This window comes from Paraburkholderia sp. NMBU_R16 (genome assembly GCF_013282575.1).
In the GTDB taxonomy this organism is placed as follows: Bacteria; Pseudomonadota; Gammaproteobacteria; order Burkholderiales; family Burkholderiaceae; genus Trinickia.
In genome coordinates this window covers 1-56868 of the sequence record NZ_JAAAYE010000026.1, presented here as the reverse complement: position 1 = coordinate 56868, position 56868 = coordinate 1, and the positions used below count along the sequence as shown (strand labels likewise).

Sequence of the window (56868 nt, the reverse complement as noted above, 5' to 3'; positions counted from 1 at the left end):
CTTTTTCCTCCGTCGCCTTGGAACGAACCCTGCGCCTTCGGCCACGGTGGCCGCGTCTCGTCTCGCGCTTTCGCGTGGTGCCTGCACCATGTGTTCGCTTGCGCGCTGCCGCCGGATTCAGTCGCATGGCGCGCTTAAGCGCTGCCTATACTTTCTTTTCCCGCCAAGAACGGAGTCTCTCATGAACGACCACGTCTACAAGCAGATCGAGCTCACGGGCTCGTCGACGAAATCGAGCGACGATGCGATCCGTTGCGCCCTCGAACGCGCCACGAAGACCCTGCGTAACCTCGACTGGTTTCAGGTAACCGAGATCCGTGGGCACCTGTCGAATGGCGCCATTGCGCACTGGCAAGTCTCGCTCAAGGTCGGCATGCGTCTGGACGATTGACGCACGGTTTCTGCGCCGACTACCGGCGGGTCGCCGCGGGGCCGCGCCGCAACGGCACGGCCCTCGGTGAGCCGTCTTATTTCGGCAGCGCACCCTCGACGCCTTCGACGTACCAATTGAGCCGCTGCAGTTCGGTATCGGCAAGCGCCTTGCCCGCCGGGACTTTCACCGCCCCGGACTGATCCTTGATCGGCCCGGTGAAGACGTCCCATTTGCCGCCGGCAATTTCGCCGCGCTTGGCCTCGACTTTCTTTTGCGCCTCGGCCGGAATCGCCGCCGTGTTGAGGTCTTCGAGATTGACGGCCTTTTGCGGAATGCCCCACCACACAGGATCGTTCTTCCACTTGCCGTCGAGAACCTGCGCAATCGCGGCCGAGTAATAGACACCCCAGTGCCCCACCACGGAACCCAGATGCGCATCGGGTCCGAACTTCTTCATGTCGGAGTCCCAACCGAATGCATGAACTTTCCGAGCCTCCGCCGTTGCAAGCGTCGCGCTCGAATCCGTGTTTTGCAGCAGCACATCGGCCCCTTGACCGATCAGCGTTTCGGCCGCCTGCTTTTCCTTGCCCGGATCGAACCAGCTGTTGATCCAGATGACTTTCGTATGGATCTTCGGATTCACCGAGCGGGCACCGAGCGTGTAAGCATTGATGTTGCGGACCACTTCTGGAATCGGCACGGAGGCGACGAAGCCGAGCGTATTCGTTTTGGTCACATAGCCGGCAACCACGCCGGCCAGGTAGGCCCCCTGATACATCCGCACGTCATAGGTGCCGAAATTAGGCGCCTTTTTGTAACCGGTGGCGTGGAGAAAGACAGTATCGGGGAAATCTTTCGCGACTTTCAGCTCGAAGTCCTGATAGCCGAAGCTCGTGCCGATGATGATCTTGTTGCCTTTGTTCGCCAGGTCGCGAAAGACGCGTTCGGAATCGGCCGATTCAGGCACGTTCTCGACACGCGTCACTTTGATCTTGCTTCCGAACTTGGCTTCGGCTTCCTTCGAACCTTGATCGTGCGCATAGGTCCAGCCCGCGTCGCCCGGATTGCCGAGGTAGACGAACGCCACGCCGGGCGCATCCGCGGCCTGGGCAGTTGCACCGAATGCACAGACCAGCGCGAGCGCGAATGCACCGGCGAGCGTGGTCGATATTTTTCTTCTCATCGTCTTTCTCCGTTTGTATGGATTGAAGCGGTTTTCATGCGATCGGTTCGTGTGCCGGCGAAACGCGCGGCCTTCAGCCCGCGGCGAAGAACGGCTTGCCGAGCGACGCTGGCGCATTGAGCCTGATCGTGTTCGGATTGCGCGAGATCACGGCGAGCACGACGATCGTCGCCAGGTAGGGCAACATCGCGAGAAACTGTGTGGGCACCGGTACGCCCGCGCCTTGCGCGTAAAACTGAAGACCGGTCACGGCGCCGAAGAGCAGCGCGCCGACCAGTAGCCGCCAAGGCCGCCAGGTGGCGAACACCACGAGTGCAAGCGCGATCCAGCCGCGCCCCGATGTCAATTGCTCCTGCCAGAGCTGCAGATAGACGATCGAGTAATAGCCGCCCGCGAGTCCGGCCATGCCGCCGCCGAAAACCGTCGCGCCGTAGCGCACGCCAACGACCGAAAAGCCGACCGAATGGGCCACTTGCGGCGACTCCCCGACCGAGCGCAATACGAGCCCCGCACGCGTGCGGTAAAGGAACCACGCAATGACGCCGAACAGGGCGAATGCAAGGTAGCCGAGGGGCGTCAGTGAAAAGACCGCGGGCCCCAGCACCGGCACATGCGCGAGGCCGGGAATCGGCCACGCCGCGATCGTCGAGTGCGCCGCCGCCGAAGTGTAGGGTTTGCCGACGTAGGCCGACAGCCCGATACCGAAGATCGTCAGCGAGAGTCCCGTCGCCACTTGATTGGCGAGCATCGTCAGCGTGAGAAAGGCGAACAGCAGTGCCATGGCGGCGCCGGCACCGATCGCCGCGGCCACCCCGAGCCACGCGTTGCCCGTCGTCGTCGCCACGGCATAACCGCTCACCGCGCCCATCAGCATCATGCCTTCCACGCCGAGGTTGAGGACCCCCGACTTCTCGGTCACGAGCTCGCCGAGCCCCGCATACATCAACGGAATTGCGGCCACGACCGCGCTCGCGGCGAGATTACTGATTTGATCGATGTTCATCGTTGAATGGTTGATCGGTTGATGGGCTGACGGGTTGGCGCGGGGCTCAGGCTTGCCCGGCAAACGCGACGCGCCGCACGCGGTAGTTCACGAACAAATCGGCCCCGAGCAGACAAAAGAGCAACAGCCCCTGAAACACGCCGCTGAGCGCCTGCGGCAGTTGAAGTGAGGTCTGGACTGCCTCGCCGCCGAGATAAAGCAGCGCCATCAAGAGGCTTGCGAAAACGATGCCGACCGGATGAAGCCGCCCGACGAAGACGACGATGATGGCCGTGAACCCGTAGCCCGGCGACCAGCTCGCCTGCAATTGACCGATCGGTCCGGCGATTTCACCCATACCGGCCAGGCCGGCAAGCGCGCCGCTCACGAGCAGCGAGGTCCAGATCGTGCGACCCTCCGAAAACCCGGCATAGCGCGCCGCCAGCGGCGCAAGCCCGCCCACGTTCATGCGGAACCCCGCAAAGCTCTTGCGCATGAACAACCAGACGAGCGGCACCGCCGCGGCCGTAATGAAGATCGACGCATTCAGGCGCGTGCCGCGCATGAACTTCCAATGCCAATCCCCGCCGAAGGTCGGATAGAGCGCATCGCCCGAGAACATCTCCGAGATCGGAAAGTTCATGCCTTGCGGGTCGCGCCAGGGACCGCTGACCAGGAAGATCAGCAACTGGGTGGCGACGTAAGTCAGCATGAGGCTCGTGAGGATTTCGCTCGTGTTGAACCGGCTTTTGAGGAACGCCGGTATCGCCGCCCACGCCATGCCGCCCAGCACGCCTGCCGCCATCATGAGAGGCAGGATCCATGCGCCGCTCGCCTGATCGAAATGGATCGCCACGCCGCTTGCGGCGATGCCGCCCGCCAGCATTTGCCCTTCCGCGCCGATGTTCCAGACGTTGGCTCGGTAGCCGAGCGCGAGTCCCAGGCCGATCAGACAAAGCGGCGACGCTTTGAGCAAGAGTTCGGACCAGCCGTTGACGCTCGAGAGCGGATCGATGAAAAAGGCGCGCATGGCGACGGCCGGATCGCGGCCGACGAGTCCAAAGATGGCGAATCCGATAACGAGCGTCAGTGCCGCCGCGATGAGCGGCACCGCAAGCCGCATCGTATGGGAAGGCGCTGTGCGGGCTTCGAGTCGGTAAGGAAATGGCATGGTGGAACGGTCGTGGTCGGTATCGTTTGTCGTATCGGTTGCGAGCGCGATGCGCCGGCAACGGCTATTGGACTCAGCCATGCGCCGGTTGCGGCTCCGACGGCGTTGCGCCCCGATCGCCGAACAGGCCCGCCATCCAGCGGCCGATCTCTTCGGGATGCGTCTCGTCGGATTTGCGCGCGGGCGACAGCCGCCCGCCCGCCAACACGGCGATGCGATCGCAGATATCGAAGAGCTCGTCGAGTTCCTCCGATACGACGAGCACGGCGACGCCTCTCGCCGACAGATCGAGCAACTGTTGACGGATGAACGCCGACGCGCCGACGTCGACGCCCCAGGTCGGCTGCGCCACGACGAGCACCTTCGGCGCAAGCAGAATCTCGCGTCCGACGATGAACTTTTGCAGGTTGCCGCCCGAGAGCGATTGGGCGAGCGCATCGGGCCCGCCGCATCGGACGTCGAACATCTCGATGCACCGCTTGGCGAAGGCGCGCATCGTCCGGGCGCGAATCCAGCCTTGCCGCACCATGCGCGCTTCGCGATGGGCCGTCAGCAACGCGTTTTCCGCCAACGACATGGCGGGGACCGCGCCGCGCCCGAGCCGCTCTTCCGGGACGAACGCGAAACCGAGCCGCCGGCGCGCCGCCGGCGAAAGCCGCCCCGCGGGCTTGCCGCACAGCATCACAGCATCGGCAGCGACTTCGCCATCGCCCTCGCCGGACAGCGCCGCGAGCAGCTCGGCCTGCCCGTTGCCCGACACGCCCGCGATGCCGAAAATCTCGCCCTCGTGCACGTCGAGCGAGACGCCGGCGAGCGACGTGCCGAACGGATCGTTGCTCGCGACCGACAGGTTTCTGACCGAGAGCAGCACTGCTCCCGGCGTATGGGGCCGGCGCGTGTAGTCGGGCAGCGAGTGGCCGACCATCAACTGCGCGAGCGACGCATGTGTTTCGTCGCGCGGCCTGACGCGGCCGGTCACGCGGCCGCCGCGCATCACGGTCGCGGTATCGCACAGTGCCTGGATTTCGTCGAGTTTGTGGCTGATATAGAGAATGCTGCAGCCCTGAGCGGCAAGACGCCGCAGCGTTTCAAACAGCCTCTGGACGGCCTGCGGAGTCAGCACCGAGGTCGGCTCGTCCATGATCAGCAGGCGCGGATGCTGCAGCAGACAGCGGACGATTTCGACGCGTTGCCGCTCGCCGACTGCCAGGCTCGCCACATGCCGTGCGGGATCGATGTCGAGCCCGTACTCGCGCGATACGTCGCGAATCCGTTTCGCGAGCGCGGCGAGGTCGAACGGCTCGTCGAGCGCGAGCGCGATGTTTTCGGCCACGGTCAGCGTTTCGAACAGCGAGAAGTGCTGGAACACCATCCCGATGCCAAGTTTGCGCGCCGCCGCAGGGCTCGCGATCTCGACCGCCGCACCCTCCCAGCGGATTTCCCCGGCGTCGGGCCGCACCGCTCCGTAGATGATTTTCATCAGCGTGCTCTTGCCCGCGCCGTTTTCGCCGAGCACCGCATGGATCTCGCCCGGCGCGACGACGAGATCGACGCCGTCGTTGGCACGCACGCCCGGATACTGCTTGCTGATACCGTGAAGTGCGAGGCGCGGTGTGCGCGGCGCCGCGGCATCGTCGAATCCGTTCTCTGAAAAGGAAAGATCGTTCATAAGTTAATCGCCTGGCCGCCGCGGCCCGCGCGCATCGCCGTGGTCCGACGATACCCAAATCCCGGCGTACCGTCGAGCCGACAAAATCGAAGGCGGACCCGACGCATTCCTCGCTTGACGCGAATTTATGCACATATTAAAAGCCTGATATCCCCGCCCCCGATCGATCAGCCGCTCAATATACGGAAAACGGAGAGAACATGAGTCAGCAACGCGAGGCGATCGACACTTACCTGCTGCGCGTCCTGCATACCCTCTTGATGGAGCGCAGCGTGACGCGCGCCGCCGTCAAGCTCAATCAGTCCCAGCCCGCGATCAGCGCCGCGCTGCGCCGCTTGCGCGACATCACCGGCGATCCGCTGCTCGTGCGCGGCAAATCCGGTATGGTGCCCACCGAATACGGTCTGAAGCTGCTCGAGCCCGTGCAGAACGCGCTGCGCGAAATCGAGCGGATCCGCTTTCAGCAACATAATTTCGACCCGGCCACCTCCATTCGCTGCTACCGCATCGGCTGTCCCGACTACCTGAACGTGCTGTTCGTCCCGACCGTCGTCGAGCGCTTCCGGCAAGCCGCGCCGAACGCGCAACTCGAGTTCCATTCGCTCGGCCCCGCTTTCGATTACGAACTCGCGCTCGAGGAAGGCAAACTCGACGTCGTGGTCGGCAACTGGCCCGAGCCGCCCGAGCAATTGCATCTCTCGAATCTGTTCATCGACGAGATCGTCTGCGTCATGAGCAAGACCCATCCGTTTGCCAAGCGCGGCGCGCTGACACTCGATCAATACCTGAACGCCCCGCACCTCGCACCCTCGCCCTACTCGGTCGGACAGCGCGGCGCCATCGACGTGCATCTAGCGCGCGAACGGCTCAAACGCCACGTCGTCGTCACGCTGCCTTACTTCAATCTCGCGCCTTACGTGCTCGTGAAGTCCGATCTGATCTTCACGACCACGCGGCTCTTCGCCGATCACTACGCGAAGTTTCTGCCGCTCACCGTGCTGCCGGCGCCGCTCGACTTTCCGCCGATGCAGTACTACCAGCTCTGGCACGAACGCTCGCACTACTCCGACGAAGTGCGCTGGTTGCGCAGCGTAGTCGCCGATGCCACCCGCGCGCTCGTGGGCGAGGCGGCGTAGGCCTGGCGCCGCTTCGCACCGCGCACCGTGCGGTTCAACGCGCCGCTTGCGCAAGCTGGCGCGCGAGCGCGTTATGCCGCTCGATAAGCGGCGCCAGTTCGAGCGTTCCGAGCCGGCCTTCGCGCACGACCACCTTCCCGTCGATCACGCTCCAGGCAGCCTGAGACGGAGCGCAAAAAACCAGCGCGGCCACGGGGTCGTGCAGTCCGCCCGCGAAGCTCGGTTGGCGCAGATCGAACGCCACGAAATCCGCCGCCATGCCGGGGGCGAGTGCGCCAATATCGTCTCGCCCGAGCACCGCGGCCCCACCGAGCGTGGCGAGTTCCAGCGCCTCGCGTGCGCTCATCGCATCGGGGCCGAAGCCCACGCGCTGTAGCAGCATGGCCTGCCGGGCCTCGGCCACCATCTGTGCGCCGTCGTTCGAGGCCGAGCCATCGACGCCCAGTCCCACCGGCACGCCAGCGTCACGCATGGCCCGGATCGGGGCGATACCCGATGCAAGCCGCATGTTCGAGCACGGGCAATGGGCAACCCCCGTGCGTGTGTGCGCGAAGCGCCCGATACCTGCCTCGTCGAGTTGCACGCAGTGCGCATGCCAGACGTCCGGGCCAACCCAGCCGAGGTCCTCGGCATACTCTGCGGGCGTCATGCCGAAGCGTTCGCGTGTAAAAGCCACGTCGTCGACGTTTTCGGCCAGATGCGTATGCAGCGAAACGCCGTATGCCCGCGCAAGCGCCGCCGATTCGCGCATCAGATCGCGGCTCACCGAAAACGGCGAGCACGGGGCGACCGCGACGCGCAGCATCGCGTAACGGCGGGCGTCGTGATAGGTCTCGATGAGGCGCTGCGTGTCCGTCAGAATTGCGCGCTCGTCCTCGACGAGCGCATCGGGTGGCAAGCCCCCGTCCTTCTCGCCCACGCTCATGCTGCCCCGGCTCGCGTGAAATCGCATGCCGATGCGTGTGGCCGCCGCAATGCTGTCGTCGAGCCGGCTGCCGTTCGGGTACAAATAAAGATGATCGCTCGATGTCGTGCAGCCCGAGAGCACGAGCTCCGCCATTGCCGTCAGCGCCGAGACTTCGATCATCTCCGGTGTCAGATGCGCCCAGATGCGATAAAGGCTCCTGAGCCAACCGAACAGATCCGCGTTTTGCGCCGCGGGGACTGCTCGGGTCAAGCTCTGATACATGTGGTGGTGAGTGTTGACGAGACCGGGCATCACGAGGTGGCCGGCCAAATCGAGCACTTCGTCCGCGCCACCCGGCAATTCGCTCATCGGCCCGACGGCGGCGATCCGGTTGCCTTCGACGAAAAGCCCCGCATCGCGCAGCTCGCGGCGCGCCCCGTCCATCGTCACGAGCACGTCGGCATGCTTGACGAGCAGCGTTCGGGGCCGCGGCACAGGTACTCCCGCGCCTGACTGATCGGGCATGTACGCTCCCTGTGTAGACAGGCCCTAACGATCGAGGGCCAAAATAGCGGTGGCAATAGGTCCGCCTGCGATACCCACCTTCACGGCTACGATATAGTCCTCCTCGCCGGCGCGAGTCGGCTCCGCCCCCCCCCCGCGCGTCATGCGAGCGCCATTATCTTTCCTATCGGTCGCGCACGCAGCGTTTCGACTTTCTAGAATGCCGACATACGAACCCAGGACCGCATGCGATGGGAAAACTCACCACCCACGTGCTCGACACCGCGCACGGCCGGCCCGGCGCGGGCATCAGGATCGAACTGTTCGCGCTCGGCCGCGACGATAGCCGTGCGCTCGTCGCCACCGCTGTCACCAATGCGGATGGCCGCTGCGATGCGCCGCTCGTCGAGGGCAGCGCGTTCGCGCAAGGCGAGTACGAACTCGTCTTTCATGCGGGCGATTACTTCGCCGCGGCCGGCGTTGCCCTACCGCAACCACGCTTCGTCGATCGCGTCGTGCTGCGCTTCGGCGTGGCGGACGCGGCGGCCCATTATCACGTGCCGCTCCTCGTTTCGCCGTGGGCGTACAGCACCTATCGCGGCAGTTGACGCGCCGCGAAGATCGCAATCGAACGCTGGAGACACTTCATGGCAGGTTTCGTAACCGACTGGCTCAACCTCGCGATCCGCTGGTTTCATGTCGTTGCCGCGATCGCATGGATCGGCGAGTCGTTTTACTTCGTGGCACTCGACAACAGCCTTAAAAAACCGAAAGACGCACCCCTCGCCGCACGCGGCGTATCGGGCGAGCTCTGGCACGTGCATGGCGGCGGTTTCTACAACATGCAGAAATACATGGTCGCCCCCCCGGCGTTGCCCGACCATCTGCATTGGTCGAAGTGGCCGTCCTACACCACGTGGATGTCAGGCTTCGCGCTTTTTACCGTGCTCTATCTGTTTGCACCGGACACCTATCTGATCGATCGCAATGTGCTCGACATGGGGCCTGTCGTAGCGATCGCGTCGGCGCTCGGTTTTCTCGCCGCCGGCTGGATCGTCTACGATGCGCTCTGCCGTGTATTCGGCTCCAACGATCGGCTGCTCGGCCTATGCGTAGGCGCATATGTGCTCGCGGCGATCTGGCTCGCTTGCCACGTCTTCGCCGGCCGCGCCGCCTATCTCATCGTCGGCGCGATGCTGGCGACGATCATGTCGGCCAACGTCTTCTTCGTGATCATTCCAGGGCAACGCAAAATGGTCGACGCCATGCTGAAGCGGCAGACCCCCGACCCGATCTACGGCAAGCGCGGCAAACAGCGCTCGGTGCACAACACCTATTTCACGCTGCCCGTCGTTTTCGCGATGCTGTCGAACCACTACGCGATGACCTACGCCCATCCTTACAACTGGGCCGTGCTCGCACTGATCATGCTCGCGGGTGCATTGATCCGGCAGTTCTTCGTGATGCGTCATCGCGGCGAGGCACGCTGGTATCTGCCGGCCTCCGGCATCGCGCTCGTACTGGTCGCGCTCGTATGGACGATGCCACGATCGGTCGCGCCGCAAGCTCAGGCTGCTCAGGCGAGCGCGCTGCACGTCGCCGATATCGCCCCCATCTTGCAGGGCCGGTGCGTGGCCTGCCACTCGGCGCATCCGAGTCTGATGGGCAGCGCCCCAGCGGGCGTCGTGTTCGATACCCACGAGCAGATCGAGCAAAACGCGCAGCGTATCTACCAACAGGCAGTGCAGTTGAAGTCGATGCCGCTCGGCAATGTCACCCATATGACCGACGACGAGCGAGCGAAGCTCGCGGCGTGGTTCGAGGCCGGCGCGCAACAGTGAGCGTCCGAAAAAAAACCCGCCGGGAAGGGCGGGCAGGTAGAGTCCGTCGCGCGGTACCGCGGTTTCCGAGCGAGCGCTGAAGTGCTCGGCTCCCAGCCTCGACGACGGACCAGAGGATTTACACCGGCTCGTCAGGCAGCGAGCGCTTGCGCTGGCTCCTGAGCGACGGGCTGTGCCGCCGCGGGCGTACCGAGGGCGCCCAGCATGGCATCTCCGTTCAGGCGGAAGAAGCACACGAGTTGATCGCGCGACGCAAGCTTCAAGGTTTGCTCCGGCGAAAGACCCGACAGCACTTCCGCCAATGAAGCCGTCAAGCCCAGCTTCGCCATTCCTTCGTTACGGTCTTCGCGCAGCAACCGCTGCACGAGTGTCAGATACGACAAGTTGATTTCGCGGATCGATTCGTGGTTATTAAAGGCGTTCATAGCTTTCCTCTGCTTCTATCCGAGTTTGCTGCTCTATTGTTAGATCCCTGATTGCCTGGGTCTTCTCCGCCTTACGCGGGATGTTTTCAATCTCCTTCGCACGCCACGCAAACGTTTGCGTCATCGACCTGCGCGTGTCAGCCACCGCTGCGTTGGTCAGCTACCCCAAATGCGATCAGATTCGCAGCCACTTCGCGCAGCAGATGCTGCGTCAGTGCACCGGCGCCATCCTGCGTAAGGCGCTTGAGTTCGAGCAGGTCTTGCGCTATGCGGCTCATTTCAATCTCCTGCGGTGGAGCCTTCAAATCGGATCGGCTGCAAATAAAACCGGATTCCTGTGACCAAAGTATCGGCCAGACGAACGCCGAAGCAAATCAGCCGACGCTGAACCGCACGTAATACGTGGAGGTAGGCTTGTCAGCGCTTTCCTACGCGCGCGGGCCGCCAGAACTACGGCGCCTGACCAAAAGCGCGGGCACCGAATGGGGCCGGATCGACGGAAGCGGCAAAAACTACCGTGCGTGCCCGCCTCAGTATTGAACGAGAATCGTCACGCGCCGATTCGCCGCGCGGGCCGCCTCGTCGCCGCCGAGCACGAGGGGATCGTTGTCGGCCCGGCCGACGGCGGACAATCGATGCGGGGCGACGCCCTTGTCGACGAGAAAACGCACGACGGCCCCCGCGCGAGCCGATGACAGCTCCCAATTCGACGCGTACTTCGCGTTCGAAATCGGAATGCTGTCGCTGTGCCCCTCGACGAGCACGTTGCGGGTGGAATGATCGGCCAGCACCTGGGCAACCTCGGTCAGCACCGCGAAAGAATCGGGCAACAACCGCGCATCGCCCGAATTGAACAGAACCCGGGCGTTGATTGCGATTTCGAGCCCTTGCGGTGTATCGACCATGGCGATCTGACCGCTATCGCGGAAAGGCTCGAGCAATGCCATCAACGTCTTTTTTGCGCCCTCGCGCACGCCGTCGCGGGCATTCGCCGCACTGGCCGCAGCCGCCTGCTCGTGTTGTTTCACGATGCGCTGTTCGAACGCCTTGCTCTCGAGCTCACGGTACCGGGCAAGCTGCAGCACGTACAGCGCCAGGAAAAAAACCATCAACGTGGTGATGAGATCGGCATAGGAAATGAGCCAGCGCTCCGAGTGCTCGTCGCTATCCTCCTCGCGCTCGCGTCCGCCGATGTCGGACGCCAGGCGCTTGCCCCCCGCGAAAATATTCATGGCACGAAAACCTCGTCAAAGCGGTCCGGCTGCCCGACAACCGGGAAAAGCCGGCGCGGACGGCCGATCAGGCCAAAAGCTCGGCGGAGCGCTCGCGGACTTCGCCGGCAAGACGCGTTTCGATCGTCTGAGGCGACTCCTTGCGCGAGATCGCTAGCAAACCATCGAGGTAGAGCCGCCTGAAGCGCAGCTCGCTTTCGACTTGCGCCTTGATCTTGCCGTAAAGCGGCAGGAACACGATATTGGCGATCGCCAGTCCGTAAAGCGTCGCGGTAAAGGCCGCGGCAATGCCGGCCCCGAGCTGAGCGGGTTCGAGGATATGGCCGGTGACATGCACCAGCCCGAGCACGGCACCCAGAATGCCGAACGTCGGCGCATAACCGCCGGCCTGCTGCCAGATGCGTGCGGCGGCCATCCGATTACGCTCGTAGGCCGCGAGTTCGCGTTGCAACGCGTCTTCGAGCACCGCGGTCGAGACACCGTTCGCCAACAGCTCGAGGCCGCGCCGCGCGAACGGATTGATGCCGCTCGTATCGAGCGACTCGAAAGCCAGCATGCCGTTGAGCTTGGCCCGATCCCCCCATTCGAGCAGGACCGACAGGCTCTCGCGATCGACAGTCCGCGGTTTCATGAACGCGAGATGCAGTTGCTTGATGCCGTCGAAAAAGCGGGCCCAGGTATTCTGGATCATCACTGCGCTCAGCGTACCGCCGAGCACGATGACAAAGGCCTCGAGTTGAAAGAGCGTCGAAAAATGCCCGCCTTCCAGCCAAAAACCCGTCGCAATTGCGGCTGTGCCCAGCAGCGCGCCGAATATCGTCAGCAAGTCCATAGTGTGTTCCTTTGCGCGCCGCGCGGCTCGCTTCGCCGCTTCATGCGCGGCATGACCGTCGCGGCCGACTCGTCATGCCGGGGGGGGGCATTCAGGCTTCGCGTCTGACCGGCTCGGCCGGCGCACCCGCCGCCGCCATCCTGATCGCTCTGACGGATTCGATGAACCGCTGCTCGATATCGCTCACTTCGAGCGGATCAAGTTTGATCTCGCGGCGCATCACCCAGGAGACCTCTTTCTTGCGCGCTTCGGTCATGACCGATTGGAGCCGCTCGGCGACAGCCTCGTCCGTCATCGCGGCAAGCATCTTGGCCAGATCGTATGTGTCGGTCGCGCTGACCGCTTCGAACAGCGTGCGTTGATCGACATACTCGAGATCCTCGAGCGAGGCCACCTCGCCGCCCGGCCGAGCGTTGCGCTTCGTGAAATAGCTGATGCCCTTTTGCTCGACGTAGCTGAGCACGTTCGTCTTGCGAAACGCGAACAGGTCCTCCGCAATCTCCGAATGCGACAGCTTGTTCATGAGTACCTTGCGCTCGACGCCGATCAACGCTTCGAGATCCGAGAGCTCGATCAGTTCAAGCTCGCTGTTGATCGCGACATCGAGATCGTGGTCGGCAACCTGTTGTGCACGCTCGATAATCCGAGCCGGATCGAACCGCACGACCTGGCGAGCCGTCGCGCCATCGTTCGTCGAGTGGCGGCCGCTGTTGCTCAGATGCTCCGTCCGCCCCAACTCCATGGCAACGAGATTGAGCTTTTCCATGCGCCGGAGCATCGTCATCACGTGCGGGCGAGAATGCCCGGCGATCGCGCGGCATTTCGCGATGACGCTGGGCAAGGTCACCGCGACCTCGTCCGGCTGTGAACGTCGTCCCCAGCCATCCGAGGCTTCCATGCCTTCGCCACTCGCCATCAGGGCCAGTACATGGGCGTACGAGACCACGCCCGGCAGGAAATCGGCATGGGTGTAGGTAGCGAGCAGATCGTCTTTCTTTTTCCCGCGGCGAATGGTCGTTCTGAGCAAATGCTTCAGAAGCGGCGAAGCACGCTCGAGCTCGTCATCCACCATGCTCGCCGGCACGACGGTCAATTGGCAAAAACTCAACGCCTTGGCTGTCTGCGCGCGGGGCTCGCTCGGCAACAGCGCCGCTTCGCCGAAGAATTCGCCTTTGCCGACCGTCGCAAGAACGACCTTCTTTTCGTCGCAGTGTGTGGAAATCTCGACTCGGCCTTCCGTAATCACATAGATGACGGGCTCGCCCGCGAAACCTTCCGAATAGATGACTTCTCCCGGCGCGGCCGTGCGCGTCCAGGTCGATCGTTTTTGATTCACGACACACCCCGTTTGTATTCGCTCTTCGACGGTTGCGCTGCTTCTCGTCGGCAGCGCTTCGAGCTTCTAATCCGTTAGCTCTGATAACGACACGAATTTCGTCGCCTTTAGCGAGGAAAAGCCGAAACTTGGGCAGGGTATTCGATGATTGCGGCGGTGCAATACTGTGCTTGCCCGGCTCGCCATTTAGGGCAAGACCGGGCTCGAACGCTCATGACAGCGCCCGCCGCATGCCGTCCTGGGTGAGCCATACGGGTTCGGGCAGCATCTGTTCGTCGCAGTTGTGGCCTTCGCCGCCGCGGTCGATGACGATGAAATCGCTGAATCGATCGAGCGCAATCAGCGGATGGTGCCAGACGCCCTTGGCGTAGTTGATGCCCTGCCAGCCGCGCGACACGAAAGCGCGCATCGAGGCCGGCACGAGTTCGCCTTTCGGGGCCACAACGATCAGATAGGGTGCGTCCGTCAGCGGAACGAACGCCTGGCTGCCGAGCGGATGCCGCTCGAGCATCCGCACTTCGAACGGCAACGCACGCGGTTCGCCGCGAAACACATTGAGGAGCGGCCGCCCTCCACCTTCGGTGACATCGATATGGGCGAGATCGTGGTAGCGCATCGTCGTGCCGAGGTTGATCGGGATTTGGCGCGCACCTTCGAGCTCGATGACATCGCCGAACGGCGCGAACGCGGCGCGCGTGAGCGGTTCGATAAGAAGCTCTCTCATGCCGCGCTCACTCGATGCGGCCCCAGACGCGCAAGCGCGATACGCCGCCATCCGGGAAGATGTTGAAGCGCACGTGGGTCACGGGTCCGAGCGCGGCGAGACCGTTGTCGAAGACATGCTGGGCATCCATGCGCAGCTTTTGCTCGTCGAGCAGCACCGGCCAGAACATCGATTGCGTGACGATCGAGCGATCGGTCCCCCCGGAGACGCAAGCCGCTTGCAGCGAGCAGCGATCGGGGAAGTTGCCCTTGAAGTGCGCGGTGTCGACTTCGATTCGCTCGATAGTGCCCGCATGCGCAAGCGCGACGATGGCCCAATCGTTGCCCGGTTCGCGGCGCCGCCGCGTCTCCCAGCCATCGCCCATATCGATACCGCGGCCCGGCATCAATAGAGTCGAGGCCGCGCCGAAATGTTCGTTGTTCGCCGCGACGATATATGCGCCGTTTTCCATCGCGGCCAGATCGAGCGCCGCGCCTCGGCTCACATTGGCCCAATCGACCTGCGGCTGCCCGTACACGCGAAGGCGCGCGACGCCGCCGTCGGGATACAGATTCAGGCGCACGTGCGTGTATGGCTGCGTGTCGTTCGTCTCCAGGTAGTGATGGCTATTGCCCTGCAACGTCGTGGAAGGCACGATCTGCGCCCATTGCGTTGCATCGTCGGGCTGACCGCCGCCGGGCACGTACGCGGCCTCGATCGAGGCCGCCGGAGGAAAGTTGCCGGTGAAATGGCTCGTGTCGATGTCGACGCCCTTGACGATACCGGCCCGCGCCAGTTTCACGATGCACCAGTCGTACCCCGTCGTGCGCTTACGGCGCGTTTCCCACCCGTCCATCCATTTGCCGTGGTCGTCGTACTTTCCGGGAATGAATACGGCAGGCTCCGGGCTCAGCATGCGATCCTTGGGCGCGAAAAATTCGTCGCTTGCTACCAGTGCCTGCGCGCCCAGCCGTGGATCGGCCAGATTGACGTAGCGTCGCGTGAACTCGGGCGCGTTCGGGTCGAGAATCGGGTGGGCCATCGTCGTCGTCCTTTGTATCTTTCGAAATGTCGATCTATCAATGCATCAATGCGCTCATGCCTTCACGAGATCGTCGATCCGAAACCGCGCGATGCGATAGATCTGCTCCAGGCTCGTGCGCAGCTCCTCGTCGCGCGCGTTGTTCAAACGCGCTTCGAAATTCGCGATGATGCCCGCCCGGTCGTAGCCGCGCACGGCGAGAATGAACGGAAAACCGAACTTCTCGCGATAGGCTCGATTCAGGCGCTGCAGTTTATCGAACTCTTCCTGCGTGCATTGTGCAAGACCCGCACCGCTTTGCTCGCGTGTCGATTCCTCCGTCAGCTCGCCGCGCACCGCAGCTTTGCCGGCGAGTTCCGGGTGGGCATCGATGAGCGCGAGCTGCCGCGCCGGGGCCGCCTTCGCCACGATGCCGCACATCGCCGCATGAAGCGCATCGACGCTCGAAAACGGTCTTGCATCGGCCGCCTGCCGCGCCACCCAGGGAGAATGCTCGAAGATGCCCGATAGCGCCGCCTCGAATGCGTCGCGCGGCATCGTGTTCAGTTGTTCCAGCGTGTATCGGTAGTGCATGGGCTTCACGCGCGCGCGCCATTCTCGTTTTGCCGATAGGGATGACGCGTATGCCAATGGCGCGCAATGTCGACGCGGCGCGCCACCCACACGCGATCCCTGCCTTCGATATGGTCGAGAAACCGCTGCAACGCGCGAAAGCGGCCGGGCCGACCGAGCAGACGGCAATGCATGCCGATCGACAGCATTTTCGGTACTTCGCCGCCTTCCTCGTAAAGCACGTCGAAGGCATCGCGCAGGTAGGTGAAGAAATGATCGGCCGTATTGAAGCCTTGCGGCGTCGCAAACCGCATGTCGTTCGTATCGAGCGTATACGGAACGATCAGTTGCGGCCGCTTTTCGCCGCCTGTCACCTCGACTTCGGTCCAAAACGGCAAATCGTCGCCGTAGTAGTCGGAGTCGTAAAGGAAGCCGCCGTACTCCGCCACGAGCCGCCGCGTGTTCGGGCTGTCGCGCCCGGTATACCAGCCGAGCGGCCGCACGCCCGTGACACGCTCGATCGCCTCCATGCCGAGCCGCATATGCTCGGCTTCACGCTCGGGCGGCATGTCCTGATAGTGGATCCAGCGCCATCCGTGACAGGCAATCTCGTGCCCCGCTTCGACGAACGCGCGCGCCACTTCGGGGTTGCGCTCGATCGCCATGCCGACGCCGAAGACCGTGAGCGGCAGGCCGCGTTTGTCGAACTCGCGCAAGATGCGCCAGACGCCGGCACGGGAGCCGTACTCGTAGATCGACTCCATGCTCATGTGTCGCGCCGGATAAGCGGCCGCGCCGACTATTTCGGACAGAAACTGCTCGGAAGCGGGATCGCCGTGCAGTACGCAGTTCTCGCCGCCCTCCTCGTAATTGAGAACGAACTGCACGGCGATACGCGCCCCGTCGGGCCAATCGGCCTGAACGGGTTGCCGGCCATAGCCGATCAGGTCGCGCGGATAGCGGGGCTCGGATGTCATGGCAAAGTCCCTGCCAAAAAGAAGTTGACCGTCCGTGCGGCGCAGCGGCATGCGTGCGAGGCACGGCAACGGTTCGAATCGGTCGGATCAGTGTATAGAAAACGCCCTCGGGCGCCCATACGGGCGCGCCGATAGCGAAGCTCACCGCGCGCATATGTCCCGCGCGGGCAGCGCGGCTGCCGCGAACCGGCTTTGCGCTGCGCTACGGCGTCTCGCGCGGGCTGAACTCGGCCAATGGACCGTCATAGCGCTTCGCGAGCGGACGCGCATACTCGCCACGTTTGGCCGTGGCGAGCCCGAGCGAAACGAGCGCCTCGGCCCATTTGAGCGCCGCGGTGACACCTTCGACGACGGGTGCGCCGATCGCGTCCTCGATCGCGCGACAAAGGTCGACCATGCCGGCGCAGCCGAGCACGATGGCGTCGGCGCCATCGTCCGCGAGCGCACGGCGGCACTCATCGACGATGAGTCGACGCGCCCCGCTGCCCGGGCGGTCCAGATCGAGCACGGCAACCTCGGTCGCGCGCACGTTGCGGCAAAACCGCTTCATCCCGTAGCGCTCGGCCAGATGCCACGCCATGCCCGTCGTACGGGCGAGCGTCGTGACGACCGTAAATCCCGGCGCGATGACGCTCGCCGCATGCATCGCGGCCTCGGCAATGCCAATGACGGGTCCGCGTGCAAGCTCGCGCGCCGCGAACAAGCCCGGATCGCCGAAACAGCCGATGACGTAAGCATCGATTCCCTCGCGCTCGCCGGCCGCCACTTCGGCCAGCAATCCCGGCAGCGCGAGCGACTCGTCGTACCAGCTCTCGATCGATGGCGGCCCCATGCTCGACGTGGCGGAAATGATCTCGGTGCCCGGCGCCGCGATGCTTCGTGCGCATGCCGCCATCGTATCGGTCATGCGCGCAGTCGTATTCGGATTGATGAGTTTGATCTTCATCGCCTGGTGGTTCCCGCGAGCGTTGAGCATGTCGTCGGACGATCAGCCGCGCAGCCCGCGTGTGGCGAGCCAATAGAACAAGGCGGCAAGCCCAACGCCGATGAACCACGAAAAGTTCGCAAGCGTTGCGAGTGCGGGCGTCATGACGCAGGCCACGGCAAGCGCCGCAGCCGGCAACACGGCCGCGACGGCGCGCCAGTTCACACCGCCTCGGTACCAGTAGGTTCCGTGCTCGGACATCGAATAGAGATCGTCGAGCACGACATGCTGCCGCTTCACGATGAAGTAATCGACGATCAAGACGCCATACAACGGGCCGATGAACGAGCCGAGCACATCGAGCGTGTAGTGGATCACGGCCGGGTTGTTGAACAGGTTCCACGGCGTGATGAACACCGACGCCGTCGCGGCCAGCATGCCGCCCGCGCGCCAGCTGATATGTTTCGGCGCCACGTTCGAGAAGTCGAATGCCGGCGAGACGAAATTCGCGACGATATTGATGCCGATCGTCGCGATCATGAACGTCAGCGCGCCAAGCACGACGGCGAACGGCTGATCGATGCGCCCGACCGTGGAGACCGGGTCCGTGATGAGCTCGCCGAATACGGGCAGCGTCGCCGAGGTCGTCACGACCGTGACCAGCGAGAACGCCAGGAAGTTGACCGGGAGCCCCCAGAAATTGCCGCGTTTGACGCTCGCGTAGCTCTTGCAGTAGCGCGAAAAGTCGCCGAAGTTCAGCATCGGCCCGGAGAAGTACGAGACGACGAGCGAAATCGCCGTGATCGTGACAGGTAATGCCTCCCAGCCGTGGTACTTCACGGTTCCAAGATTCAGATGGATGTTCGATATGCCTGCGCGCGCAACCATGTACCCGGCCAGGATGAACATGACCACGTACACCGCGGGGCCCGCGAAATCGATGAACTTCTTGATCGTCTCCATCCCGTTCCAGAACACGAGTGCCTGCAATACCCAGAGCACCATGAAGCCGGCCCAGCCCAGCGTCGACAATCCGAGCCAGCCATGATGATGAACGTCGGCATAGGGCATCAGCTGCGGGGCGAACTTCAGCAGAACGATGACGAACGCGCTCGATGCGAGATAGGTCTGAATCCCGTACCAGGCAACGGCGATGAGCCCGCGAATCACGGCCGGGATGTTGGCGCCGAGCACGCCGAACGTGGCGCGGCAAATGACCGGGTAAGGCACGCCGTTTTGCTGGCTCGACTTCGCGATCAGATTCGCGAAGACATTGACGATTCCGATGCCGACCAAAAGTGCAACCAGCACTTGCCAACTCGTCAAGCCGAGCGCGAACAAGCTTCCCGCGAACACATAGCCCCCCACGCTATGCACGTCCGACATCCAGAACGCGAAAATGTTATAGGCGCCCCAGTGTTGATCGCGCAGCGGCGCGAGATCCGCGTTGCACAGACGTTCGCTATAGCCTGCGGGCACACCCGTATCGGCATGGGCGGACGATGGGCCGACAGCGCCGGCATCGGTGGGTACGGTCAGGTCAGGCATAAGCGTCTCCGGTAAAGGAACAACGTTGCTGCGCGGCGTGTCGGATACCCGCGCAAGACCGAGCGCCTGTCGAACGGCAGCCGCGGTCGGCGCGATTCGCGGCTGAAAGTTATTTAGTTGTACTAAACAGTTGAAGAGGACCCGCCTTTCGGGGACCCTCGGCGCATGCGCGTGTTAGCCGAATACCTCGCGCAAATCGGCCGCCCCGCGCGCGGGCCGATCGAGCATCTTCAGTTCGACCGTCTGCAAATGACGCACCATCAACTCCGAGGCGCGCGCGGTGTCGCCGGCGCCGATTGCATCGACGATTTGTGCGTGTTCGTCGAACGAGCACGGACTACGCCCCAGCGATTCATAGAGCGCCGAGATCAACGTCGAGCGCGCAACGAGCCCGGCGAGACAATTGCAGAGCACGCGATTACCGGTGAGCTCCGCGAGCGCCGTGTGAAACTCGCCCGATAGACGGATCCACGAACGGAAATCGCGATGCTCGAACGCAGCGCGTTCGCGCTCGATCATCTTGGCGATCACCTTCAAATGCGCCGCCCCCTTCCCGTCTTGATTGCCGCAAACGCGCTCGATCACCGCTGCCTCGATGATGCGGCGCATCTCGAACACCTCATGCACCTCGCGTAGCGATGGGCTGGCCACGAAGGCGCCGCGATTCGGCTCGAGATCGACGAGATGCTCGCCGGCGAGCTGCGAGAGCGCTTGCCGCACCGTTCCGCGCTTGACATCGAACACCTCGCACAGCTGAGCCTCGGTGAGCTTCGCGCCGGGCTTCAACCGGTGTTCGAGGATCGCGTCGCGAATGCGCTCGGCAATCGCCGAGGGTATTGCAGCGTCGGATGATTTCGGCGTCGGCATGATGGGTATAGTAGGTTGGACATAAAGATTGTCAACAATTTTATCGACCACGAACGGCGCCCATCATTGCGGGTTTCTACTGAAAAATCCGCTATTTGGTGCATAAACGCGCCAGCCACGTGCATGCCCGGGAAAGGTGCGCACCGCATCCGGGCGAGAAATCGAGCATCAGATTGTCAACAATTTAGCGCGCGCCGTGCGCTACGAGAAGTGCGGTTCAGGCGAGCGTGGGATGCCCGCTGACGGTCAGCGAGAACCCCTCGCCGTCGGCTTGGAGCCGCGCCCGAGCGCCGAACGGGAGCGTAACGAGGTCGCTGCCATGGCCGAAGCGCAGGCCGGTTACGATCGGTATGCCCGTGACGGTGCGGATGTGCTCGACCATGGCGGAAAAGTCGTAACCGTTGTCGAGGGGCGCCAGCTTGCCGCCGATGAAATCGCCGAGTATCAGCGCCCGCTGGCGCGCGAGAACGCCGGCGTGATGAAGCTGATAGAGCATTCGCTCGACGCGGTACGGATGCTCGTTCACGTCTTCGACGAACAAAATCCCGCCGTCGATGTGCGGCATATAGGGCGTGCCGACGAGCGCGGCGATCATCGCGAGATTGCCGCCCCAGAGCGTGCCGCCCACGTCGATTTCGACACATTGCGCGACGGGTTCGCGCACGGTGAATTCGCTCGATTCGAGCGCCGTCCAGAAACACGCGTCGGTGAAGGCGCTGACGGTCTCGGCGCCGAAATTGGCCGTAAGCATTGGCGCGCCGAACGTCACGAGACCTGCGCGAGCAAAGAGCGCCAATTGGATCGCGGTGAAATCGCTGTGCCCGCAGATCGCGATCGGGGCCCCTGCAAGACGCCCCGCGAGCCCCGCGTAATCGAGCAGGTCGAGAATGCGCACCGCCCCGTAGCTGCCGCGCAAGGCCAGCACGATGTCGGGCAGCGGATGGGCCGGATCGGCAAGCCGATTGAGATCGCCCGCGCGTTGCGCGTCCGTGCCGCCAAAGCGCAGGTAGCGGCGCTGCGCCACGTCCTCGCCGCTCACGCGGTGACCTTGCGCGCGCAGTCGCGCAACGCCGCGCTCGACGGCGGCCATATCGGGCGGGTAGCCGGAGGGAGCGACGATCTCGATGGTGTGCGTACGGGTCATGGTCGATTTCGAAACGGGGTGAACGTTGCCGGCTCGTCAATGTCACTCAGCACGGGCTGACGGGGCGTGCAGGCTGCTCATCGACGGCATCGGTAGCACCAGCCGCACCAGCCGCACCAGCCGCACCGGCCGCACCGGCCGCACCGGCCGCACCGGCGACATGCGCGCTTGCCGCGGCACGCGCGGCGCGAATCGCCCTGCGCCGATGCGCAAAAAATGACTTCAGCGCGTCGCTGCACTCGGTTTCGAGCACGCCGCCAATAACGTGGGTATGGTGGTTGAGCTGGGAATTGGCGAACGCATCGACGACACTGCCGCACGCCCCCGTCTTAGGGTCGTGCGCGCCGAACACGACGCGAGCAATCCGCGCATGCATGATGGCGCCCGCGCACATCAGACAAGGCTCGAGCGTCACATAAAGCTCGCAGCCCGGTAGCCGATAGTTTTGCAACGTTTGGGCGGCCGCGCGCAACGCAACCATTTCGGCATGAGCCGACGGGTCGTGACCGCCGATGGGATGGTTGAAGCCGGTTGCCAGCACGCGTTCGCCTTGCACCAGCACTGCGCCGACCGGCACCTCGCCCGCTGCGCGCGCGGATTCGGCGGCTTGCAGCGCTTGTTCCATGTAACGGCGATCGCGCTCCGCCGCGGTCTGTGCATTGGCGCGCGCACCGTTCTGTTCGGAATCGGGCGCAACGGGGCGCGCACCGGGTTCGTTCACGAAAGTCCAGCCCGCTGCGGCTCGGCCGCATCTTGCGCGTCGCTCTGGACGCGCTCGGAGAGCCGCTCGGCAATGCGCCGGCAGTATTCGCGCGGCACGACCGTTGGCTCGCCGCGCAACGATTCCAGCGCCATATCGAGGGCGAGCAGCTTGGCTTGCAGGCGGCAACGCGCTGCCTGGTCGCCCGCGGCGTTCAGTTCGTCTTGCAAATGACGCAGGGAGCGCAGTTGCTCCACGGCCGGCGGCACGAAACCTGCGTTCTTCAGTATCCGATGGGCGACGCGAACTTCCTCGGGCACGAGCAAGTCGTCGTCGAGTTCCTGCGGCGCCCCGGCGCCGGGCAAATCGTCGAACTCCCCACGCGCTGCTGCGGCGGCGATGCGCTGTTCGACCAAAGCATCAAGCAATTTCATCTGCGATCCACTACATGGCGGCGCGGGCATTTTAGCAGGCCGCAGCCGGGCCTCGCCGATTCGGCGTTAGACGCCATCCTCGGTGGGTCAGGCCGACGGCTGATGCTGGCCACTCGGCGCCGCGCTACATGCCGATCTTCGCTCGCAGTTCACGGGCCGTCTCGAGCAATCCTTCATAGCCTGCCCGGCTGTGCTCGGGGAGGTCGGGATCGCCCACGAGCGCGCCAAGCGTCTCGATCAAGCTGTATACGATGCCTTTTGCGGCGCTGACGGCGATGTTGCCGGTACTGAGCTGCTTGTCGACGTGACTGAGCGCCGATTCGAACTCGCCGAGTTCGAGCGGTTTGGAGGGTCGGTCTTCGCTGGGTTTGTTCGACGGATCGGACATCATGGCGGTCATTTCCTCACATTCGGCGGGTCCTGCGCCGGTCGCCGCGCTGCGCAAACGCGCCGCCGATCGAGACCCCGTGGGTTCTTATATACCCGCTGCGCGCTCACGTCCACCCGGTGTGCTTGCGCCGCCGCACGCAACGTCCGCGAAAGGTCGTGTAATTAGGTAGCAGGCACTGGGCAAACCACCCGCCAAGAGTTTCGCTTCGATCAACGTTTCGAACCCTTCGCCGTCGCAAGATGCGCATTGACGCGGATCGGCGGGCCATCGTCGCGATACGGCGGCTGCGGCACGAACGTATCGATGACGCCCGGCCGGAATACCGCGCACCACGTGCTGCCGCCGTACTGGAAGTAACCGAGCTCGTCACCTTTGTCGACGTGCTGTCCGGGCAGCGCCACGATCCGGCACGAGGACACCTCCGCCATACCCACGAAGACGCAGGCCACCTCCCCGATCGCCGGATCGTCGCAATCGATGACGATGACTGCGCGCGCCGCCACCGCTGTCGTGTAGCCCTGGGAATGATTGAGCCCGCCAGGGTCGGCACCCTGTGCCTCGGTATTCGAGTAATACGTTCCGTCGACGTTGTACGCTTCGCAGATCCGTCCCGCGACGGGCGCATGCCAGCGGTGGTAATTGAACGCGCTCAAATAGCCCTGATAGACGGACCCACCGACGAAGCGCTGCACACGTTCGTCCGGTGTGCAAACCAGCATTTCACGCAGTGAATACGGCTGTGCCTTGAGCCAAAAATGGTCGTAGAGCTGCGCGTCCTCTCGCACGTTGTATGGAGACGCTTCGCAAGCACTGACGATGATGCGGTGATCGTCGGGATGCGCCACGGGTCTCGCGCCGGGGCGGAGTTCGCGCGTGAAGAATGCGTTCCATGAAGCGAAGCCCCAATACGGCTTGGCGGGATCGCAAAGGAATGCATCCATATCGATCTTGCGGCGAGCCTCTTCGCAGAACCATCCATCCGGCGAATCGGCGTTCAGGTGCGTACGCGAATGCGGACCGCTCAGGAACCCGCACCAGTAATCGAGTACGCGCCTCATCTGCGCATTGAAGGCCGGATCGCGAAACGCGGCATACCCCGACGGCATGCACATCGGCCAATCGAGGACCGCATTCAGCGGCGTCGCCACCGGTGCGGACGCGTCGAACGGCGGCGCGAAAGTCATCAGATAGTCGACGATGCGAATCAACTCATCGATCGATCCGTAGCCCAGCTCATAGCCGGCGTCGCGCGCATCGTCGATTGCGCGGGTCAGATTCATCCGAAGCACGGGATCGCCGTGCACGAGATTCGACAGGTCGCGAACCACACTTGCGGGTGACCATGCTTGCCCCGCGCGTTCGGCCCTTGCGCGCGAGCGCGCGGCGATCTCGCAACGAAACGCCGCCATGCGTTCTTCCTGCGCCGGCATCCAGCTGCCGAGACGGCGCCGTTCCTTCAACGGTCCTTGCTGATCGTCGCTCATGGCGCCCTCCCTCCTGTGCGCCTGCACGCGAGCAATTTACCTGCCACACCGGCCATGGCCCGACGAGGCCGCGCGGGAATAGCCGTTGCGTATCCGGACAGGCCGAGCGGGCATCGATACCTGGCCGGAGGCATCCATTCTCGTCTTCTCGAAGGAGATCCCACCCATGTTCATCCACAACAAGCGTCTGCAATACACCGTGCGCGTCGGCGCGACCGACCCCGGTCTCGCCAATCTGCTGCTTGAACAATTCGGCGGGCCGCAAGGCGAGCTCGCTGCCGCCATGCGCTATTTCACGCAAGCCGTTGGCGAAGAGGATTCGGGGCGAAAGGATATGCTTTACGACATCGCGACCGAAGAGCTGAGCCACCTCGAAATCATCGGTTCGATCGTCGCGATGCTGAACCGCGGCGCGAAAGGCGAGCTCGCCGAGAACATCGATGCGCAGGCCGAGACTTATCGCAAGCTCCACGGCGCCGGCAATGACAGCCACGTGACGCAACTGCTTTACGGCGGTGGTCCGGCGCTCACGAACTCGGGCGGCGTGCCCTGGAGTGCAGCCTACATCGACACGATCGGAGAACCGACCGCCGATCTTCGCTCGAACATCGCCGCCGAGGCGCGCGCAAAAATTATCTACGAACGCCTCATGAACGTGACCGACGACCCGGGCGTGCGCGATGCTCTGGGCTTTCTCATGACGCGCGAAGTGTCGCATCAGAAGTCGTTCGAGAAAGCACTGTATTCGATTACAGGCAATTTCCCGCCGGGAAAACGGCCGCCCGCCAGCGAGTTCGCGCAGGTCTACTACAAGATGTCGCAAGGCGATGCGCCTATCGAAGGCCCATGGAATCGGGGCGACGGCCTGCGGCTCGTCGCCAATCCGCCCGCGGCCGCGGACGGGGGCGATGGCACGGCATCGGTCGTCCTGTCCCATGCGGAGCGCACCGCGCTCGAGGCCATGGCGCAGCGCCAGCAGTCGGACCGCGCCGTGGATCCCACCACGGGTGCGGAACTCGGTAGCCAGAAAAAATAACCGGAGGTCCGCCTACCCGGCGGGCACTCGTCTCGCTCGCTCAGGCGTAGTCGGGGCTCGCCGGAGCGTAAGGCTGCGGGGCGAGCAGGCTGTCATAGACGCTCAGATAATCGTCGGTCATCCGCTGCGCCGTAAAACGCTCGTCGAATAGGCGACGGCACGTGCGGCGATTGATGTCGCCTATCGCGTGAACCGCGGCGACGGCGCTTTCGACGTCGTCGACCACGCGGCCGTTCAGGCCATCTTCGATAATCTCCGGGATGGCCCCACGACGAAACGCGATCGTCGGTGTGCCGCAGGCCATCGCCTCCACGATCACGAGACCGAACGGCTCCTCCCAATCGATCGGCATCAGTAGCGCGCGGGCTTCGGAAAGCAGACGGGCGCGCGCTTCGCCACCGACTTCGCCAAGGAATTCGACATGGCGGCGATATCGTGAGATGAGCGGTTCGATCGTTTCGCGAAAATAGTGTCGTTCGCCTTCATGGACGACCGCGGCGATTTTGAGCGGGACATTCGCCCGACGGGCGATCTCGATCGCGAGGTCGGGACGTTTGCCGGGCGTGATGCGGCCCATGAACAGCAGATATTCGCCGGCACGCTCCGCGTACGGCAGTTCGTCCGGCGGTATGCCATGGTGGACCGTGCGCTGCCAACGAGCCCAGGGCAACGGAGTGCGCTGCGAACGCGAAATGGAGACCAGCGGAACGTCGGCGAACGTACGCAGCAGCGGGCCGTGGTCGTCGGGCAACAGTAAGCCGTGCAGCGTCGTGATATGGCGGCAAGGCAGATAATGCGCGAGCGGAAAGTGTAGCGGCTCGCCATGAAAATGCACGATATCGAACTCATGCGCGCGTCGGGCCAATTGCCCGAGTTGATGAAGATGGTGAGCCTGCGTATCCCAGACATTGCGATCGCGCCATAACGCGCGCTCGCAGCTCGGCACGAGGCGGCCAGACGTGCGCGAGTCGCCGCTCGCGAAAAGGGTCACATCGTGGCCGCGCGCGACGAGCGATTCGGTCAGGTAATGGACGATGCGCTCGGTCGCGCCATACGCGTAAGGCGGAACGCTTTCGTACAAAGGCGCGATCTGGGCGATACGCATGGTAGGGACTCCGGCGGCGGCATGCTGGCGGCTGAGCATCGCGCATGCCTGCGCCCGCGGTTTTGCATCCTTCGCTTGGAGGGCGCCCCGCCGCGCACCGGTCGACGGCTGCGTCCCATCCGTGATAGCGTCCCATTCCTTTTGGCTTTCGAGCAGGTCCTCGTTATGGCATCTCGCAGTGCGCACCATCTGACCGGTTGGGCAGCTGGTGTGATCGCAGCGGTGCTCGTCGCGCAAGCGAGCGCGGCGGGCCACTGGTATATCGGCAGCTTAGGCGCGTGCCTGGCGGGCGTCGTGGGCGGCACAGCGCCCGATTGGCTCGAGATCGCGTGGTGGAGTCGCAGCCGGCGGCTTTGGATCGCGCATCGCAGCGCCACACATTGGGGCGTCGGATGGATCGCTGCCCTCGTTCTCGCCTATCGCTCGCTGGGCCATGCGCATCCCTTCGCCGCGCCGCTGTTCGGGTTCGCCTGCGGCGGCATCATGCATCTCGTTGCCGACTGGCCCAACCCGCTCGGCGTGCCGTGGATATTCAGGCGTCATTCGCTGAACTGGTGGAAAAGCGGGCGCTGCGATCTGCTCGTGGTCGCACTGGCGTGGGGAGCGGCCTGTTGGGTCGCCCGGCCGCTCCTGGCCGCGCCCATTGGACAGCTGGCGCATGGGCTGCGCGTGCTCACGCACTGAGCAGCGGCCCTCGTAGGAAAACGCCGACAGCGTGTGTAGTCCGGACGACAGAATCTTCCGCCGCCGCTGATTGGTAGCGCCAACGATCTGAACAATACTTCCGTTCACCGCACGCCCGTCCCGAAGTTCTAGCCAAGCAGTGCAACGCAAACGTCGTGCGACCCGACTCCCGCTGAAGAGGCAAACAGTGAACGATCGCGAAACGCTCGAATCGATGCGCGAATTCAACATCTCGTATCTGATGCTCGCGCAGCACATGCTCAACGACGATTTTGCCGAGGGCATGTTCCGGCTGGGCTTGTCGGCGCAGATGGCCAACCTGATCCAGATGCTGTCGCCTTCTCAAACGGTCAGGCTTGCCCAGAGCGAAGACCTGGTCTGCGACATCCGGTTCGATGACGCCGCGATGCTGTCGGCCCTGGCAACGACCGATACGGGCCGCGATCTGAGCGCGATGCACGCAGCCATTTTGCTGGCCGCACAACCTGCCAGGCAGTTCAGCTGACCGACCAACGGAGCACGCCATGCCGAAGATGAGCCTGATCGAAGAAGCGCGGGAAGTGTCGCGCGCCGTCGCGTTGATTGAGCTGGGCGCCCGCATGCAGGTGCTCGAATCGGAACTGACGCTCTCGCGCGACAGGCTGATTCGCATTTATCGCGAGGTCAAAGACGAGTCGCCGCCGAAGGGCATGCTGCCCTCCTCTGCGGATTGGTACATGACCTGGCAGGCCAATATTCACTCGTCGCTCTTCTATCACACGTACACGTTTCTGAGAAACGAAGCGAGCTGTTCGCACGTCGACGCGCTCACCAAGGGCTACCGCCTCTATCGCGAGCATTGCACGCGCGGCGGACTCGATGTGCATCTCGACTTGACGCGCGCCTGGACGCTCGTACGCTTTTTCAAGGGCGGCATCCTCGACATGCATCCATGCTGCCGGTGCAAAGGCAAGTTCGTCTCTTATAAGCACGATCTGCCCCGCGCCCGCGCGTGCGTCATGTGTCAGCCGCCGTCGCGCGCAGGCAAGAAATCGAAGACGTTGAACTGACAGGGCTCGATTTTCTGTCGAGCAAGCTGAGCAATACTTGCAGCGGGTGCGGTAAATCCGCTGCATCGATCGCCCTGACCTGGCAGCGGCAGGAGTAGCCGCTCGCCATCAACCTGCCCCGGTCGCGATGTCGCGCCACAGCCGGCGCCCAGCTCATGCCGTAAATCGTCTCCGACGTCGCGCGGTTTCGTGCCTCGTGCCCGTAGGTGCCCGACATGCCGCAGCAGGCCGCGCGCGGAACGTTCAATCGTGCGCCGAAAGCCGTGAAAACGCGTTTCCAGTCATCGATTGCGCTCGCCGCGTTCGTCCGCTCGGTGCAATGCGCGAGCAGGACATAGGTTTCGGCATCGTCGGCAACACGCTGAGTCGCGGACCCGAGCGCCTCGGCCAGCCATTCCTGCAGCAGATGGACGCGGGGCGCGCCGGCTTCGCCCAGCGCTTCTCTGTACTCCGAGCGATAGACCAATGTCATCGCCGGATCGATACCGACCAGGGGCACGCCGGCCGCTGCCAGGCGCCCGAGCATCCGGGCGTTTCGCTGCGCGGTGCGACGAAACCGATCGAGGAACCCATGCACATGCAACGGTTTCCCACTGGGCAGAAGCGGCGCAAGCAACGGGTGAAAGCCGAGCTTGTCCAGCAGGCGCAGCGCGTCGAGCACCAGGCCGGCTTCGAAATGGCTCGTGAACGCATCCTGTACGACGACGACAACCTGCCGTCCCTCGGCTTGCGCGGCGGCGATGGTCTCGGGCGTCGCCATCGCAACGCCGCCACGGCGCGCCTCGAGGACCGCATCCATGCCGCTCAGCATCGGGATGCCGACCAGGCCGATGCGTCGCAGCCCCCACTGTCCCATATGGCTAGCCAGTACCGCGTTGACCCAGCGAGGAGCCTTGGCCATCCATGGCAACGCCGGCTCCAGACAAGCCAACACCCAATCTCTGGCGGGACGTAGATAGCGGGTGTGGTAAACGGCCAGGAACCGGGCACGAAACGCAGGCACGTCGACTTTGACCGGGCACTGCCCCGCGCAGGACTTGCACGCGAGACACGTGTCCATCGCCTCTTTGACTTCGTGCGAAAAGTCGTACTCGCCTTTTCGCTTCGCAAGCGTGTTACGGATTCTTCGCGGGAGCGAAGCGATGCGCTGCACGAAGCCTTGCTCCCGACCGTCGAGATGTCGGGCGTACCCAGCCTCGCTGATCAGATACAACCATTCGCGCAGCAGCGATGCGCGGCCCTTCGGCGAAAAGCGGCGCTCGCGCAGCGCTTTCCAGGACGGACACATGGCATCGTCGGGCGCGAAATTGAAACAGGCACCGTTGCCGTTGCAATGCAGCGAATCCGCGAACGTTCGGCGCAACGCGACCGGAATGATGCGATCGCGCTGTCCCCGCGTCGGGACTTCGTCGACACGCGTGAGCGCCTGTCCCGGCGGCGTGGCGATTTTGCCGGGGTTGAGCTGATTGTTCGGATCGAACGCGGCCTTGATCTGCTGCAGACGTCCATATAAAGGCCCGAAAAACGCCGGGGCGTACTCCGAGCGCAAACCCTTGCCATGCTCGCCCCATAGCACGCCGCCATATTGGCGGGTCAATGCCGCCACCTCGTCGGTGATCGAACGCACGAGGCCCTCCTGCTCGGGGTCCTTCATGTCGAGAACCGGGCGAACGTGCAGTACGCCGGCGTCGGCATGACCGAACATGCCGTACGTCAAGCCCCGGCGGTCCAGCAGCGCGCGGAACTCGGCGATGTAGTCGGCGAGGTGCTCGGCGGGCACCGCCGTGTCTTCCACGAACGGAATCGGGCGCGCCTCCCCTCGAAGGCGTCCAAGCAGGCCGACCGCACGCTTGCGCATCTCCCAGACCTTTCCGACTTCCACGTGGCCGCGGGCCACCGAATGCCCCAGCATGCCGCGTGCGTCATTTGCTGTGGCAAGCAAAGCGAAGGCCGCGCTCAGCGACGTTTCCAGTGTTTCCGGTTCGTCAGCTGCAAACTCGATGAGATTGACGCCTTCCAGTGGGGACGTGGTATCGGGAAAGAATCGACGGATGGCAGGCCAAGTATTGTCCTCACGTGCAAGACCGAGAACGACTGAATCGATCGTCTCGATCGACGCCGCATCGACCTTCAAAAGCCGCGGCGCATCGCGCAACGCGGCGTCGAAACTGGCGTAGCCCACCACGATGAGCGCCGTGAACTTCGGAATGGGCAACAAGCCGACCTTCGCTTCAGAGATGAAGCCTAGCGTGCCCTCCGAGCCGCAGAGAATACTGTTCAAATCGAATCGGCCTCGGCTGTCGCGAATGTGAGCGAGGTCGTATCCGGTCAAGCTGCGGTTCAGCTTCGGAAAGTGCCGTTGAATCAGCTCGGCGTCGCACTGCTGGATGTCGTCGACCGTGCGATGCACACATCCGATCAAGTCCTCGCGCGACCGGATGCCGGCGAGGGTCTCGTCGTCGATCGGCGCGGAGGTCCAGACGGTTCCGCCGGTGAGCACCGTGACCAGCTCGAGCACATGATCGCGCGTCTTGCCGTACCGGCACGAGCCCTGCCCGCTCGCATCGGTGTTGATCATGCCGCCGATCGTGGCGCGGTTGGACGTCGAGAGCTCGGGCGCGAAAAAAAGGCCGTGCGGCTCCAGCGCGGCTTCCAACTGGTCCTTCACGACACCCGCCTGAACACGCGCCCAGCGCTCCTCGACGTTGATCTCGAGAATGCGATTCATGTGGCGCGAGAGATCGACTGCGACACCCTCTCCGAGCGATTGACCGTTCGTGCCGGTGCCTCCGCCACGCGGAAAAAGACGAACCCCATGGAAACGCGGATTCGATGCGAGACGCGCAATTCTCACCAAGTCCTGCTGTGTTCGTGGGAACACCGCAAGTCGGGGCACCACCTGATAGATGGAGTTGTCCGTAGCGAGCGCGGTGCGATCGGCATAGCCATCGCGGATGTCGCCTTCGAAGCCATGCATCCGCAGTTCGGTAGCGAACGCCAGATAAAGGTTGCCGACTTCCGGCAATCGATCGAGACGCGGAATCATGAGGGCTCCCTTGCGGCGTATAACTCATGGATAGCGAGTCTAGGTTGCTTCCCGTCAGGCAAAAAGTGTATTGTTTTGCGCTCTTACATGAGTTTTATGAATGAATCCGAGAACCCTGACTCCGTCTATGTCGCTGCTCCTCGCGTTTGAGGCCTCGGCCAGGCACCAAAGCTATACGCGGGCTGCGGAAGAGCTTTCGTTGACGCAGAGCGCGGTCAGCCGCCAAGTGCAGGCGCTCGAGGAGCTACTCGACGTGCGGCTTTTTCTGCGTAAGGGGCGGCGAATCGAATTGACCGATGCGGGGCGCCTGTACATGCGCGAGGTGGGCGCGGCGATTGCATCCATACGCAATGCAACGCTGCAGGCCATTGCCTATCGCTCCGGAGGCGGCAACCTGAATCTCGCGGTATTGCCGACTTTCGGCGCGCGTTGGTTGATGCCGCGCCTGCATTCGTTTTACGCCGCGAACCCGAGCGTCGTCGTCAATATGCATTCGCGAATCGGCCACCTCGATCTCGAAGCGGCGGGCATGGATGCGGTCATCGGCGTCGGCAACGCCGAGTTGCCCGGTCTCATCTGCCACCGTCTGCTCGAAGAGGTGCTCGTGCTGATCGCGAGTCCCGATTTGTTGCGTCGGCATCCGGTCGAATCGCCGCGGGATCTCGGTTCGTTGTTGCTGCTGCGCGTCGCGACACGGCCCAATGTTTGGCGCGAATGGTCCGATGCCTACGAAGTCCCGCTGCGCGGGGTCTATCCGGGACCCATTTTCGAATTGACGTCGCACCTGATCCAGGCCGTGGCGACCGGCATCGGGGTCGGCCTCGTTCCTCGATGCCTGATCGAGGAAGAGCTGGCCTCGGGCAAACTCGTCATGCCCTTCGATTTGCCCTATGCCAGCGGGATGAGCTATTACTTTGGCTACCCCGCTCAGAAAGCGGAGCTGCCATCGGTCGCCACGTTTCGAGATTGGCTGTTGGCACGGCCGTAAGCTTGCGCGATGAGTGGTTAGAAACGATACAGGTACGCAACGTTGACAGTGCTGTCATCGTTGATGCAAAACCGAGGCGGATCGACAGCCGGCAACCCGTGCCCGGGGCGCGACGGCCGCTAGCGGGCGTGTCCTGGCGCCGCATGCCGGGGCAGGCTGATCGTGAACACGCAGCCTGTGCCAGGCACGTCGCGCACGCTCAGAGTCCCGTTGTTCGCCTCTACGCTGCGCCGCGCAATGGATAGACCCAGCCCAAGGCCAGTTCGGTCCTTCCCGCTTTGTGTAAACGGCAGAAACATCCGTTCCGCGTCGCCAGGCGGAAGACCGCCGCACTCGTCCCTCACGTCGATCAGGATGCGATCCGACACGGCATACGTGTCGAGCGTCACCTCGCCGTGGAGATGCGTAAACTTGAAGGCGTTCTGCAGCAGGTTGGCCAATGCCGAGTAAAGTTGGTCGCGATCTCCACAGATAGCCAGCCGCGGGTCCACTGCGGACACCGTCAATACGCATCCACGAACCTGAGCCGCGAGATCGGCAGCCTGTTTGACTTCCGCAATGAGGTCGGCAACCGGAATCATTCTGGATTGCGCGGAAAGGCCCGTTGCTTCCCGGACATCTTCCAGCGATTGCGCGATCAGATCGCGCAGCCCGCCAAGGCTTCGCTCGAGCACGGCCCCTGTTGCCCCCGACAGACTCAAGCTTCCGGTTTTGGCGGCGGTAAACGCGAGCGTGGCAGTGTGCAGCAGGTTGCGGAGTTCATGGGCGAAAAATCCGAGGCGCTCATGCAGCTCGACGGCCTGTCGGTCTGCCATGACAAAATCCCGCTGGTAGCTGAATTCGGTTACCGCATCGGCAATCGCGTTGTCCAGACAGCGATTGAGGGTACGAAATTCGTCGATCTGAAACGGCGCATCGCGCTCATACGCGAGGTCCGTGATGGCCTGACACAGATCGCCATAGACATGGACGACCTGATCGACCGAAAACCCGAGCGCCAATAGGGCCCGTCCGTGTTGGGCAGCAGTTGCGCCAATCTCGGATAACGACGGCCCGCCGCCCGAAGGCCCCGAAATCCGGCGGCTACCCATCGGCTTCGACGTTTGTTCCATTCGCAGCGTTCTGATGAGCTGATCCAGGAACATCGGCACTCCGTTCTGGAGCTGCTGGGCGGTTGCTGCCCGAGCGGGCCGCTGCGCGACCTTGGCCTGGCATCGCTCGATGAGTTCGTCGCGATTGTTGGCCAGGAAAACATGCATCATGATGGATCCCTTGACGTCGGTCTGCTGCACTTCGCTGGCGGCGAGCTATCGGGGACAGACGCTGCCGGCTGCCATGCGGTCTCTTTCGTCTCGGAATCTCGGGGCGAAATCTTTCTTCGCCGAAGTCGGCGCGATGGTCCGTTTTTCGGCAATGGTTACCGTCCGCACTTTCGCGTAGATACATCTTACTCGCTTCATGTACTCCTGCGGGGCGCCATTACCGAGCGGCTTTCAGCGGAGCAGCCATCGGTTGCCACGTTTCGCGATTGGCTGTTGGCACGACCGTATGCTTGCGCGATCAGTGGTCAGAGACGGTATACGCGTGCAGCGTTGTCATGGAACAGCGCTGCACGCTCGGCCGCAGAGAAGTCACGCGTAATCGCCTTGAAGGCATTGAACAGCTCGTCATAACTGCTGAACAGCTTGTCCACTGGGAAGTTAGACGCAAACATGCAGCGCTCCACGCCGAATGCCTCGATTGCATCGAGCACGAACGGGCGAATGGAATCCACGGTCCACCTCCAGTCGCCCATGCCCAGCCCCGAGATCTTACAAGAGACGTTCGGCGCCGACGCCAGCATCTTCATCGCCTTCTTCCACGCTTCGATTTCCTCTCGCTCGCGGTCTACCGGCATGCCGGTGTGATTCAGCACGATGGGTGTATCGGGAAAATCGCGTGCGAGCGCCGTCGCTTCCTCCATCTGCGTGTAATACAACTGCAGATCGAAAGAGAGCCCGTACTGCCTGAGCAAGCCGTATCCGCGGCGCCATTGACTGTCGCTCATCAAATGCGGGCTATCGATGAAGGTTTTGACCGGGTCGCGATGAAAATTCAAGCATTGGCGAATACCTCGGATGTTCTCGAACGCGCAGTGCGCCGCGATGACCGACTCGACGTCCGGCGAAGAGAGATCGGCGAAGCCGACGATCCCGTGCGGGTATCCGTATCGGTCGGCGACGCTCTGCAACCAGCGCGTTTCGGCGACGGGGTCGTTATGGTCGTACTCCACCTGGAGATGTACGCTCTTCACGACATTCTGATTCCGGATATCGGCGAGAAAATCTTCGATCAGGTAGTCCCGCCGGATTGCCGAGTAGTCGCCGAAAACACGTTTGAGCATCGGGCCCTGCAACCAGGGATAGTTGCCGGTTTTGAGATCGTAGAGATGATGATGCGGATCGATGATGGGCAGATCGTCCATGGCGCATTCCGATGTAAAGAATCGTTGAAAGCATTTCGCCCGCCCACCCTGCATCGGCCGGCAGGCGATCGAGCTTCGGAGCCTAATAGTTTCCCGCGGACGGTGGGTACACGCGTTTCACCGTCGCTCGAACATCGGGATCGTCGATCGTCTCGCGCGTCACGAGCGGCTCCTTCAGCGCGAGGTCCTGCGTCGTCGGTTTGTGGTTGAGCGCATTGAATACCTGAGAGGTTGCGTCGATGCCCTGGCCCACCGCCTCCTGCAGGAAGATTCCCTGGATGGCGCCGTCGCGCAGCAGGCGGATCGTGGTCGGACTGCCGTCCGCGGTCACCACGGCGACCTTGCCCGTCAAACCTCGGGTTTGCAAGGCCTTTGCCGCACCGGTCGCCGCTTCGTCGTACATCCCGTAGATCGCTTTGACGTCAGGATGCGCGGTCAGAATATCGTTGGCCTGGGCCACCGCCTCGTTGACCGTGAGGCCGTGCGTTTCGAGCACCTGCACGAGTTCGCATCCGTCGGCCTTGAACGAGAGCTGCGCACCTTTCATGTATTTCTGCGCGTTTTCGCGGTCCTGCGGCAACGAGAGCATGGCGATTTTGTTGCCGCCGCGCTCCTTTGCGAGCTTGCATACATAAGCCCCCTGCGCCTTGCCAGTCTCGAAGTTGTTCGCGGTGACGGCCGACGTATAGTCGGTCTGTCCAGACTGCGGTCCGATACCTGCAAACGCCACCGGCACCGATCGAGACTTGAGCAGGCGCAGCACGGGCGGCGTACTGGTGGAGCTGACCGGGCCCATCACGATTGCACTGACGCCGCGCGTCAATGCAGTGCGAACATTGTCCATCTGTTTCGCGGGCGAGTTTTCCGACGTGAACTCGACGTAGTTCATGCCGAGCTCCTGCGCGCGCTGCTTCACGCCATATGCGACCCATTGCCAATACGAAATATCGAGCGACGGTGCGATATAGGCAACTGTCGGCTTGCTCTGAGCAATGGCCGAGTACGACCAGGCGGATGCCAAGGCGATCGATGCAGCCAGCATCAGGTGCTTGACGAACCGAGGGGCGCGGTCCGCCATCTTCGAATTGCGGTCAGGTGTATACATCATGTCTCCTTCGATTAATGCTGTTGGGCTTAGCGCCGGGCTTTGGTCACCCGGTCGACGAGGACTGCAACGAGAATCACGATTCCAGTGACGGTGCCCTGCCAAAAGCTATTGACGCCGATCAGATTGGCGCCGTTCTGGATGATCGTGATCATCAACGAGCCCAGCAACGCGCCGATCGCCGAGCCCGTTCCGCCGAAAAGGCTCGCTCCGCCGATCACCACCGCGGCGATCGCTTGCAGCATGAGGCTCGATCCGGCCGTCGCCTCGGCGTTGCTGATGTATGAAATGCTGACGATGCCGGCGCACGACGCAAGCACGCCGGAGAGCAAATAGGCACAAAGACGCACGCGTTTGACGGGAATGCCGATCGCGCGCGCGGACGAGCTGCTTCTGCCGATTGCGTAGAGCCAGCGGCCAGCAACGAGCTTGTTCAGTCCCAGTTCGATGAGTGCCAGTAGCAACACGCACCACAGCGCGTAGTTCGGGATGCCTGGAATCAACGTTCCCGAATTCAGGAGCCAGTAGTTGGGATCGGTAATTGGCAACGAATGGCCGTCAGTGACGATGAACGACAAGCTGCCCGCGATCGCATAGGTGCTCAGCGTCACGACGAATGGAGCAAGGCCGACGAATGTCACCAGCGCACCATTGACGAGCCCCACGCTCGCGCCAACGCCAAGACCGGCGAGACTGCTGAGGACCGCGCCGTACCCGTGCGCCATGGCTAGCCCCGTGACCATCCCGGTCAACGAGAAGACTGAGCCCACGGAAAGGTCGATGCCGCCCGTGATGATCACGAGCAGCACGCCGAACGACATGATCGCGAGCGGCGCAGCGGCCTGCGTGACGTTCGCGAGGTTGCCGACGGACAGCGCGGCGGGGACGACCATGCCGACCGCCAGTTCGATGATCACGATCGCAATCGCAATCGCGATTTCCGTCCGGTAGCTGGAAAGCATCCATCGCTTGGCTTTGGAAGGCGATTCGCGTTCGCTCGCGATCGCTTGTGGCAGGGTCTTCATCAATGTCTCCGGATTGGAAATGCGGTGCTTGCGGTTCGATCTCAGGCGGCCATGCCGGTGGCGTCGGCGAGCGTCGATTCGTCGATCTCGGCGCGTTGAAGTACCCTCGTCGGCTCTCCGCCGAGATCGAATGCAAGTACTGCGTCGCACAGCTCGACGAGCTCCCAATACTCGGTCGACCACCATACGATGGCGCAGCCGCGTTCGGCCAATTGACGGACCAGCCCGTAGATCTCCCGCTTGGTGCGGATGTCCACGCCACGGGTCGGCTCTTCGAGAACCAGGAGTTGCGGATCGAGCGCGAGCCAGCGGGCGACGAGCAGCTTTTGCTGCGTGCCGCCGCTCAGGGTGGCGGGAAGGTCCGAAAGGGAGCCGACGCGGATATCCAACGCTTTGAGAAGGTGGGCAGCGTGAGCGGCTTCCGCTTGCCGCGCTACATATCGGCGGCGCACCACGCGCTCCGCTGCGCTCAGATTGTCGAGGATGGACAGGCTATGCAAAATCCCCTTCTCGGCGCGGTCGCCCGAAATGAAGCCGACCCCATCGCGCGCGGCCGCAGCGGTAGTTGCATATCGCAGCGGCTTTCCACCGCGCGACAATTCCCATTCGCCTCGAGCGGCAAGGCCTGTCAATGTTTCGATCAATGCTGACGGGCCGGTCGGCGCACCGGCCAGACCGAGGATCATGCCGGGCTCCACGTCGATATGGATACCCGCCCTTCTCACGCTGAGCTTCGGTAGATCGGCGCGCTCACTTGCCGGCGTCCGGCGTGCACCTGAACGGGTATGTGACCCCAGTGCGCCGGCGGTGTGCGCTGGGTCGTCCATTGCGGCGCTCTGGCCCATGTGCTCGACGATTTCACGATCGCTGATCGACTCGATCCGGGCACGGTCGACGGCCGTCTTGCCATCGCGGATGATGGTGCAAACATCGGCGACTTGCCGGATCTCGCGCATGCGGTGCGACACGAACAACACAGCGAGTCCGGAATCGGCAACGAGGCGACGCACGACCGCGAAGAGCCGAGCGGTCTCCGCAGCCGTCAAGTTCGCCGTGGGTTCGTCGAGCAGCAGCAGCTTGGCACCCGAGCCCAGCGCGCGCGCTATCTCCACGAGTTGGCGCTCGTGCAGCGTCAGATCGCCCACGAGACGGCCGACGGATCGATCGGCGAATTGCGGATCGATGAGCGATAACGCATCCACCGCCATCGCCCTCGCCAAGCGGCTGTTATACGTTTGCATGCCGTGTCGCAGGCGCGGCATCGCAATGTTTTCCGCGACGGAAAGGTGCGGCAACAAGGCCAGTTCCTGATTGACGACCGCAATCGCGCCCAGATCGACATCCGAGGCGATCGATGTCCCGATGGCTTTGCCTTCGAACTCGATTGCGCCGTCATCGCGTTCATGTTGGCCCGAGACGATCTTGATGAAGGTCGACTTGCCGGCGCCGTTACCACCGAGGAATGCATGGACCTCGCCACGCGCTATCGACAAATCGAACCCGCGCAGGACGTTCGTCGGTCCGAAGCGCTTCGCGATCGAACGTGCGGACAGCAGGTATTCCGGCATGCGTGTCTCCGTAACTTCTTTTGTTTTCGCAGTCATGCATCCGGCCGTCCCTCGAGCGCGCTATATTCGTCGTAACTGCCGATTCGGTGCGGCCGACATCCGGGGATCGCGAGGCTGCGTTAATCGATGCGATTCGTCGGCAGCATGGCAGTGCCAATGCGGCCCGGACAAGGCGGTTTCGTTCAACTGCGACTGAAAAAAATTTGACTATGCGTATCCCACCTCTGAAGGCCATCCTTGCCTTCGAAAGCGTCGCGCGCACGGGCAGCGTCAATCGCGCCGCCGAAGAGCTCGGACTGACCGCGTCGGCCGTCAGCCATCAGATCGGCAATCTCGAATCGATCATCGGCCGCGACCTTTTCGTCAGGTCGGGGCGAGGCTTGGTATTGACCCCTACGGGCAAACGCTATCTGTCCGACGTCACTGGCTCGCTCGCCGATCTCAGCCGAGCGACGGAACGAGCATCGAACGTCAAGGGGGTCGAGATCTTACGCGTTCATTCGAGCCCGAGCTTCGGGCTGATGTGGCTGCTGCCCCGGCTTGCATCGTTCCAGGAAGCCAACGGCGATATCCAGCTGAATCTCGCATGCTCGTATGAGAACGTCTCGTTCTCGAACGGTTACTACGATGTCGACATCCGGCATGGATACGGCAATTGGACCAACCTCGAGATCAAGACATTGCGCGGGGAATTCATCGCGCCGCTGGCGTCGCCCCGATATCTCGAACAACACGCCGTATCCACGCCGGACGATCTTTTGAAGTGCAGACTGATCTTTTCCGAAACGCCGCTCGTGCAATGGAACCAATGGTTCGGGAGAACCGGCGTCTCCGCTGCGCACAAGACTTTCGACTTTTCGTATGACCGTTCGTACATGTCGCTCGAGACCGCCGCTATGGGTCTCGGCATCGCGCTCGAATCGCTGATGCTTGCATCGGCGCGAATCAGGGAAGGCGCACTCGTGCCGGTATTCGACGATAGCTTCGCCGTCGAAGTCGGCGCGCATCATCTCGTCTATCCCGCGCAGAATGCGGATCTGCCGCGCGTCGAACGGTTTCTGACGTGGATGGAAGCCGAGCGTGCCGTCGATCGCGGCACGCGCCATACGTCCCCGTAACCGCGCGTACTGTCCCCTCGTGATGCTGCGCACGCCTGACGCGGCGCACCATCGCCCCGCCTGAATTTTTCTCAATCGATGTTGAGCGATACCGCGTTGATGCGAGCGGCGCCAACCCCGACACTCGAGCCACTAATCAATCGGAGACAAACGATGTTGCTCGAGAACAAGATCGTCATGGTGACCGGTGCGGCCTCTCCGCGCGGCATCGGCAAAGCCACTGCGCGCGCGCTCGCGGCGCAAGGGGCACACATCGTCATACTGGATCTGCGCGAGGAAGATGCGAAATCCGCGGCGCGCGAACTCGGTGACGGACATCTCGGCCTGGCATGCGATGTGACGGACAAGGCGGCGTGTGTATCGGCCGCGCGTGCGACGCTCGAACATTACGGCCGGATCGACGGGCTCGTGAACAACGCGGGCATCACGCAGCCGGTACGCACGCTCGATATCTCATCCGAGAACTTCGACACAATCGTGGACGTCAATCTGCGCGGCACGCTCTTCATGTCGCAGGCCGTTATTCCCGCAATGAAGGAACAAGGCGGCGGCAGCATCGTCTGCATGTCGTCCGTGTCCGCGCAACGCGGCGGCGGCATCTTCGGCGGCCCTCACTACAGCGCGGCCAAAGCGGGCGTGCTCGGTCTCGCCAAAGCGATGGCCCGCGAATTTGGTGGGGACCGCATTCGCGTCAATTCGATCACGCCTGGCCTGATCCAGACCGACATCACGGGCGACAAGCTCACGGCCGATATGCGCACGGAGATCATCAAGGGCATTCCGTTGGGCCGGCTCGGCGACGCAGCGGACGTCGCCAATGCGTGCCTTTTTCTGATCAGCGACCTGTCGAGCTACTTGACGGGCATCACCCTCGACGTGAACGGCGGCATGCTGATTCACTGAGCCAAGCCTATATCGAACCGCGGACATCCGGATGAACCGGAGCCATGGCAGGAGACAGAACATGAGAATGAAGTACACCGACGCGTCCGTCACGGACGGCGTAGCGCCGCGTTATGACGCGCGAAATTTCGAAGCGAAGACCTACGCGAAAGTGGGTCGTCGCCTGATACCGTTCCTGATGCTGTGCTATCTCGGTGCGTACCTGGATCGCGTCAATGTAGGATTCGCCAAACTGCAGATGCTCAACGAGCTGCGCTTCAGCGAAACGATCTACGGCATGGGTGCGGGAATCTTCTTCCTCGGATACTTTCTGTTCGAAGTGCCGAGCAATCTGATCCTTCACCGCGTCGGGGCCCGCAAATGGCTCGCACGCATCATGCTGACCTGGGCGGTCATTTCCGCGAGTTTCGTCTTCGTGAAGTCGCCCGCGGCGTTCTACGGGCTCCGTTTCCTGCTCGGCGTTGCAGAGGCGGGGTTCGCACCCGGCGTCATTCTCTATATGACGTACTGGTTCCCGTCCGAGCGGCGTGCGAAGGCACTGTCGTTGTTCTTCATGGCGATCCCGCTGGCCGGTATTCTCGGCGGCCCGCTTTCGGGCTGGATCATGCATTCGTTGCAGGGCTCGCTCGCGATGTCCGGCTGGAAATGGCTGTTCCTGCTCGAGGCACTGCCGTCGCTCGTGCTGGGGATCGCGATCCTCTTCTATCTCGACGATGGTATCCAGCAAGCGAAGTGGCTGACCGACACGGAAAAGGCCTTGCTCGCCCGCAATGTGTCGAGCGATAACGCCCAAAAGATCGCCCACCTCTCGATCCACGCATTCATTCGCGATCGCCGCTTGTGGCTGATGGCTGCGATTTACTTCTGCGTCGTGCTCGGCCAGTACGGGCTCACGTTCTGGCTGCCGACCATCATTCGCAAAGCCGGCGTGGCCGATCCGCTGTGGGTGGGTCTGTTCACCGCGGTGCCCTACCTCTGCGCGATCGTCGCGTTGCCGTTGATCGGCGCCAGCGCGGATCGTTTCAAAGAACGCCGCTTTCATCTCGCGGTCCCGATGCTGATCGCGGCGGCCGGCTTCGCATCGCTGCCGCTGCTCGGCAGTGTGGGCGCGTCGATCGTCTGCCTGTGCGTTGCATCCGCCGGCATTCTCGCGTCGTCGTCCCAATTCTGGTCGTTGCCCACCGCGATGCTGGGCGGCGTATCCGCCGCCGCGGGGATCGCCGCGGTCAACTGCTTCGCCAATCTCGCAGGCTTCTTTTCGCCTGCGATCGTAGGATGGCTCAACGATTTGACAGGCAAGTCCACGGCTGGCCTCGTGTTCATTTCGCTGGCCGTGACGCTCGGCGCCTTGCTGGTTTTCCTCGTGCCCCGATCCGTCAACCGCTGAGCCATCTCGTCATTCATTTCATCGGCTGATCACAGGAGAAAAGATGAGCAGTCAAACTACACCGGAGGCCGTGCCGCTCGCTGAGCGGGCCTGGCGGATCCGCAGAAATGCGCTGTTGATGGGCGAGGTTCAGGGTCAAGGCTACATCGGCCAGGCACTCGATATCGCCGATGTCCTCGCAGTCGCCTACTTCGGCGCGATGCGCTACCGCGCCGACGATCCCGATTGGGACGGACGAGACCGCTTTCTGCTTTCCAACGGGCACTATGCGATCGCGCTCTACGCTGCGCTTTTCGAAGCCGGCATCTTGCCCGCTCATGAGCTCGAGAGCTACGGCAGCGACGACAGCCGCCTGCCGATGTCGGGAATGGCGAGCTATACGCCCGGCATGGAAATGTCGGGCGGTTCGCTCGGACAAGGCCTGACGATTGCGGTCGGACGCTGCCTCGGGTTGAAGCGCAAGGGTTCGGATGCCGTCGTCTATACGCTTTTCTCGGATGGCGAACTCGATGAAGGCGCGATCTGGGAAGGCATCATGTCCGCCGCACACTGGAAGCTCGACAACCTGATCGCGATCGTCGACGTCAACAACCAGCAGGCAGACGGGCCGTCCACGCAGATCATGGCATTCGAGCCGCTCGTCGACAAACTGGAGGCGTTCGGTTGGTATGTGCAACGAATCGACGGCAACGACATCGACGCCGTGAAGCGCGCATTCGACAACGCCCGCTCGCATGCCCAACCGCAACCGCGCATCATCGTCTGCGATACGCGTATGGGTTGCGGCGTACCGTTCCTCGAGCAACGGGAAAAGAACCATTTCATTCGCGTCGACGAGCATGAATGGCAGCTCGCGCTCCAGGCACTCGACGCTGGGAGGCCGGTATGAACACAGTGACAGACAAGCCGCGCCTGAAAACGTCGGCGATGATCGCCTCGATCGCGGGCGAGGGACAGGTGACGCGCTCGGCGCCGTTCGGGCATGCGCTCGTCGAACTCGCGGGCGACAAAGCGAATGTGATCGGTATGACGGCCGATCTCGGCAAATACACCGATCTGCATCTCTTCGCCAAGGCGTTTCCCGAGCGCTATTACCAAATGGGGATGGCGGAACAGTTGCTGATGGGGGCGGCCGCGGGGTTCGCGCACGAAGGCGCACAGCCGTTCGTGACGACGTATGCGGTCTTCGCGACGCGCCGCGCCTACGACTTCATCCATCAGACGATCGCCGAGGACAACCTCGATGTGAAGCTCGTCTGCGCCCTGCCGGGTTTGACCACGGGCTACGGTCCGAGTCATCAGGCAGCGGAAGATCTCGCACTCATGCGCGCGATGCCCAATATGACGGTCATCGATCCTTGCGACGCGCTGGATATCGAGCAAATGGTGCCCGCGATCGCCGCGCACAAGGGGCCTGTCTATGCGCGTCTGCTACGAGGCAACGTGCCGGCCGTGCTCGACGAATACGATTACCGGTTCGAACTCGGCAAGGCGAAGATGCTACGTGACGGCAACGATGTGCTGCTGATCGCCTCGGGCATTCTAACGATGCGCTCGCTGGAAGTCGCTCGCGCACTCGAGAAGGACAACATCGGGGCCGCTGTGCTGCATGTGCCGACGATCAAGCCGCTCGACACCGAGACCATCGTGCGGGAGGCCCGGCGCAGCGGACGCATGGTTGTCGTGGCTGAGAACCATACCGTCGTCGGCGGACTTGGGGAAGCGGTGGCGGCGGAACTGATGCGAGCCGGCGTATCGTGTGCGTTCCGGCAGATCGCGCTCCCGGACGCGTTCCTCGATGCCGGGGCGCTGCCGACGCTGCATGATCGCTATGGGATATCGGCGAACGTCATGGTTGAACGCATCAAGGGTTGGTTGAAATGATGTAAGCCCGTACCGTGTTCACAGGCCGCTCCGGCTTCGCGGAATTGCGACATTGCGGCCTGAACACGGTTCGAAAGCATCTTCATCGGCTGCTGCTAATGAACGCCGCGACTGCCCCTGTCAGCGCCATGCCAGTCAATTCCTCCGGGGACGCCAGTTGCGCGGCGACGATCTCACGGTTATCGAGCCGCAGCGCGGGTAGACAATCGAGGTGCAGTTCAAAAAAATGCACGTGATCTATTCGCCCGTCCCACGTGCCTCGGACGGTGCCCGCGGGCGACAATGCGGCCACCGAGAGGCCGAGTTCCTCCTGCATTTCGCGCCGCGCCGCCGCATCGGGCGCTTCGCCCGGGTCGAGACTGCCGCCGGGAAAGCCCCACTCGGGCCGGTACGATGGCTTCACGAGCAGGAGCGCCCTGCCGACGTAGATCGCTACGAGCGCCCCCTCGTGATGAGGCCGTCGAACGTGCCACCAGATACGAGCCAGCCGGAATCCGAGGCGAAGTACCACGCGCCAGACAGCATCGACGAGCAGGGTCGATCGCGTTCGCTCGAGGCTCGGCATCAGGTTTCTCTTTTTTCCATGGGTCGACCACCCTCACAGGACGGCTAGCGAATGACGAATGATAGGTGGAGGCGGATAACGGTTGCAATTCGAGCGTTCATACAGCCGCGACAAGTGCTTCGCCGGCCGAGAGTCGATTGACGCCTTCTCGAAGCGGCTGACCGTCTCGGCCGGCAAGCGTCGATAGCAACACGACGCCACCATGTGCAGATACCGTGGCATCTTCGCGGCCCATATTCAACGCAATCAAGAGCCGCTCATCGTCGTGGCACCGTTCGTAAGTCAGCACGTCGCCCTCGGCACCGACGTTCGCTATCGTGCCCCGCACAAGCGCGGCGTGGCTGCGCCGCAACTCGAGCAGCCGACGATAGAGCGACAACAGGCTCGACGCGTCGTCCTCCTGCGTTCGAACACTCGTCGCCGTGCCAACCGGCAGCCAGGGCTGACCGGTCGTGAAGCCGCCGTTCGGCAGCGAACCGTCCCACTGCATCGGCGTACGCTCCGGATCTCGCCCCTGCCCGATTCCGGGTTGTCTCAACTCCGCCGGATCGCGAATCGCATCGGGCGGAATATGGCCGTCGGTCATGCCGATTTCGTCACCGTAATAGAGCGTCGGGGTGCCGCGCAATGTCAGCAGCAACACGGCCGCCACGCGCGCCTGGTCCGCACCGATGCGCGATGCGACACGGGGATTGTCGTGATTGCCGAGCACCCAGTTCGGCCAGGCATGTTCGGGCAATGCACTGTTGTAATCCCGTATCAAGCGGGCGATATCGCCCGCGCGCCACGCCGCGTTGAGCAACTGAAAGTTGAAAGGCATATCGGCACCGTCGCCGTTCGGCCCGTAATAAGTCATGAGTCGAGCGATGGGCAGATAGATTTCGCCAATCAACACCTTTTCGCCATATTCGCTGAGCGTGGCACGCATCGAGCGCACGATCTCGTGCACTTCCGGCTGATCCTCGGTGTAAGTCTGCAATAGACGGTGATGTCCTGGCTCACCGGGCCGATAAGCGGGGTTCGGAGGATTGTCGCGAAACTGCGCGTCCTTGATCAGCAACCAAAGTACATCGACACGGAATCCGTCCACGCCGCGATCCAGCCAGAAACGCAGCACGTCGTCCATGGCGCGGCGCACTTGCGGATTGCGCCAATTCAGATCGGGTTGCTCGCGTAAAAACGCGTGATAGTAGTACTGCCCGGTCGCTTCGTCCCACTCCCACGCCGAGCCGCCCATTCTGCTCATCCAGTTGTTTGGCGGCCCTCCGTCGGGTGCCGGATCGCGCCACAGGTACCAGTCGCGCTTCGGATTGTCCCGCGACGAGCGGCTCAGCTCGAACCAGGGATGCTGGTCGGAGGTGTGGTTGGGCACGAAGTCGAGCAGGACCTTGAGGCCGAGCCGATGGGCGTGGTCCACCAATTGCTGGAATTCGGCAAGCGTGCCGAAGATGGGGTCGATATCGCAGTAGTTGGCGACGTCGTAACCGAAGTCGGCCATGGGAGACGGATAGATGGGCGAAATCCATACAGCATCGGCCCCGAGCGCGGTGATATATCCGAGGCGCGCGGCGATGCCCGGCAGATCGCCTATGCCGTCGCCGTTGCTGTCTTGAAACGAGCGCGGATAAATCTGGTAAATGACACCACGTTGCCACCATTTCAGCTCCGACATAGCCGTTCCTCTCAACGATTCATCGTTTCGACACCCCGCATGTTCAACGACCTCTGGTATAAAAATGCCATCATCTATTGCCTTTCGGTAGGCCGGTTCCTCGACGCCAATGGCGACGGCATCGGCGACTTCCAGGGTCTCATGCGGCGGCTCGATTACCTGCAGGGACTGGGCGTGACGACGATCTGGCTCATGCCGTTTCAGCCGTCGCCGGGACGCGATAACGGGTACGACATCACGGACTATTACAACGTCGATCCGAAATACGGCACGCTCGGGGACTTCTCCGAATTCACGCATGCATGCGACGAGCGGGGCTTGCGCGTCATCATCGACCTGGTGGTGAATCACACGTCCGACCAGCATCCCTGGTTCCAGTCAGCACGTAGCGATCCCGGTTCCCGCTATCGGGACTGGTACGTGTGGTCCGACAGGAAGCCCCCCCATGCGAAAGACGGCGTGGTGTTTCCCGGCGTGCAAAAATCGACATGGAGTTTCGACAAGCAGGCAAAGCGCTGGTATTTTCACCGCTTCTACGATTTTCAACCGGACCTGAATACATCCAATCCCTGGGTTCATGCCGAGCTCCTGAAAATCATGGGCTTCTGGGTTCAACTCGGCGTATCGGGGTTTCGGATGGATGCCGTCCCGTTCGTGATTGCCGCTAAGGGTGCCGAGGTGCGCGAACATATCGAGCAATACGGGATGTTGCGCGCCTTTCGAGAATTTTTGCAATGGCGCGAGGGCAACGCAATCATTCTCGCGGAGGCGAACGTCCTGCCCGATACGGATTTCCAGTATTTCGGCGATGCGGGCGAGCGCTTGCCGATGATGTTCAATTTCCAACTGAACCAGAATACGTTTTACACCCTTGCGACGGGCGACACCAAACCGCTGAAGCAGGCACTGATCGCAACGAAGCCGCGCCCCGCGAGCGCGCAATGGGGCGTATTCCTGCGCAATCACGACGAGCTCGATCTGGGTCGGCTGCCACCTGAAATGCGCGATGCGGTGTTCGCGGCATTCGGCCCGGAACCCGACATGCAGCTGTACGAGCGCGGCATTCGCCGCCGGCTGGCGCCGATGCTGTCGGGCGATAGACGCCGGCTCGAACTCGCCTACAGTCTGATGTTGACGTTGCCGGGCACACCGGTCATCCGTTACGGCGATGAGATCGGCATGGGCGACGACCTACGCCGGCCCGAGCGCGAAAGCATGCGTACGCCGATGCAATGGTCGGTCGAGCCCCAAGGCGGATTCACGAAACATCCCAAGCCGCCTGTGCCAGTCATTTCAGGCGGAGCTTATGGTTTCGAGCGCGTCAATGTGGCGCAGCAGCGCCGCGATCCCGAGTCGTTTCTGAACTGGACGGAACGGATGATCCGCATGCGTCGCGAGATGCCCGAAATCGGCTGGGGCGATTTCGAGGTGCTGCGCACATCGCGAAACGATGTGCTTGGGCTGCGTTATGACTGGCGCAACAACTCGGTCCTATGCCTGCACAACTTCAGCGCCGAGGCGTGCACCGTGAGATTTCGTTCCGGCTGTGACAGGCCCGGCGACGACCGCCTGATCAACCTCCTCTCGGATGACCACAGCCAGGCCGGCAACGACGGCCGGCACGCGGTCGTGCTCGAGCCTTATGGGTACAGGTGGTTCAGGGTCGGCGGACTCGATTACCTGCTCAGGCGCACCGAGGTCTAGGTGCGCTCGAGTGTCGCTTGCGCAGGAAAATACAAAGCAGAAATCGTTGGTTGGATCTCATGTAGCCGCTCGTTAGACTTCGACTCATCTTGTCATAACGAGTAGGAACGCAGGATGAACACGCATGTACTCGAATACGACATCGTCGTGGTCGGCGGCGGCACAGCCGGCCCAATGGCTGCCGTCAAGGCGAAGGAACACGACCCTGGCCTGAAGGTCCTGCTGCTCGAAAAGGCCAACGTCAAACGCAGCGGCGCCATTTCGATGGGGATGGACGGCTTGAACAACGCCGTCATCCCGGGCCACGCGACACCCGAGCAATATACGCGCGAGATCACGATCGCCAACGACGGCATCGTCGATCAGTCGGCCGTCTATGCGTACGCCAGGCACAGCTTCAAGACGATCGAGGAACTCGACCGTTGGGGCGTGAAATTCGAAAAGGACGGCAACGGCGATTACGCGGTCAAGAAAGTCCATCACATGGGCTCTTACGTGCTGCCGATGCCCGAAGGTCATGACATCAAGAAGATGCTGTATCGGCAGCTCAAACGCGCTCGCATCGCGATCACGAACCGCATCGTCGCCACGCGTCTTTTGATGGATGCACATGGCAACGTCAGCGGCGTGTTGGGCTTCGATTGCCGGACGGCCGATTTCTACGTCGTTCGCGCGAAGGCCGTGATCCTGTCATGCGGCGCGGCGGGACGACTGGGCTTACCCGCTTCCGGCTATCTGATGGGCACCTACGAGAACCCGACGAACGCGGGCGATGGCTACGCCATGGCCTATCACGCGGGCGCCGCGCTCGCGAATCTCGAATGCTTTCAGATCAATCCTCTGATCAAGGACTACAACGGCCCCGCTTGCGCCTATGTGACGGGGCCGCTCGGCGGCTATACGGCGAATGGCAAGGGCGAACGGTTCATCGAATGCGATTACTGGAGCGGACAGATGATGTGGGAGTTCTACCAGGAACTCCAAAGCGGCAATGGTCCCGTGTTTCTCAAACTCGATCATCTCGCCGAGGAAACGATCCAGACCATCGAACAGATTCTGCACACCAACGAACGCCCGAGCCGCGGACGCTTTCATGCGGGCCGCGGAACCGACTATCGGCATCAGATGGTCGAGATGCACATCTCCGAGATCGGCTTTTGCAGCGGACACAGCGCCTCGGGCGTGTATGTCAACGAACGCGCTGAAACCACGGTTGGCGGCCTTTATGCCGCGGGCGACATGGCCGCCGTGCCGCACAACTATATGCTCGGCGCCTTCACGTATGGCTGGTTTGCGGGGCAGCATGCGGCGGCCTTCGTCGCGGGCCGCGAGCACGCACCGCTCGATCAGCAGCAAATCGATGCCGAGCGCGCACGCGTGTTTGCACCGCTCGAACGCGAACACGGGCTGGCGCCCGCGCAAGTCGAATACAAGCTGCGCCGCATGGTCAACGATTATCTGCAGCCGCCGAAGGTCACGCGCAAAATGGAAATCGGCCTGCAACGCTTCGAGGAAATCGCTACGGACATCGCGTCGATCAAGGCCACGCATCCACATGAACTGATGCGCGCGGCCGAAGTGCGCGCGATCCGCGATTGCGCGGAAATGGCCGCGCGCGCGTCGCTGTTTCGCACGGAAAGCCGCTGGGGACTCTATCACCATCGTGTCGACTACCCGCAGCGAGACGACGCGCATTGGTTCTGCCACACGCATCTGCGCAAGGACGCGTGGGGCCGCATGGTCAGCGAGAAGCGCGCCGTCGAACCCTATATCGTCCCGCTCGACGAGCGGGACATCGGTTCATACCGCAACCTTCGCATCCATGCGGATGACAAGAGCCAACGGACGCACACGGGCGCGTTGGCAGACGCCTGCGCCTGAACGGAGAAAAGTCCTATGTCGTATACCCCGCATGACATTCTTCACCGAAGCACGGCGCCCGTCACGATCGACGAAAGCAAATGCATCGCCGATAAAGGCTGCACGGTCTGCGTCGATGTCTGCCCACTCGATTTGCTCGCGATAGACGTCAGCAAGGGCAAGGCATATATGCAATTCGACGAATGCTGGTACTGCATGCCGTGCGAACAGGACTGCCCAACCGGCGCGGTCAAGGTCGATATTCCGTATTTGTTGCGCTAGCGAGCCATGAAGAACCCACGGTCGATCGAGCTCAATGCACACGCGTTGACACTGCATTGGAACGACGAACCGGCACAACAGATCTCGGCGCATGCGCTGCGGATGCAGTGCCCATGCGCCGAGTGCCGACGACTTCGCCTACGCGGAGCGACGCCTGTCGTGTCGCGCGATATAGCCGTTCTGGAGATTCGGTCGGCCGGTTACGGCATGCAGCTGGTATTCAGCGACAATCATGCGCGGGGTATCTTTCCGTGGGCCTACGTGGCCGCGCTGTCCAGCTTCGCCCTCGGTTCGATGTGACGTGGACAAGCTATGATCACGCGCTGCGGCCCAGCGCCTGATTTCACTGCCAACCGGATGGAGGAGGCAGGGCATCTCCCAAAACTCTCGTACAAATTGCGTTGGGGTGCAAGCTCCTCAGCTTTTCCCAATCCCTGATGAGCGTTTCCAGGTTAAAAAGGCCGCTCTCAGAATTAACGATTTCGGTCATCATCTCGGGCGTCAATACAGCGCGCGTCTGCTGCCCCGTTTCCGAGTTGTAGAAATCGGTCAGTGCCTGCAATCCCTCCGCGCCATGGTGTTTTACGATCTCAGAGATTTGATACGGTGTATGGCCCCATCCCTCGAGTGCCTCGGCATGGGTGTGCAGTACCTCCAGCGCTTCGATGCCATGCATTCGTGCGATTACGACGAGCTTTGCGGGCCTGTACGGTATCGGCCCCTCGTCGTTCGCGCCTCTCGCCAGTTCAGCCACCAATCGCTCTTTGCGTTCGTCGGGCCAGCGCTCGAACCCATCGCTGTGCGCCACTATTCCCCTAACTGCCGCCGCGCCGCAGTTTTTTGCGATCATGAACCACTGTTCACGCGTGAATGCGTCGAAATCGAGGTCGCCCGACGCCAGCACGCGTAGCGTCGCCAATGCGTCGTTTGGACGGGTTTCGACAATGTCGGCGATCTCATCCGTGGAAAAGCCGTCCGAAAGCAAGTCGGATATCATCTCGCTCACGCGTTGCTTAACGTAGCGGAGTTCGGCTCGCTCCGATTCGAGAGTATCGATAATCTCGCGCATCTTGCCCGCGCTGACTGACCGCGCGGCGCGATCGGTCGTTCCAAACGATGCGGTCCGAGGTCCATCGGATTCCCCCCGCGGCAGCAAGCCATCTGTCAGCGGAGATTGCGCGCGAACGACGGGAGCGGGAGGTCGAGGCGCTTCCCCTTCACCGTTCGCGCCGAGCGGATCCGGCAAACCTCCCGAACCGGCCGGTGTGCTATCACTGACACCCCTCATAAGACGCCCCTCCTATACAAATACGACGATGACGCGACTATAGGAAACGTCGTGACGACGATCGCAATCCACTGCGAAGCAATCCCCTCCAATGCGCAACGATGCTTGCCAGTGATCCGCATGTTCGCCTTTAGTGCGCGAGCGATTCGCTCTCCGCGTTAACCTGTGCGCCGGCGCTCGAACAGGCCGCTTGCTTGATCACCAGGGCCACACACGCTAGCGCGCCTGCAACGGCAACGATCGCGAAAATGCCAGGAAGACCGACCTGCCGCCGCGCCAACTCCGCGACGAGAAACGATCCCGCGATGCCACCGAAGCGCCCGACGCCGAGCATCCACGCGACGCCCGTGCCGCGTCCCGCCGTTGGATAGAACGCAGCCGCGAGAGCGGGCATCGACGCCTGCGCCGTATTCATCAGCACGCCCGCGATAAATACCGCGCACACCAACAGGCCGATATTCCCAACTGCCTGGCCGATCGCACATACGCTGATCGCAGTGAATGCATAAGCGGCGGCCACGACACGATTGGCATCGAAGCGGTCCATCAGCATGCCGCACAGCACCGTACCCAAGCCGCCCAGCGGAAACAGTGCGGACACCAGCGCAGCGCGCTGTGGGCTCAGTCCCGCCTCCTTGAGCAAAACTGGCATCCAGTTGATCAGTCCGTAGAAGATGACGAGCCCCATGAAGTAGCACAGCCACAACATCACGGTGCCGAGAATGAATGAACGCGACAGAACGATACGCATGCCGCCGTGTCCCGCTGCACGGCTGAACGGTTCATGCATGACGAAAGCATCGGCAAAGCGCGCGTTCGCACTGATGCGAGCCATCACATTGCGAATTTTTTCGACCCGTTGCTGCCGCACCACCATGTAACGGATCGACTCCGGCAACCTGAACGCGAGCACAATGGCGAGCAGCAACGGCACTGCACCGCCGAGCAGCAGAACGCTGCGCCAGCCGAACTGCGGAATCATCCAGGCAGCGAGAAATCCACCCACGGCGGCGCCCACGGGGAATCCGCAGAACATCAGATTGACGATCGTGGCGCGCCGGCCGTCAGGGCAATATTCGCTCATCAGCGTGACGGCGTTCGGCATCGCGGCGCCGAGTCCGACGCCTGTGACGAAACGCAGCGTCGTCAGTGCGGTCAAGTTCCCAGCGTACGCCGAAGCAAGACATGCCGCGCCGAACAGCAGTACGGACAACGTGAGCACGAGGCGCCGTCCGTACCTGTCCGACACCGGCCCCGAAAGCAGAGCGCCGCAAGCGAGCCCGAACAGCGCGGCGCTCAGCACAGGCCCAAGCGCCGCCTTGCCGATATGCCACTCCGACAACAACGAAGGGGCGATAAAACCGATCGCGGCCGTATCGAAGCCATCCATCAGCACGACGACGAAGCACATTGCAAATACGAGCCACTGAAACAAGGAGAAAGGGTGCTCGTTGATGAGCGTTTGTATATCGACAGTCCGGGTCTCTTGCATTGCATCCTCACTGATGGAATTGAATTGCCGGCGTTGCCACGTCAGCGCTTCCTGTTCGGGTCGATGCCATCCGCTGGCATCGTCCTAAACTTCATTGCGGTTGCTTGCATACGCGTCGCCGCTCGCGAGCGTTTTCAGATCGAATGCGGGATCGCGTACCGCCTCCGGCGTGACTCGCGCGCCGTTTGCGAGAAGCTTTCGCGCGAACATATGGTCCTGCGGCCGGTTGATGCTATCGACGGCGATCAGCGTGTCATCGCGAAAATAGAACAGCGAGAAACGTCTCTCTTCGACGGAACCGAGCATCGCGTAGTCGGTGAAACCCATATTCACGCCGGCCATCTGCAGCTTCAGGTCGTATTGATCGGACCAAAACCAGGGCAGCGCGCGATACGGCTGCGGCCGCCCGACAATCGTTGCCGCCGCCGTTTTCGCCATGTCGTTCGCGTTCTGCACGGATTCGATTCGGCATGGGCGCGCGCCAGGCGGCGCCCAATGAGGAACGTACGAAGCGCAATCGCCTGCGGCGACGATCGACGGATCGCTGGTACGAGCGCACGCGTCCACCATGACACCGTCCGCCACGCTCAGCCCGCACTCGGCGGCGAGCTCCGCATTTGGAACCACACCGATACCGACCACTACGAGGTCGCAAACGAGCGGCTGACGATCATCGAGTTCGACCGATACGCCCTCACCCGTCTCCTGCAGCGCCACCACCTTGCATCCGAACTCGAACGCGACGCCCTGCTCCGTGTGAGCACGCAGCATGAACGCGGACAACGACGGCGACGCCACACGTGCAAGCAGACGCGGCTGCGTTTCGACGACCGTCACGTCGAGCCCTTGCTGACGAAGTGCCGCCGCCGCTTCGAGACCGATATAGCCGCCGCCGATCACGACCGCGCGCTGCGCCGCGCGCGCAGCCTGCGCGAGACGCCTTGCGTCGCGCAGATCGCGCAAGTAATGGACGGCGTCAAGCGTCGCGCCGGGACAGTCGAGCTTGCGCACGCGCGCGCCCGTCGTCAGCGCAAGGTGCCGGTACGCAATGCGCGACCCGTCGTGCAGTTCGATCTCGCGACGCACGCGGTCGATCTGCGTGGCGCGCATCGACGGCATCCATTCGATCTTCTCTTCATCGAAAAACGCCTGCGAACGCAGCGGTAAACGCTGCTCCGCAAAGCTGCCCATCAAAAAGCCCTTCGATAAGGGCGGACGTTGGTAAGGCGCATCGGGCTCGTCGCCGAGCAGCACGATACGGCCGTCAAAGCCGAGCTCGCGCGCTGACGCCGCGAGCTGCACGCCCGCATACGACGCCCCGACTACCACAAGCGTGCTATTCATGATGTCACCCTTGCCTCGGAGGAATGCGGACGACGAGCCCTTCCATCGCGGCCGTGACGACGAGTTGGCAGCTCAGGCGGCTTTCGGGACGCCGCTCTCCGGCGACGCCGTCGAGCAATGCCAGTTCGGAATCATCGGGCAACGGCAAAGCCGCCGTCGAGGCGGCATCGATATAAACGTGACATGTCGCGCACGACAGGCAGCCGCCGCACTCCGCGTCGATGCCGCGCACGTTGCCGTGAATCGCGGCTTCCATCACGCTCGTGCCGGCGGGTACGTCGATCTCGCGGCGCTCGCCGTCGCGCAGGATATAGGTAACGATAGGCATGACATTTCTCCTCGATGGGAACGCCATCAGAACGTTTCGAAATACTCGCGGTGTTCCCACTCGGTGACTTCCAAATTGAAGCGGTCGATCTCCGCTTCCTTCAGCTTGCAGAAGTAATCGATGAATGCGCTGCCGAATCCTTCGCGCAGCGATTCGTCGGCACGCAGCGCCGCGATCGCATCGCTCAACGTGCGCGGCAACGCATCGGCCTGCGTTTCGTAAGGGGTATCGGCGGACGCGGGCAGTTCCAGCTTGCGTCCGAGTCCGTCCAGTCCCGAGAGCACCTGCGAGCCGAAGTACAAATAGGGATTCGCGGCCGGTTCGCCTATGCGGTTCTCGATGCGCGTCGCAGGGTCGTTTTGTCCGCCTAGTACGCGCAGCATGACGCCGCGGTTATCGCATCCCCAGTTCGCGCGATCGGGCGCATTCGAATACGGCCGATAGCGGCGATAGCCGTTGATGGTCGGCGTCGACAGTGCGGCTGCCCCTTGTGCATGCGCGAGCAGGCCTGCGAGATACCGCTGCCCGACTATCGAGAGCGGCGCGTCCGCATTCGTCGGCATGAACGCGTTGTTGCAGTCCGCGCTATGCACGAGAGACTGATGCAGATGCCATCCACTCGACACGACATTCGGGATGCGCGGGCGACACATGAACGTCGCGTGATAACCGTTACGCTGACAGATCTGCTTGACGGCGCTGCGAAACAGAATCATGTCGTCGGCACTCTTGATGCCCCGGGTCGGCGCGAACGTAAACTCGAACTGGCTCGGGCCGTATTCGACTTCGAGCGAGCGCACGGGCAACTCGAGCCCGTCGATGCCGCGCCTGAGCATTTCCATCACGTGATCGACGGCGTCGTAGCGCAGTTCCGTCAGATACTGATACCCATGCGAGAGCAGCTCGACATCGGGCGGGATGCCTGGTTGCCCGGAATGCTCGGGCCTCATGTTCGGATCGGTGACCTTGAAGACATGAAACTCGACTTCGAGACCGGACACGAATTCGAACCCGTGATTGCCGAGCCGCTCCAGCGCATGGCGAAACAGATGACGCGTGCCGAACGGCACCGGCCTGCCGTTCGGGAAATAGACATCGCAGAGCACCCATCCGGTATGCGGTGCCCACGGCAGAATCCGGAAGGTTTCCGGATCGGCGACCATCAACGTATCGCACGCACCTTGCATTTCAGGCATGTCGAAGCCGCCGCCAGCGGTGAAAACGGGAAACACCGTGCGGTGCGAAGTATCTTTGGCGAGCAGCGTGCTAGTCAGCGTGACACCGCTCTTGAATGCGCTGATCGCCTCGTCGACGACGAGCGTCTTGCCGCGCAGCAGTCCATGCTGATCGGGAAACGAGAAGCGGACCACTTGCACGTCGCTTTTTTTCAGCCGGTCGAGCAGTTCGGCGTATGCGGCATGCTGCGCATCCGTCCACAAACCGTGGTTTTCAATGAAAGACATCGTGCTTCACGCGGCAGTTGAATGGCCGCGCCCTCCATCGTGATTGAGCAGACCGTCCTCAAGCTTTCGGCGCGGGCCACGGTGCGGCATCGCGGCGTTTCGCGTCGGATGCCTTCCAATAGTCGTCCCAGCCATCGGCAGGGCCAATACCGTCGATCGATGCGGGTCCCGTCAGGTGGGCCGCCTCCTGTTCGTCGATCATCATCAGCGTCTTCTCGCCGGCGCGCGTCTTCTCGATCGCGTCGACGAGCAGACGCCGGTAGGCGATGATCCCCTTGTCGGTCGTGCCCAGATGCTCACGCGTGCGGTCTTGGATCGGCCCCTGCGATTCGACGGCCCACTGGTCGTGGACATTGATGTCGAAGCCCATGCCCGTGTAGGTCTGGGTCTGTTGCTCGTCGATGTCGAAGCCGTAGTGATTGCGTTTGTTCTTGCGCGATGTGTAATCGGGCAGCTCGTACAGCTCGAGCCGTTGCGCGCGCATCTGTGCCTTGTCGGTCGGCGCGCCGAAGCTCGTGAAGATCGCGTACCAGTAACAGTTCTCGTCGTCCACGGGCACATGCCATTGCGTGATCGTCATCTCCGCGCTCATTGGAATCACGAACGCCTGGGGAAACACGACATTGGTCACGCGAACGTGCGTGCGCGTGTCGTCGAGCGGACGCTTCGCGATCAGCCGAAGCCCATAGTCAGCCGGACTGACGAGAATCTCGGGCGACTCGTATTCGCGCAGCACCTTCGTGATCGGCAAGTCCGAATCCGCCGACGCGCCGCGAAACTGCTTGCCGTAGCTGTCGCTCACGTCCTCGTCTTCGAAAAAACGATGCAGGAACGATGCGTGCGCCGGATCGATGCCTACTTCGAGCGCTTGCAGCCAGTTGCATTCGAACAGCCCTTTGAAGGCGAACGTGTATTCGCCCGGCGCGGCGAAGCAATCGAAGTTCGGGAACGCCGGCGGTTCGCCGGTCCCGATGTAGGCGAACAGGATGCCGCTGCGCTCGACCACCGGATACGCGCTTTGGCTGTGGCGCGACAATCTGGATGAGAGACGCGCGACAAACAAGATGAGAATGTCGCGGCGAGGTTGATGATGCCGATGTTGATTGACGCTGACAAGCGTTTGTTGATTGACGCGCGGCGCATGTTGCAT

Annotated in this window: 55 protein-coding genes; 18 read left to right on the top strand and 37 right to left on the bottom strand. The window is 62.7% G+C overall.

The window, feature by feature from the left end; all coding sequences use genetic code 11:
* Positions 1 to 181 precede the first annotated feature (181 nt).
* Positions 182 to 391 carry a dodecin gene (locus tag GWC77_RS15195; RefSeq protein WP_173258142.1) on the top strand — a complete coding sequence of 70 codons (210 nt, stop codon included), beginning with the start codon at positions 182 to 184 and terminating at the stop codon, positions 389 to 391.
* A 76-nt stretch (positions 392 to 467) separates the two neighbouring features.
* On the opposite strand, the gene GWC77_RS15190 is transcribed toward GWC77_RS15195, so the two are convergent.
* The 4 genes from GWC77_RS15190 to GWC77_RS15175 form a co-directional block, all read right to left on the bottom strand.
* The gene (locus tag GWC77_RS15190) at positions 468 to 1556 is read right to left on the bottom strand and encodes a BMP family ABC transporter substrate-binding protein (RefSeq protein WP_173258140.1); all 1089 of its coding nucleotides are present in this window, start codon (positions 1554 to 1556) and stop codon (positions 468 to 470) included.
* A gap of 73 nt (positions 1557 to 1629) precedes the next feature.
* Positions 1630 to 2559, bottom strand: a complete 930-nt coding sequence (locus GWC77_RS15185; protein WP_173258139.1) for an ABC transporter permease — start codon at positions 2557 to 2559, stop codon at positions 1630 to 1632.
* Positions 2560 to 2605: 46 nt separating this feature from the next.
* Positions 2606 to 3709 (bottom strand): ABC transporter permease, encoded by a 1104-nt coding sequence (locus GWC77_RS15180; RefSeq protein ID WP_173258186.1) that lies wholly within the window; start codon positions 3707 to 3709, stop codon positions 2606 to 2608.
* A 73-nt stretch (positions 3710 to 3782) separates the two neighbouring features.
* Positions 3783 to 5378 (bottom strand): ABC transporter ATP-binding protein, encoded by a 1596-nt coding sequence (locus GWC77_RS15175; RefSeq protein WP_173258137.1) that lies wholly within the window; start codon positions 5376 to 5378, stop codon positions 3783 to 3785.
* A 200-nt stretch (positions 5379 to 5578) separates the two neighbouring features.
* Here GWC77_RS15175 and GWC77_RS15170 point away from each other — a divergent pair, with 200 nt between their 5' ends.
* Entirely contained in the window at positions 5579 to 6514 is a 936-nt protein-coding gene (locus tag GWC77_RS15170; protein ID WP_173258135.1) for a LysR substrate-binding domain-containing protein, read from the top strand.
* Positions 6515 to 6548: 34 nt separating this feature from the next.
* Here the strand turns inward: GWC77_RS15170 and GWC77_RS15165 are convergent, their stop codons facing one another.
* The gene (locus GWC77_RS15165) at positions 6549 to 7946 is read right to left on the bottom strand and encodes an 8-oxoguanine deaminase (RefSeq protein WP_173258133.1); all 1398 of its coding nucleotides are present in this window, start codon (positions 7944 to 7946) and stop codon (positions 6549 to 6551) included.
* Between the two features lie 230 nt (positions 7947 to 8176).
* Between GWC77_RS15165 and uraH the strand changes: the two genes are divergently transcribed.
* Both uraH and GWC77_RS15155 read left to right on the top strand, forming a co-directional pair.
* Complete coding sequence (uraH, locus tag GWC77_RS15160; protein WP_173258132.1) at positions 8177 to 8533, top strand: hydroxyisourate hydrolase; 357 nt, start codon at positions 8177 to 8179, stop codon at positions 8531 to 8533.
* 39 nt (positions 8534 to 8572) lie between these two features.
* On the top strand, positions 8573 to 9766 hold the full coding sequence (locus GWC77_RS15155; RefSeq protein WP_173258130.1) for a urate hydroxylase PuuD: 1194 nt from the start codon (positions 8573 to 8575) through the stop codon (positions 9764 to 9766).
* A gap of 131 nt (positions 9767 to 9897) precedes the next feature.
* On the opposite strand, the gene GWC77_RS15150 is transcribed toward GWC77_RS15155, so the two are convergent.
* The 17 genes from GWC77_RS15150 to GWC77_RS15070 all read right to left on the bottom strand — a co-directional run bounded on the left by GWC77_RS15150 (position 9898) and on the right by GWC77_RS15070 (position 24358).
* A complete protein-coding gene (locus GWC77_RS15150; RefSeq protein WP_173258128.1) occupies positions 9898 to 10191 on the bottom strand; it encodes a flagellar transcriptional regulator FlhD in 294 nt (97 codons plus the stop codon).
* A gap of 137 nt (positions 10192 to 10328) precedes the next feature.
* Positions 10329 to 10469 (bottom strand): hypothetical protein, encoded by a 141-nt coding sequence (locus GWC77_RS15145; RefSeq protein WP_173258126.1) that lies wholly within the window; start codon positions 10467 to 10469, stop codon positions 10329 to 10331.
* Positions 10470 to 10721: 252 nt separating this feature from the next.
* The gene (locus GWC77_RS15140) at positions 10722 to 11423 is read right to left on the bottom strand and encodes an OmpA family protein (RefSeq protein WP_173258124.1); all 702 of its coding nucleotides are present in this window, start codon (positions 11421 to 11423) and stop codon (positions 10722 to 10724) included.
* Between the two features lie 67 nt (positions 11424 to 11490).
* The gene (locus GWC77_RS15135; protein ID WP_173258122.1) at positions 11491 to 12255 is read right to left on the bottom strand and encodes a flagellar motor protein; all 765 of its coding nucleotides are present in this window, start codon (positions 12253 to 12255) and stop codon (positions 11491 to 11493) included.
* 91 nt (positions 12256 to 12346) lie between these two features.
* On the bottom strand, positions 12347 to 13591 hold the full coding sequence (locus GWC77_RS15130; RefSeq protein ID WP_173258120.1) for a Crp/Fnr family transcriptional regulator: 1245 nt from the start codon (positions 13589 to 13591) through the stop codon (positions 12347 to 12349).
* A gap of 211 nt (positions 13592 to 13802) precedes the next feature.
* Entirely contained in the window at positions 13803 to 14315 is a 513-nt protein-coding gene (locus GWC77_RS15125; protein ID WP_173258118.1) for an ureidoglycolate lyase, read from the bottom strand.
* A gap of 7 nt (positions 14316 to 14322) precedes the next feature.
* Complete coding sequence (alc, locus tag GWC77_RS15120; RefSeq protein WP_173258116.1) at positions 14323 to 15336, bottom strand: allantoicase; 1014 nt, start codon at positions 15334 to 15336, stop codon at positions 14323 to 14325.
* 54 nt (positions 15337 to 15390) lie between these two features.
* On the bottom strand, positions 15391 to 15918 hold the full coding sequence (gene uraD / locus GWC77_RS15115) for a 2-oxo-4-hydroxy-4-carboxy-5-ureidoimidazoline decarboxylase (protein WP_173258114.1): 528 nt from the start codon (positions 15916 to 15918) through the stop codon (positions 15391 to 15393).
* Positions 15915 to 16865, bottom strand: coding sequence for an allantoinase PuuE (gene puuE, locus GWC77_RS15110; RefSeq protein ID WP_173258112.1), 951 nt, complete (start codon positions 16863 to 16865; stop codon positions 15915 to 15917). The genes uraD and puuE overlap by 4 nt, the downstream gene beginning before the upstream one ends.
* A 202-nt stretch (positions 16866 to 17067) precedes the next feature.
* Positions 17068 to 17811, bottom strand: a complete 744-nt coding sequence (locus GWC77_RS15105; protein WP_173258110.1) for an aspartate/glutamate racemase family protein — start codon at positions 17809 to 17811, stop codon at positions 17068 to 17070.
* 42 nt (positions 17812 to 17853) lie between these two features.
* Positions 17854 to 19338, bottom strand: coding sequence for an NCS1 family nucleobase:cation symporter-1 (locus GWC77_RS15100; RefSeq protein ID WP_173258108.1), 1485 nt, complete (start codon positions 19336 to 19338; stop codon positions 17854 to 17856).
* A gap of 174 nt (positions 19339 to 19512) precedes the next feature.
* The gene (locus GWC77_RS15095) at positions 19513 to 20205 is read right to left on the bottom strand and encodes a GntR family transcriptional regulator (RefSeq protein WP_173258106.1); all 693 of its coding nucleotides are present in this window, start codon (positions 20203 to 20205) and stop codon (positions 19513 to 19515) included.
* Between the two features lie 217 nt (positions 20206 to 20422).
* A complete protein-coding gene (gene ldcA, locus GWC77_RS15090) occupies positions 20423 to 21349 on the bottom strand; it encodes a muramoyltetrapeptide carboxypeptidase (RefSeq protein ID WP_173258105.1) in 927 nt (308 codons plus the stop codon).
* A 46-nt stretch (positions 21350 to 21395) separates the two neighbouring features.
* Complete coding sequence (tadA, locus tag GWC77_RS15085) at positions 21396 to 22070, bottom strand: tRNA adenosine(34) deaminase TadA (RefSeq protein WP_367949051.1); 675 nt, start codon at positions 22068 to 22070, stop codon at positions 21396 to 21398.
* A complete protein-coding gene (locus GWC77_RS15080; RefSeq protein ID WP_173258103.1) occupies positions 22067 to 22483 on the bottom strand; it encodes a DnaJ family domain-containing protein in 417 nt (138 codons plus the stop codon). Before GWC77_RS15080 ends, tadA begins: the two co-directional genes overlap by 4 nt.
* 124 nt (positions 22484 to 22607) lie before the next feature.
* A complete protein-coding gene (locus GWC77_RS15075; protein WP_173258101.1) occupies positions 22608 to 22874 on the bottom strand; it encodes a hypothetical protein in 267 nt (88 codons plus the stop codon).
* A gap of 209 nt (positions 22875 to 23083) precedes the next feature.
* On the bottom strand, positions 23084 to 24358 hold the full coding sequence (locus GWC77_RS15070) for a phosphatidylserine decarboxylase family protein (RefSeq protein ID WP_173258099.1): 1275 nt from the start codon (positions 24356 to 24358) through the stop codon (positions 23084 to 23086).
* Between the two features lie 166 nt (positions 24359 to 24524).
* Between GWC77_RS15070 and GWC77_RS15065 the strand changes: the two genes are divergently transcribed.
* On the top strand, positions 24525 to 25394 hold the full coding sequence (locus tag GWC77_RS15065; protein WP_173258097.1) for a manganese catalase family protein: 870 nt from the start codon (positions 24525 to 24527) through the stop codon (positions 25392 to 25394).
* A gap of 40 nt (positions 25395 to 25434) precedes the next feature.
* Here GWC77_RS15065 and GWC77_RS15060 read toward each other — a convergent pair whose 3' ends face one another.
* On the bottom strand, positions 25435 to 26499 hold the full coding sequence (locus GWC77_RS15060; RefSeq protein WP_173258095.1) for a glycosyltransferase family 4 protein: 1065 nt from the start codon (positions 26497 to 26499) through the stop codon (positions 25435 to 25437).
* Between the two features lie 165 nt (positions 26500 to 26664).
* On the opposite strand from GWC77_RS15060, the gene GWC77_RS15055 reads away from it, so the two are divergent.
* The 3 genes from GWC77_RS15055 (at position 26665) to flhC (ending at position 28232) form a co-directional block, all read left to right on the top strand.
* Complete coding sequence (locus tag GWC77_RS15055; RefSeq protein ID WP_173258093.1) at positions 26665 to 27183, top strand: metal-dependent hydrolase; 519 nt, start codon at positions 26665 to 26667, stop codon at positions 27181 to 27183.
* Between the two features lie 187 nt (positions 27184 to 27370).
* Positions 27371 to 27688, top strand: coding sequence for a flagellar transcriptional regulator FlhD (flhD, locus tag GWC77_RS15050; RefSeq protein WP_173258091.1), 318 nt, complete (start codon positions 27371 to 27373; stop codon positions 27686 to 27688).
* 19 nt (positions 27689 to 27707) lie between these two features.
* Complete coding sequence (gene flhC / locus GWC77_RS15045; RefSeq protein ID WP_173258089.1) at positions 27708 to 28232, top strand: flagellar transcriptional regulator FlhC; 525 nt, start codon at positions 27708 to 27710, stop codon at positions 28230 to 28232.
* On the opposite strand, the gene GWC77_RS15040 is transcribed toward flhC, so the two are convergent.
* On the bottom strand, positions 28180 to 31278 hold the full coding sequence (locus GWC77_RS15040; RefSeq protein WP_173258087.1) for an FAD-binding and (Fe-S)-binding domain-containing protein: 3099 nt from the start codon (positions 31276 to 31278) through the stop codon (positions 28180 to 28182). The two genes, flhC and GWC77_RS15040, sit on opposite strands and share 53 nt — an antisense overlap.
* A gap of 100 nt (positions 31279 to 31378) precedes the next feature.
* Between GWC77_RS15040 and GWC77_RS15035 the strand changes: the two genes are divergently transcribed.
* Positions 31379 to 32266 carry a LysR substrate-binding domain-containing protein gene (locus GWC77_RS15035; RefSeq protein ID WP_173258085.1) on the top strand — a complete coding sequence of 296 codons (888 nt, stop codon included), beginning with the start codon at positions 31379 to 31381 and terminating at the stop codon, positions 32264 to 32266.
* 119 nt (positions 32267 to 32385) lie between these two features.
* On the opposite strand, the gene GWC77_RS15030 is transcribed toward GWC77_RS15035, so the two are convergent.
* The 5 genes from GWC77_RS15030 to GWC77_RS15010 form a co-directional block, all read right to left on the bottom strand.
* On the bottom strand, positions 32386 to 33528 hold the full coding sequence (locus GWC77_RS15030; protein WP_173258083.1) for a sensor histidine kinase KdpD: 1143 nt from the start codon (positions 33526 to 33528) through the stop codon (positions 32386 to 32388).
* 305 nt (positions 33529 to 33833) lie between these two features.
* Positions 33834 to 34721, bottom strand: coding sequence for an amidohydrolase (locus GWC77_RS15025; RefSeq protein ID WP_217283287.1), 888 nt, complete (start codon positions 34719 to 34721; stop codon positions 33834 to 33836).
* A gap of 91 nt (positions 34722 to 34812) precedes the next feature.
* Positions 34813 to 35838: a substrate-binding domain-containing protein gene (locus GWC77_RS15020; protein WP_254366976.1), complete on the bottom strand. Its 1026-nt coding sequence runs from the start codon at positions 35836 to 35838 to the stop codon at positions 34813 to 34815.
* Positions 35839 to 35864: 26 nt separating this feature from the next.
* Positions 35865 to 36860 carry an ABC transporter permease gene (locus GWC77_RS15015; RefSeq protein ID WP_173258079.1) on the bottom strand — a complete coding sequence of 332 codons (996 nt, stop codon included), beginning with the start codon at positions 36858 to 36860 and terminating at the stop codon, positions 35865 to 35867.
* Positions 36861 to 36901: 41 nt separating this feature from the next.
* Complete coding sequence (locus GWC77_RS15010) at positions 36902 to 38428, bottom strand: ATP-binding cassette domain-containing protein (protein ID WP_254366975.1); 1527 nt, start codon at positions 38426 to 38428, stop codon at positions 36902 to 36904.
* 209 nt (positions 38429 to 38637) lie between these two features.
* Here GWC77_RS15010 and GWC77_RS15005 point away from each other — a divergent pair, with 209 nt between their 5' ends.
* The 5 genes from GWC77_RS15005 to GWC77_RS14985 all read left to right on the top strand — a co-directional run bounded on the left by GWC77_RS15005 (position 38638) and on the right by GWC77_RS14985 (position 43720).
* Positions 38638 to 39546, top strand: a complete 909-nt coding sequence (locus tag GWC77_RS15005) for a LysR substrate-binding domain-containing protein (protein WP_173258075.1) — start codon at positions 38638 to 38640, stop codon at positions 39544 to 39546.
* A gap of 153 nt (positions 39547 to 39699) precedes the next feature.
* Positions 39700 to 40449 carry an SDR family NAD(P)-dependent oxidoreductase gene (locus tag GWC77_RS15000; RefSeq protein WP_173258073.1) on the top strand — a complete coding sequence of 250 codons (750 nt, stop codon included), beginning with the start codon at positions 39700 to 39702 and terminating at the stop codon, positions 40447 to 40449.
* A 61-nt stretch (positions 40450 to 40510) separates the two neighbouring features.
* Positions 40511 to 41836 (top strand): MFS transporter, encoded by a 1326-nt coding sequence (locus tag GWC77_RS14995; RefSeq protein ID WP_173258072.1) that lies wholly within the window; start codon positions 40511 to 40513, stop codon positions 41834 to 41836.
* A gap of 43 nt (positions 41837 to 41879) precedes the next feature.
* Complete coding sequence (locus GWC77_RS14990; protein WP_173258070.1) at positions 41880 to 42725, top strand: transketolase; 846 nt, start codon at positions 41880 to 41882, stop codon at positions 42723 to 42725.
* Positions 42722 to 43720 (top strand): transketolase family protein, encoded by a 999-nt coding sequence (locus tag GWC77_RS14985; protein WP_173258068.1) that lies wholly within the window; start codon positions 42722 to 42724, stop codon positions 43718 to 43720. Before GWC77_RS14990 ends, GWC77_RS14985 begins: the two co-directional genes overlap by 4 nt.
* Before the next feature lie 82 nt (positions 43721 to 43802).
* On the opposite strand, the gene GWC77_RS14980 is transcribed toward GWC77_RS14985, so the two are convergent.
* Positions 43803 to 44285, bottom strand: a complete 483-nt coding sequence (locus GWC77_RS14980; protein WP_173258066.1) for an NUDIX domain-containing protein — start codon at positions 44283 to 44285, stop codon at positions 43803 to 43805.
* Between the two features lie 97 nt (positions 44286 to 44382).
* A complete protein-coding gene (locus tag GWC77_RS14975; RefSeq protein WP_173258064.1) occupies positions 44383 to 45957 on the bottom strand; it encodes an alpha-amylase family glycosyl hydrolase in 1575 nt (524 codons plus the stop codon).
* A gap of 39 nt (positions 45958 to 45996) precedes the next feature.
* On the opposite strand from GWC77_RS14975, the gene GWC77_RS14970 reads away from it, so the two are divergent.
* The 4 genes from GWC77_RS14970 to GWC77_RS14955 all read left to right on the top strand — a co-directional run bounded on the left by GWC77_RS14970 (position 45997) and on the right by GWC77_RS14955 (position 50103).
* On the top strand, positions 45997 to 47661 hold the full coding sequence (locus GWC77_RS14970) for an alpha-amylase family protein (RefSeq protein WP_173258062.1): 1665 nt from the start codon (positions 45997 to 45999) through the stop codon (positions 47659 to 47661).
* A gap of 114 nt (positions 47662 to 47775) precedes the next feature.
* Positions 47776 to 49542: a fumarate reductase/succinate dehydrogenase flavoprotein subunit gene (locus tag GWC77_RS14965; RefSeq protein WP_173258060.1), complete on the top strand. Its 1767-nt coding sequence runs from the start codon at positions 47776 to 47778 to the stop codon at positions 49540 to 49542.
* 15 nt (positions 49543 to 49557) lie between these two features.
* Complete coding sequence (locus tag GWC77_RS14960; RefSeq protein WP_173258058.1) at positions 49558 to 49803, top strand: ferredoxin family protein; 246 nt, start codon at positions 49558 to 49560, stop codon at positions 49801 to 49803.
* A 6-nt stretch (positions 49804 to 49809) separates the two neighbouring features.
* The gene (locus tag GWC77_RS14955; protein WP_173258056.1) at positions 49810 to 50103 is read left to right on the top strand and encodes a DUF971 domain-containing protein; all 294 of its coding nucleotides are present in this window, start codon (positions 49810 to 49812) and stop codon (positions 50101 to 50103) included.
* 43 nt (positions 50104 to 50146) lie between these two features.
* On the opposite strand, the gene GWC77_RS14950 is transcribed toward GWC77_RS14955, so the two are convergent.
* The 6 genes from GWC77_RS14950 to GWC77_RS14925 all read right to left on the bottom strand — a co-directional run.
* Complete coding sequence (locus GWC77_RS14950) at positions 50147 to 50872, bottom strand: hypothetical protein (RefSeq protein WP_173258054.1); 726 nt, start codon at positions 50870 to 50872, stop codon at positions 50147 to 50149.
* Between the two features lie 349 nt (positions 50873 to 51221).
* On the bottom strand, positions 51222 to 52583 hold the full coding sequence (locus tag GWC77_RS14945; RefSeq protein ID WP_173258052.1) for an MFS transporter: 1362 nt from the start codon (positions 52581 to 52583) through the stop codon (positions 51222 to 51224).
* 84 nt (positions 52584 to 52667) lie between these two features.
* Complete coding sequence (locus GWC77_RS14940; protein ID WP_173258050.1) at positions 52668 to 53927, bottom strand: NAD(P)/FAD-dependent oxidoreductase; 1260 nt, start codon at positions 53925 to 53927, stop codon at positions 52668 to 52670.
* Positions 53928 to 53931: 4 nt separating this feature from the next.
* Positions 53932 to 54255 carry a 2Fe-2S iron-sulfur cluster-binding protein gene (locus GWC77_RS14935; RefSeq protein WP_173258048.1) on the bottom strand — a complete coding sequence of 108 codons (324 nt, stop codon included), beginning with the start codon at positions 54253 to 54255 and terminating at the stop codon, positions 53932 to 53934.
* A gap of 26 nt (positions 54256 to 54281) precedes the next feature.
* Positions 54282 to 55718, bottom strand: coding sequence for a glutamine synthetase family protein (locus GWC77_RS14930; RefSeq protein ID WP_173258046.1), 1437 nt, complete (start codon positions 55716 to 55718; stop codon positions 54282 to 54284).
* A gap of 58 nt (positions 55719 to 55776) precedes the next feature.
* A partial coding sequence (locus tag GWC77_RS14925; protein WP_254366974.1) for an aromatic ring-hydroxylating dioxygenase subunit alpha occupies positions 55777 to 56868 on the bottom strand: 1092 nt, incomplete at its 5' end.

Excerpts from the sequence above, each read along its gene's own strand:
- ldcA (WP_173258105.1), bottom strand. The coding sequence starts at position 21,349 with ATGACCCGTACGCACACCATCGAGATCGTCGCTCCCTCCGGCTACCCG.
- GWC77_RS14955 (WP_173258056.1), top strand. The coding sequence starts at position 49,810 with ATGAAGAACCCACGGTCGATCGAGCTCAATGCACACGCGTTGACACTG.
- GWC77_RS15065 (WP_173258097.1), top strand. The coding sequence starts at position 24,525 with ATGTTCATCCACAACAAGCGTCTGCAATACACCGTGCGCGTCGGCGCG.
- GWC77_RS15010 (WP_254366975.1), bottom strand. The coding sequence starts at position 38,428 with ATGCCGGAATACCTGCTGTCCGCACGTTCGATCGCGAAGCGCTTCGGA.
- alc (WP_173258116.1), bottom strand. The coding sequence starts at position 15,336 with ATGGCCCACCCGATTCTCGACCCGAACGCGCCCGAGTTCACGCGACGC.
- GWC77_RS14980 (WP_173258066.1), bottom strand. The coding sequence starts at position 44,285 with ATGCCGAGCCTCGAGCGAACGCGATCGACCCTGCTCGTCGATGCTGTC.
- GWC77_RS15070 (WP_173258099.1), bottom strand. The coding sequence starts at position 24,358 with ATGAGCGACGATCAGCAAGGACCGTTGAAGGAACGGCGCCGTCTCGGC.
- GWC77_RS15020 (WP_254366976.1), bottom strand. The coding sequence starts at position 35,838 with ATGATGTATACACCTGACCGCAATTCGAAGATGGCGGACCGCGCCCCT.
- GWC77_RS14945 (WP_173258052.1), bottom strand. The coding sequence starts at position 52,583 with ATGCAAGAGACCCGGACTGTCGATATACAAACGCTCATCAACGAGCAC.
- GWC77_RS15140 (WP_173258124.1), bottom strand. The coding sequence starts at position 11,423 with ATGAATATTTTCGCGGGGGGCAAGCGCCTGGCGTCCGACATCGGCGGA.
- flhC (WP_173258089.1), top strand. The coding sequence starts at position 27,708 with ATGCCGAAGATGAGCCTGATCGAAGAAGCGCGGGAAGTGTCGCGCGCC.
- GWC77_RS14970 (WP_173258062.1), top strand. The coding sequence starts at position 45,997 with ATGTTCAACGACCTCTGGTATAAAAATGCCATCATCTATTGCCTTTCG.
- GWC77_RS15135 (WP_173258122.1), bottom strand. The coding sequence starts at position 12,255 with ATGGACTTGCTGACGATATTCGGCGCGCTGCTGGGCACAGCCGCAATT.
- GWC77_RS14940 (WP_173258050.1), bottom strand. The coding sequence starts at position 53,927 with ATGAATAGCACGCTTGTGGTAGTCGGGGCGTCGTATGCGGGCGTGCAG.
- puuE (WP_173258112.1), bottom strand. The coding sequence starts at position 16,865 with ATGACATCCGAGCCCCGCTATCCGCGCGACCTGATCGGCTATGGCCGG.
- GWC77_RS14965 (WP_173258060.1), top strand. The coding sequence starts at position 47,776 with ATGAACACGCATGTACTCGAATACGACATCGTCGTGGTCGGCGGCGGC.
- GWC77_RS15095 (WP_173258106.1), bottom strand. The coding sequence starts at position 20,205 with ATGCCGACGCCGAAATCATCCGACGCTGCAATACCCTCGGCGATTGCC.
- GWC77_RS15075 (WP_173258101.1), bottom strand. The coding sequence starts at position 22,874 with ATGATGTCCGATCCGTCGAACAAACCCAGCGAAGACCGACCCTCCAAA.
- GWC77_RS15040 (WP_173258087.1), bottom strand. The coding sequence starts at position 31,278 with ATGATTCCGCGTCTCGATCGATTGCCGGAAGTCGGCAACCTTTATCTG.
- GWC77_RS15100 (WP_173258108.1), bottom strand. The coding sequence starts at position 19,338 with ATGCCTGACCTGACCGTACCCACCGATGCCGGCGCTGTCGGCCCATCG.
- GWC77_RS14960 (WP_173258058.1), top strand. The coding sequence starts at position 49,558 with ATGTCGTATACCCCGCATGACATTCTTCACCGAAGCACGGCGCCCGTC.
- GWC77_RS14990 (WP_173258070.1), top strand. The coding sequence starts at position 41,880 with ATGAGCAGTCAAACTACACCGGAGGCCGTGCCGCTCGCTGAGCGGGCC.
- GWC77_RS15030 (WP_173258083.1), bottom strand. The coding sequence starts at position 33,528 with ATGATGCATGTTTTCCTGGCCAACAATCGCGACGAACTCATCGAGCGA.
- GWC77_RS15155 (WP_173258130.1), top strand. The coding sequence starts at position 8,573 with ATGGCAGGTTTCGTAACCGACTGGCTCAACCTCGCGATCCGCTGGTTT.
- GWC77_RS15180 (WP_173258186.1), bottom strand. The coding sequence starts at position 3,709 with ATGCCATTTCCTTACCGACTCGAAGCCCGCACAGCGCCTTCCCATACG.
- GWC77_RS15150 (WP_173258128.1), bottom strand. The coding sequence starts at position 10,191 with ATGAACGCCTTTAATAACCACGAATCGATCCGCGAAATCAACTTGTCG.
- GWC77_RS15105 (WP_173258110.1), bottom strand. The coding sequence starts at position 17,811 with ATGAAGATCAAACTCATCAATCCGAATACGACTGCGCGCATGACCGAT.
- GWC77_RS15125 (WP_173258118.1), bottom strand. The coding sequence starts at position 14,315 with ATGAGAGAGCTTCTTATCGAACCGCTCACGCGCGCCGCGTTCGCGCCG.
- GWC77_RS15190 (WP_173258140.1), bottom strand. The coding sequence starts at position 1,556 with ATGAGAAGAAAAATATCGACCACGCTCGCCGGTGCATTCGCGCTCGCG.
- GWC77_RS14985 (WP_173258068.1), top strand. The coding sequence starts at position 42,722 with ATGAACACAGTGACAGACAAGCCGCGCCTGAAAACGTCGGCGATGATC.
- GWC77_RS15005 (WP_173258075.1), top strand. The coding sequence starts at position 38,638 with ATGCGTATCCCACCTCTGAAGGCCATCCTTGCCTTCGAAAGCGTCGCG.
- GWC77_RS14930 (WP_173258046.1), bottom strand. The coding sequence starts at position 55,718 with ATGTCTTTCATTGAAAACCACGGTTTGTGGACGGATGCGCAGCATGCC.
- GWC77_RS15035 (WP_173258085.1), top strand. The coding sequence starts at position 31,379 with ATGAATCCGAGAACCCTGACTCCGTCTATGTCGCTGCTCCTCGCGTTT.
- GWC77_RS15055 (WP_173258093.1), top strand. The coding sequence starts at position 26,665 with ATGGCATCTCGCAGTGCGCACCATCTGACCGGTTGGGCAGCTGGTGTG.
- GWC77_RS15080 (WP_173258103.1), bottom strand. The coding sequence starts at position 22,483 with ATGAAATTGCTTGATGCTTTGGTCGAACAGCGCATCGCCGCCGCAGCA.
- GWC77_RS15145 (WP_173258126.1), bottom strand. The coding sequence starts at position 10,469 with ATGAGCCGCATAGCGCAAGACCTGCTCGAACTCAAGCGCCTTACGCAG.
- GWC77_RS14995 (WP_173258072.1), top strand. The coding sequence starts at position 40,511 with ATGAGAATGAAGTACACCGACGCGTCCGTCACGGACGGCGTAGCGCCG.
- GWC77_RS15060 (WP_173258095.1), bottom strand. The coding sequence starts at position 26,499 with ATGCGTATCGCCCAGATCGCGCCTTTGTACGAAAGCGTTCCGCCTTAC.
- uraH (WP_173258132.1), top strand. The coding sequence starts at position 8,177 with ATGGGAAAACTCACCACCCACGTGCTCGACACCGCGCACGGCCGGCCC.
- GWC77_RS14950 (WP_173258054.1), bottom strand. The coding sequence starts at position 50,872 with ATGCGCGAGATTATCGATACTCTCGAATCGGAGCGAGCCGAACTCCGC.
- GWC77_RS15015 (WP_173258079.1), bottom strand. The coding sequence starts at position 36,860 with ATGAAGACCCTGCCACAAGCGATCGCGAGCGAACGCGAATCGCCTTCC.
- GWC77_RS14935 (WP_173258048.1), bottom strand. The coding sequence starts at position 54,255 with ATGCCTATCGTTACCTATATCCTGCGCGACGGCGAGCGCCGCGAGATC.
- GWC77_RS15195 (WP_173258142.1), top strand. The coding sequence starts at position 182 with ATGAACGACCACGTCTACAAGCAGATCGAGCTCACGGGCTCGTCGACG.
- GWC77_RS15185 (WP_173258139.1), bottom strand. The coding sequence starts at position 2,559 with ATGAACATCGATCAAATCAGTAATCTCGCCGCGAGCGCGGTCGTGGCC.
- GWC77_RS15000 (WP_173258073.1), top strand. The coding sequence starts at position 39,700 with ATGTTGCTCGAGAACAAGATCGTCATGGTGACCGGTGCGGCCTCTCCG.
- GWC77_RS15165 (WP_173258133.1), bottom strand. The coding sequence starts at position 7,946 with ATGCCCGATCAGTCAGGCGCGGGAGTACCTGTGCCGCGGCCCCGAACG.
- GWC77_RS15170 (WP_173258135.1), top strand. The coding sequence starts at position 5,579 with ATGAGTCAGCAACGCGAGGCGATCGACACTTACCTGCTGCGCGTCCTG.
- GWC77_RS14975 (WP_173258064.1), bottom strand. The coding sequence starts at position 45,957 with ATGTCGGAGCTGAAATGGTGGCAACGTGGTGTCATTTACCAGATTTAT.
- GWC77_RS15175 (WP_173258137.1), bottom strand. The coding sequence starts at position 5,378 with ATGAACGATCTTTCCTTTTCAGAGAACGGATTCGACGATGCCGCGGCG.